This is a genomic window from Streptomyces sp. NPDC031497 (assembly GCF_055580905.1).
The window spans coordinates 112,613-158,238 of sequence record NZ_JBVIKO010000024.1; the positions used below are offsets into that span (position 1 = coordinate 112,613).

The following is a 45,626-nucleotide window of genomic DNA, read 5'->3' on the forward strand; positions in this document are numbered from 1 at the left end:
ACATGTACGCGGCCTCGTTCAGGCCGAGTCCCAGCAGGGCGGTGAGGACCGGCGTCATCACCTGGTTCATCTCGTCCTTGTAGAACCCCAGGTTCAGGATGGGGAAGACGAGCGCGATGTTGTACCAGAGCAGCAGCTGGACCAGGACCGGGGTGCCGCGGAAGAACCAGATGTAGAACCAGGACACCGTGCTGGTGACCGGGTTCGACGACAGCCGCATCACGGCGAGGACCACGCCGAGCGCGACGCCGAGCACCATGGCCAGCACCGAGATGTAGAGCGTGGTCCAGGCGCCGGAGACGATGCCCTGGTCGAAGAGGTAGTCGGGGATGACGCTGTAGTTGATCTTCGCGTTGGAGAAGGCGATCCCGATCAGCACCACGAGGGCGACGACCACGACGCCGGACACCCAGCGCCCGTAGTGGCGCACCGGGATGGCCTTGATCTGCTCCGGCGGCACGGACGGCGCCGGAGTCTTGTCGACCGTGTCAGTCACAGTGACGGCCCTTCAGTCGTGCCCGGCCGCTCAGGAGCCGCCGTTGGTCTTGGCCTCGGTGACCGCGCCCTGCGCGACGTTCCACTTCTCCAGGATCTTCTGGTAGTCGCCGTTCTTGATGATGGCGGCCACGGCGGCCTGGAGCGCGTCGCGCAGCTGGGTGTTGTCCTTGCTGATCGCGATGCCGTACGGACCGGCCTCGATCTGCTCGCCGACGACCTCGAAGTCCTTGCCGCCGCCGGAGGTCTTGGCGTTGTAGGCGGCCACCGGGAAGTCGTTCAGGTCGGCGACGGAGGCGCCCTGCTTCAGACGGAGCAGCGCCTCGGGGTCGGTGTCGAAGGTCTGGAGGTCGATGGCCTTGTTGCCGTCCTTCGTACACTTCTCGCTCTGCGCCTTGGCGATGCCCTCGGACGTGGTGCCCTTCTGCAGGGCCACGACCTTGCCGCACAGGTCGTCCAGCGACTTGATGCCCTTCGGGTTGCCCTTCTGGACCAGGATCGAGGTGCCGGCGGTGAAGTAGTCGACGAAGTCGACGCCGTTGCCGACCTTCTTGCCGGTGTCGGAGTCGATGCCGTTCTGGCGGTCCTTGGTGTCGTTCATCGCCGACATGATCACGTTGAAGCGGTTGGCCTGCAGGCCCACGATCAGGTTGTCGAACTTGCCGTTCTGGAACTCGAACTTCACACCCAGCTGCTTGCCCAGCGCGTCCGCGATGTCCGGGTCGACACCGACGGCCTTGCCGCTCTGCATGTACTCGACCGGCGGGTAGGCGATGTCCGAGCCCACCTTGATCACGCCGGCCTTGCGGATGTCGTCCGGCAGCTTGCTCGCCAGCGGGGCCGAGGACGTCGAGGAGGAGCCGCTGTCGCTGCCCTTGTCCGTCTGGTCACCGCAGCCGGTGAGTATCAGGGCGCCTGCGACCGCGATCGCACCGAACGCTGCGGTCCTGGAGCGCGCGACAGTGGTACGACGGGTGGAGCTTGCGGTCATGGTGGGTTCCTCCGGCGGTGGGTTGAACAAGCCGATATACCGATGTGCCTGATATGTCGATCTGCCGATGGGTCGACGGAAACACACACCATCGGGTGTCGCGACCTCGTGGGTTTACGGCATCCTGCCATTGGGATTGCTCCATTCAGGCGTGTCACGATGTCAAAATCGGATAACGGGTGACCCCCGCAACGCGACGGGCAGGGCCTTCCCCGACCCGTCGCCCCGCGCATCTGCGGGAATCCGACCTTCTGGGCGGAAGATCTTCGGTTCACCGCCGGTTCATCGCAGGCCGTACCCCGCGGTCGACTTCCGGTCACTCGCGCCGCTCATCTGTAGGTTGCCTACGACATCCGTGATGTGACCTTGCGCCTATTCGACTCGTCGTGGGAGCGGTCCGTCCGGTAAGAAGGTTCTTTACACCCCTCATCCGGGGCTCCAGGGCGCGTGTGCGGCGCGCCCGTCGCGCAGGTGCTCGTACGTGCCACTCGTACGTATCAGTGATCGGGCCCTGCGCGGTGCCCGTCCACTCCCTCACCGGGAGCGGCCGACCCTCAACCATGCATACCTAAGGGGTAAGACAAGTGGCAGCGGAGATCGTCAATCCTCGCAGCGACAGCACGCCGGGCAATTCGGACCAGGACGGCGGGGCCGAGCCCCTCGATTCCTTCGATCCGGCGTTCGCGCTGCACCGCGGCGGCAAGATGGCCGTGCAGGCCACCGTGCCGATCCGTGACAAGGACGACCTTTCCCTCGCGTACACGCCCGGAGTCGCGCGCGTGTGCACCGCGATCGCGGAACAGCCCGAGCTGGTCAACGACTACACATGGAAGTCGTCCGTCGTGGCCGTCGTCACCGACGGCACGGCCGTGCTCGGCCTCGGGGACATCGGCCCCGAGGCCTCCCTCCCCGTGATGGAGGGCAAGGCGATCCTCTTCAAGCAGTTCGGCGGCGTGGACGCGGTCCCGATCGCCCTCGACTGCACCGACGTCGACGAGATCGTGGAGACCGTCGTCCGGCTCGCTCCCTCCTTCGGCGGAGTCAACCTGGAGGACATCTCGGCACCGCGGTGCTTCGAGATCGAGCGCAAGCTCCAGGAGCGCGTCGACATCCCGGTCTTCCACGACGACCAGCACGGCACGGCCGTCGTGACGCTGGCGGCGCTGCGGAACGCCGCGCGGCTCAGCCGGCGGGAGATCGGCCAGCTGCGGGCGGTGATCTCGGGCGCCGGCGCGGCCGGGGTCGCTATCGCCAAGATGCTGGTCGAGGCCGGTATCGGGGACGTCGCCCTGGCCGACCGCAAGGGCATCATCTCGGCCGACCGGGACGACCTCACCGCCGTCAAGCGCGAGGTCGCCGGGTTCACCAACAAGGCCGGGCTCAAGGGCACGCTGGAGGACGCGCTGGCCGGCGCCGACGTCTTCATCGGCGTCTCCGGAGGTACCGTCCCGGAGGAGGCCGTCGCCTCTATGGCCGAGGGCGCGTTCGTGTTCGCCATGGCCAACCCGAACCCGGAGGTGCACCCCGACGTCGCCCACAAGTACGCGGCGGTCGTGGCGACCGGGCGGTCGGACTTCCCGAACCAGATCAACAACGTGCTGGCGTTTCCCGGGATCTTCGCGGGCGCGCTCCAGGTGCGGGCCTCCCGGATCACCGAGGGGATGAAGATCGCGGCGGCGGAGGCGCTGGCGTCGGTCGTCGGTGACGATCTCGCGGCGGACTATGTCATTCCGTCGCCGTTCGACGAGCGGGTTGCGCCGGCGGTGACTGCGGCGGTGGCCGCGGCCGCGCGGGCCGAGGGCGTCGCCCGACGGTAACCCGGATGGCCCCGCCCTCCTTGGGCGGGGCCATTTCTTTGCCCACCCACCCACCCGATCGGGTGGCCAGGAAACGACCGTCGCCCTGGGGGCTGCCGCCCCCAGACCCCCGCGCCCTGGCGGGGCGCTGTGCGTGCTGGTTCTGCGTGTTCCTGGCGGGCGCCGTGCGTGGGGGCGTTGTGCGCAAGAGGGGATGTGTCACAGCGGCCTCCGGTTTCGCCCTCGGCCCCGGGAACCTATCGTCGGCCCTATGTTCGCCGTCTACGCCGCCCGAATCGACCGCGACCAGCCGCTCTCCGGCCTTGAGTTGGGGGACCGTCCCGCCCCCGAGGCCCGCCCCGGCTGGAGTACCGTCGACGTCCGGGCCGCCTCCCTCAACCATCACGACCTCTGGTCCCTGCGCGGCGTCGGCCTCCCGGAGGACCGGCTGCCGATGATCCTCGGCTGTGACGCCGCCGGCGTCGACGCGGACGGCAACGAGGTCGTCCTGCACTCCGTCATCGGGCAGACCGGCCACGGGGTCGCGCCGAACGAGCCCCGGTCCATCCTCACCGAGCGCTACCAGGGCACCTTCGCCGAGCAGGTCGCCGTACCCACCTGGAACCTCCTGCCCAAGCCCAGGGAACTCTCCTTCGCGGAGGCCGCCTGCCTGCCCACCGCCTGGCTGACGGCGTACCGGATGCTGTTCACCAACGCGGGCGTCCGCCCCGGTGACTCGGTCCTCGTGCAGGGCGCGGGCGGCGGGGTCGCCACCGCCGCCATCGTGCTCGGCAAGGCCGCGGGGCTGCGGGTCTTCGCCACCAGCCGGGACGAGGCGAAGCGGAAGCGGGCCCTGGAACTGGGCGCCGTAGAGGCGGTGGAACCGGGCGCCCGGCTGCCGCAGCGCGTGGACGCCGTGATCGAGACCGTCGGCGCCGCCACCTGGTCGCACTCGGTGAAGTCGCTGCGTCCCGGCGGCACCATCGTCATCTCCGGCGCCACCAGCGGCGACCGGCCCTCGCACGCCGAGCTGACCCGGATCTTCTTCCTCGAACTGAAGGTCGTGGGTTCGACCATGGGGACCAAGGACGAGCTGGAGGACCTGCTCGCCTTCTGCGCCGCCACCGGGGTACGCCCGGTCATCGACGAACTGCTCCCGCTCGACCGCGCCCGCGAGGGCTTCGCACGGCTGGAGTCCGGCGACCAGTTCGGGAAGATCGTCCTGACCAACTCCTGAGCGGCGGGGAGAGACCGGGTCCTGCGCGAGGGAGAGGGGAAGCGGGCGGGCCGTGTGGGGGCGGCCCGCTGTCGCTCGCCCGTTCCTCAGGACTTCGGGCCGCGCAGCAGCGCTCCGATGCGGGCCGCCGCCGTCGACAGGTGGCGGCGGGTGTCGCCGAGCTGTTCCGCGGTGACTCCGTGGTCGCGGGCCGCGTCCCGGATGTCGTCGCGGAAGCGGTCCAGGAGCCGGTCGAGGTCGCGGGCCGGGTCGCCGGTGCCGGTCTCGTCATCGTGCGCCCACTCCGGGACGTACTGTGCCGGGAAGTCCTCCGGGGTCTCCGAGTACTCCGGTGTCGGTGCCTTGGGCGGCGTCTGCGCCTGGGGCGGTGTCGGCTTGCGGAGGTCCGGGCCTGATCCGGGCTGCGGCTCGGTGCGGCCGCCGAAGCCGAAGTCCTTCCCGAAGTCCTTGCCGTAGTCCTTTCCGAACTCCCCGAACTCCTTGGCGAGTTCGGCCAGGCCCTCGCGGACCCCTGTCGGCCAGTCACCGCGTGCGAAGTGGTCCTGGACGTGCTCCTGCACCCGGTGGGCGATGCGCTGCATCTCCTCCTGGGCTTGGGCGCGGGCCCGGGCCTGGGCCTCCTGGGCCTGTCGGCGGGCCCGCTGGGCCTCGTCACGGGCCCGGCGGCTCTCGTCCTTGGCGCGGCGGGCCTGCTCCTTCCACTCCTGCTTGACGCGCCGCATCTCCTCCTTGGCGGCCCGCCAGGACTCCCCGTCACCGAGGTCACCGAGGTCCCCGGTCCTCGTCCCGCTGCCACGCCGGGCCTCGGAGGCGGCAGCCCGCACCTCGCGGCGCAGATCGCCGGCCGCGCCGCGTACGTCGGCCCTTATCTCCGCGGCCAGTTCGGCCACCGACTCGCGGATCTCCAGCTCCAGGTCGGCCAACTCGCCGCTGCGGTCAGCCAGTTCGGCGCGACCGGCATCCGTGATGGCGTAGACCTTGCGGCCGCCCTCGGTGGTGTGGGTGACCAGGCCCTCGGCCTCCAGCTTGGCGAGGCGGGGGTAGACGGTGCCGGCCGACGGCGCGTACAGGCCCTGGAACCGCTCTTCGAGCAGCCGGATCACTTCGTAGCCGTGGCGCGGGGCCTCGTCCAGCAGCTTGAGGAGGTAGAGGCGAAGGCGGCCGTGGGCGAAGACGGGAGGCATGTCAGAGCACCTTCTTGTCGGTCGTACCGTCGGCCGGGGCTGCGGAGCCGGAGCCGGACTCGGAGCCGGACCCGGTCTCGGACCCGGACTCGGGGCCGGTCCCGGGCTCGGACCCGGTGGTGGGCGGGGCGGGGGCGGCCTGCCCTGTCGGTCCTGCCGGTCCCGTCGGTCCCGTTGGCTCCGTCGGTCCTGAGAGGTCGGGCGTCGGTTCGGCCTCCCAGGCGGTCTTCTCGTCGTCGTCCTCCTTGGGCGGGCGGCGCAGCAGGGCGATGGAGCCGGAGACCGTGGTGGCGCGGAGCTTGCCGGTGCCCGCGCCGAGGCGGCCGGTGATCTTGTGGGCGCCCCACTGGCCGTGCACCCGCAGTCCGTCGAAGGCGTTGGAGATCGTGCCGCTCGCGGTGTTGGCCTCGACCTCGGCGTCGGCCGGATGCGGCAGCCGGATGGCGATCTCGCCGGAGACGCTGGTCAGCCGGACGTCCGTCGGGCCGTCCGGGTCCAGGTCGATGATCATCGAGCCGCTGACCGAGTCGGCGCGCACGGCGGAGCCCGAGCCCTCGACGACGGTCAGGTCGCCGGAGACGGAGTTGAACCGCAGGTCACCGGTGACGGTCTGGGCCTCCAGGTTCCCGGAGACGGTGTCCGCGCGGACCTCGCCGGAGAGGCCGACCAGGGTCGTGTCGCCGGTGACGCCCTTGACCACCGACGTTCCGCTGATCCCGGAGACGACCGCGGCCGCGCCGACCACGCCGACCTCCACGCGGGTGTCCGCCGGGACGGCGAGCGAGACGACAGCGCTGCGCCGCCAGCCCTTGCGGTCGAGCCACTTGAGGAAGCCCTTCCAGGGCAGGTCCTCGTAGGCCACCGTGAGGGTGCCGCCCCGGTGCGTGACGATCAGGGGCGGGCCCTCGATCTCGGAGATTTCCAGGCGGGCGGAACCCTCGTCCGTGCCCACGACGTTGACTGTTCCGTTGACGACGCGCACGTGCAGATCGCTCACGGGGGTGTCGAAGGTGAGCTTCCTGGGCTCAGCGACGGACCACTCGGACATGGTGCGGACCTCCCTCGGCCGGGCATGACGGCTGGACACGGACGCGCATGCACGGCTCGCGCCATATCGCGTCTTCCGTAAACACGATATATCGTGGCTGTCGGAAGTCAAGGCGCTCTTTGGGGTGACCGGCCGGGCGCGCGATTGACTTCAATGCGTCCTGGCAGAGCCCCATATCGGGCGACAAGCGGATGAATTGCCTACCGTGTGTGCATGCCGACCGACGAATCGCAGGCCGTCTCCCGGTCCGCTGACGCCCCCGCGCCCGGTGCCCTGCTGCTGTGCCGGGCAGACCCCGATTCCGTCGCCCCGCTCGCTCCTCTCCTGCGGGAACGGATGCTGCTGACCCGGGCCGGCGAGTGGAGCGTCCTCGTCCCCGAGGGCACGTCGTGGCTGCGCGGGGGCGAGCCCGTCGACCGGGTCCTGAACGGGTGGGCCACCGCGCTCGCCGTGGGTGCCGGGTGGCCGGTGCTGGCGCTGTGGTGGGACGCCGACCGGGCCGGCTACACCCTCGCGTCAGGCTTCCGCCGCCCGGTCGGCTATGTCTGGCTGGCCGACGGCACGCCGGCGGGGGAGGGCGAGGCGATGCGCGCGTTCGCCGCGCGGCTGGGTCTTGACCCGGTTCTCGACGTGCAGTCCCTGGACCGGCTGACCCTGCCGGATCCGGGGGCCGACGCACGTGCGCGCCTGCGCGGGCTGATCGGGGTCCTCACGCGCGCGGGGGTGCACCTGCGGGACGGGCTGGGGCCGGGGGAACCGGCCGACCGTCTCCGCGAGGTGGCCGGCGCCGGGGCCGACGTGAGGCATGTCGAGGACACCGGGGGAGACGGCGAGGCGCGGGGAGGGACGCCGAGGGCGCATCGGCTGGCCCTGGCCGAGGTGGCCGTGGGGGCGCCGGTCGCCGCGTGGGGGGTGCGGCGGCGCAGTGTGGGGTGGGCCGTGGTGGGGGTGGTGCTGATGGTGCACGGGGCGCTGGAGTTGTCGTACGAGACGATGTTTCCGCGGGACTGACCGACGGGGGCGCAAGCCCGTGTGTCGGCTGCGGGCGGGTGGGGGCCTTGCCGTGTGTCGGCTGCGGGCCGGTGGGGGCTTGCCGCGCAGTTCCCCGCGCCCCTTGACGGGGCGCAGTTCCGTGTGGTGTCACGGACCGCGGCCCTTCCCCGCGTGCCCCGCGCTCCCCGGCGGGGCGCTGTCGCTCGCGGTGTAACGGAGCGCCGCCCCTCCCCGCCTGCCCGTGCCCCCACGCTGGGCGCGTCCCCCTGCCCCAGGGCCTCTTACTCCTCGTCCTCGTCGTCCAGTCGTGCCAGCCATGTCGCCAGGCGTTCCACCGGGACCTCGAAGTCGGGGTTCAGGTCGACGAAGGTGCGGAGTTGTTCTGCGAGCCACTCGAAGGTGATCTCTTGCTCGCCGCGCCGCTTCTCCAGTTCCTCGATGCCTCGGTCGGTGAAGTACATGGGTTGCTCTCCTGCGTACATGTGTGGGTGCCCGGTGATGGGCGCCTACCAGCCTAGGCCGACGGCAAAGGTGTGCCGTCGGCGAAGGGTAGGGCTCGGCTCACGGGGGAAGGACTCTTTCCCCGTGGATTGAAGCGGCGATGTCTTCCCGTGCGGGAAGGGCGGGAAACCACGAACGGTACGGCGTAGGGAGCACACGGGGCTCGGGGGAACGGGGGAGCGGAATGGAGCAGGACGCTACGCGGATAGCGCGGGTGCGGTTGCCGGACGGTACGCCGGTGTGGGCGCGGATCTCGGGGGCCGAGGAACTGGCCGTGCCGTCGGGGGAGTTGTCGTTCACGGACACCGGCTTCGCCGACCGCGTGGAGGCGACCGTCGAGAGCCTGAACTCGCTGGTCGGTGGGGTGGCGCGGTCGCTCGCCGAGCCGTTGCGGGCGGTGCGGCCCGACGAGGTGAGCGTCGAGTTCGGCATCGAGCTGACGGCGAAGGCCGGCAAGGTGGTCGGGCTGCTCGCGGACGGAGAGGCGAAGGCGGCCCTCACGGTCACCCTGACCTGGCACGGAGCCGGCCCGCCCGACCCGGACGCCGGTCACGACGGCCCCCCGGTCGCCCGCGCGGGCGCATCCGGCGGCGCCCCGGTGCACGGGGGCGCCCAGGGAGCCGGGGCCGGGGGCGCGGAATGACGGACCGGCACGACGGGGGCGCATCCGGCGGCTGGGAGCCGGCCCACCATGCGCTGCGTGAACTCGTGATGGCGGCCACCGTACGCATCCATCGCACAGGTGTCGGGTATGCCCCGGAGGAGTCGGGGGCGTTCCTCGGCAGTGGATTCTTCATCGCACCGAACTGGGTGCTGACCTGCGCCCATGTGATCGACGGCGGGGAAGGGGGTGAGGTCACGGTGGTCTATCAGCCCGGTCCCTTCGAGGAGCCCTGCGCGGTGCCCGGCAAGGTCGCCGCGACCCTCCCGGAGCACGTCGACCGCCCCGTCCCGAGCAGCTGGCCCGCTCCGGACCTGGCGCTCGTGCGGTTGCGCGAGCCGGTGGACCACGACTGTGTCTACGTCTCCGAGCGGCCGATGCCGCACTACACCGAGGGCCGGGTGTTCTACGCCGGCTGGGCGCCCTTCCAGGGCCGGCCGCAGCCGCACGACGGATTCCTGACCGTGCACGGCACCATCGGCGGCTGGTCCACGGGCGCCCAGATGCGTCTCGGGGAGAACGACCTGCCGCTCGGCGTCTCCGGCGGGCCGGTGATCGACCCGGTGCGCGGCGAGGTCGTCGGCGTGCTCAAGTCACGCGCGGACCACGGGTCGGGCGGCACCTCGATCGGGATCGAGCGGCTGCGCACCCTGCCGACGGCGCCGGGCGACCGGCGGCACGACCTGTACCGGCACGGGCTGCGCCACCACGACCCGTACCAGCACGATCTGTACCAGGCCGTCTGCCACGCCCACGACCGCTACCACCGTGACCGCCAGCAGCCCACCGACGCCGGGCGCCCCACCTGGACCGACCTCCAGGCCGAACTCGGGGCCCGTCCGGGCCGCACCCTGAGCCCGGACGAGCGGGCGGAGCTGCTCGGCCGGCTCGCCGACCTGCCGCCGCCGGACAGCACCCGTGGCCTGCTCGACATCCTCCAGTCGCTGCCGAACTTCCGGCTGCCGACCCTGTCGCCCGCTCCGCGCGGCTGGCGGGACGGCCTCGGCGCGCTGTACGAGAACGTGCGCAACGACGGCGCGCTCCGGCTCGTCGCCGAGTACGCGATGCGGGTCATGACCGCCGAGCGCCCGGTCACACCCTTCGTGCTCGACGCCGAACAGGCCCTGTGGGAGTGGATCAAGCAGGCCGCGACCCGGCTGGACAGCGACTACCGCAGCGAGCTGGCCCGCCGGCGCGCCCAGCACCTCGGCGACCGGCTGCGCGAGCGGACCGGCCGCGACCGCGGCGAGCACCGGACCGGGGGCGCGGCGGGGGAGCAGGGCCGGGAGCATCCGCAGGGCACCGCGCACGACCAGTCCGTCCTGCTCGAAGTGGAGCATCTGGCCTGGAACCGCGGTTACTGCGACTGGTCGGTCGCGGTGGTGCGGGCCGACGGCGGGACGATCCGGCTGGACGACGGGCAGGGCGCCCCGCTGGCCGACCTCGCCGCCCGGGTCGCGGAGCCGCTCGCCGAGGCCTTCCGCCGCTGTGACGAGCCGGGCCGGCCGGTCGCGCTGCACGCCGCCCTGCCGCATCTGCTGCTCGGCCTCCCGGTGGACGAGTGGCGGCTGCGGGCCGGCGCCGACCCGCTGGGCGTCGAACGGCCGGTCGTGGTCCGCTGCAAGGACCGCGACCAGCTGCCGGGGGAGGAGGACGGCTGGTACGGCGCCGGACTCCCTGGCGCCGGACCCCCCGGCGACGACGAGGAGTCCGACCGCCGCGACCGCTGGCGCCGGGTGCACGACGGGCGTGAGCGGGCCGAGAACCGGGCCAGGGCCGAGATACTGGACTGCGACGACGCGGTGCGCCGGCCCGTGTCCGACGTGGCCGTGCTGCGCGGCCTCGCGCCCGGGACCGTCCCGGTGCTGTGCCGGCAGGGCGACGGGCGCTACCCGGACGACGCCACCGCACTCGGCCGGATCGTCCGGGCCGGGTACGGGGTGGTGCTGTGGCGCCGGTGGAGCCGCCAGACCGACTCCGTGTGCGGTGAGTTCCACCGGGGCGCCAGGATGACCGTCTACGACGTGGACGGCGCCTGGGAGCTCCCCGAATCGGTGCACACGTTGCGCAAACAGGTGCGCGAGGGGCTCACGGAGGCGTTCTGGGCCAAGGGCATCGCTCTCCTGTACGACGACCCGCACCAACCTCTGCCCGGTACGGGCGATGTGCTCCAGGCGCCGTGAACTCGCGCGCCCTGTGTGAGGCCCTTACGGGGTCTCCTGAAGGTCGATAACGTGATGCACGTTCGATGGCTGCCGTGGGGACCGGACGGACGAGTGACGACGAGGACCGGACATGACCGAATCCAGTGAGTGGCTCATCTATCGAGGCGCCGGCGAACCCCACGACGGCATGAACAGGCTGCCCCCGCCGCCCCCTTGGCGGGACTTCACGGGCCGGACCGCCGAGGGCGGCGGCGACGGCTCCCGGGACCGCAGGCTCGGCGCCCACCGGCATCTGGCCGAACTGCACCGGCCCGGCGCCGAGGAGCTGGAGATGATCAACGCGGCGCTGTACCTGCGCCGCCCGCTCCTGGTCACCGGCAGCCCCGGCGCGGGCAAGAGCACCCTGGCGCACTCGGTGGCGTACGAGCTCGGTCTGGGCGACGTCCTGCGCTGGTCCATCGTCAGCCGCTCCGCACTCCAGGACGGCCTCTACCACTACGACGCCATCGCCCGGCTCCAGGACGTCCAGATCGCCGCTCAGGGCGGGTACGGCGCGGCCGGCGGCACCCCGGGTGCGGTGGAGGCGATCGGCAGCTACATCCGGCTGGGCCCGCTCGGCACGGCCCTGCTCCCCTCCGACACCCCGCGCGTGCTGCTGATCGACGAGCTGGACAAGAGCGACATCGACCTGCCCAACGATCTGCTGAACGTGCTGGAGGAAGGGGAGTTCGAGATACCCGAGCTGCAGCGGATCGCCGACCGGCTGCCGGACGGCGAGGCCGAGGTGCTCACCGCCGACGGCACGAAGGTCCGGGTCCGGGACGGCCGGGTGCGCTGCCGGGCCTTCCCGTTCGTGGTGCTCACCAGCAACGGCGAGCGGGACTTCCCGGCCCCGCTGATGCGCCGCTGCATCCACCTCCAACTGGACCGCCCCGACCACAACCGCCTCGCCACCTTCGTCCGCGCCCACCTCGGCGACGAGGCGGCCCGCGCGGGCGACGACCTGATCAACCGCTTCCTGGAGCGCTCCCGGAGCGAACTCCTCGCCGCCGACCAGTTGCTGAACGCCATCTACCTCACCGACGCGGCCGCCCCGCCCAGCCGCGACCGCCTCGCCGAGCTGCTCATCCAGCGACTCGACCGCCCGAGGTGAGGCGCTGATGCCGGACGCAGCGCCGCGACACGGCTCCCTTCCACCCGACCCGGACCGGGTACCGGGCGAACCCGGTGTGCCCCCCGGCGACCCGGCGGGGGACCCCTCCGGCGGGCCCGAGGCGGCCGCGAGGGCCGGCGGGGACCCCGGGCGGGGTGGCCCCGGTGCTGTCGACGGCGGCCCGGAGCCGGACGGCCTCGCCGACGGTGATCCGGTGGCCGAACTCGTCCGCAGGCTGCGGGAGGTCGGGCTCGACCCGGACACCGAAGGGCTGAGCGACGCGCTGTGGCTGGCCCGGTGGGCGCGGCCCGCCGTCGAGGCGGAGGAGGAGCAGCCCGCCGCCGGGCCCGGTGGCCACCTGCCGAAGGGGGCCGTCGTACCGCCGAAGGACCCGCAGGGTGACCGCTCGGCCACGGGTGGCGCGCGCCGGCCGCCGCCGGCACCGGTCGCCTCCGGGGCCGGCGGAGCCGACCGCCGTGCCTCCCTGTACCCCGTGCCGCAGCAGCACGGCGCCGGGCACGGCAGGGCCGCCGGCCGGATCGCCGGGCTGCCGGTCGGCGTACCCGCCGCCCCCGCGTTGCCCGCGCCACTCGAACTCCAGCGCGCTTTACGGCCGTTGCAGGCCTACCGCAGCGCCGCACCGCCCCTGCGCACCGCACTGGACGAGACGCGGACCGCCGAGCACAGCGCACGCGCGGGCGGGTTGATCCTGCCCGTGTACCGCGCGGTGACCCGGGGCGACGCCCGGCTCCAGCTGGTTCTCGAGGCCTCCCCCTCGATGCGGGTCTGGGACCGGATGTTCACCGAACTGGTCCAGGTCTTTGGCCAGTTGGGTGCCTTCCGGGACATCCAGATCAGTCATCTGCACACCGGCCCCGACGGCGAGCCGGCGGTCAGCCGCAGCGCGGACGTGCGCACGGCACCGCTGCACACCGCCGACCGCCTCAGCGATCCGACCGGGCGCCGGATCACCGTCCTGATCAGCGACTGCGCCGGACCGCTGTGGCACAGCGGCCGTGCCCACCGGCTGCTGCACCACCTCTCCCGGCAGGCCCCGGTCGCGGTGCTCCAGCCGCTTCCGCAGCGGATGTGGAGCCGCACCCGGCTGCCCGTCACCTACGGCGAGCTGAGCCGTGGCGAGACGCTGGGCGGCGCCACCGCGCTGCGCGTGCGCACCCCGGCCGGTACCCCGTCGGGCGGGCCACGGGGCGCCGTACCGGTGCCGGTGCTGCCACCCGAGCCGGTGGCGCTCGGCGCGTGGGCGAGGCTGCTGTCCGGGGTCGGCGCCGGGCCGGTGGCGGGCGCGGTGGGCTGGGTGCGTGCCGACCAGCCGCCCGCGCAGGCGGTACGCGCCGGGCGCCCGCTGTCGCCGATCGAGCGGGTCAGCAGGTTCCAGTCCGCCGCCTCCCCGAGCGCCGGCCGGCTCGCCGTCTACCTGGCCGCCGCGCCGCTCTGCCTCCCGGTGATGCAACTGGTCCAGCGGACCATGCTGCCCGACTCCGGCCCCTCCGAACTCGCCGAGGTGCTGCTCGGCGGCCTGGTCACCCGGGCCCGCGAGGAGTACGTCGAAGAAAACGAGAACACGGACGGCACCCAGTGGTACGAGATGGCCCCCGAGGTCCAGGAGGCGCTGCTCTCCGCGCTCGGCCGCGACGAGGCCCTGCTCGTCCTCAAACACTGCTCCGAGTACATCGAGCAGCACTTTGGCAAGGGCGGCCCCAACTTCCCGGCCCTCGCCCTCGCCCAGCTGGGGGACGGCGGCTCAGGGCGCCCGTACACCCCGCCGGGCACCGGCTACCCGGCGCGCAACGGCGACAACGGCGACGCGACCCTGGTCCCGCAGCCCTTCGCCGAGGTCGCCGCCCGCGTACTGGAGCGTTTCATGCCGCTGCCCGAGCAGTTCCGCCTGTACGGCGCCCGCGACACCGTCGTACGACCGGGCGAACACCGCACCCACCAGGCGGTCGACCGGGCCCGCGCCCTGCTCGCCCGGTTCGACACCGAGGGCATGGTGCAGGACCTGATCGACGCCGTGCAGCTGCTGCGCGGGGCCACCGGGCACGAGGAGCCGGTGGGCGCGGACCCGGAGCTGTGGGCGGAGTACGCGCACTGCACCCTGCGCCTGTGGGAGGTGCAGGGCGGCGCCGAGCTGCTGCGCGAGGCCGAGGAGGCGGCGGAGCGGGCCGTGGCCCACCCGCACGCCCGGAGTGAACGGGCCGTCCTGGCCCAGGTGCTGCGGGCCGCCGCCGCCGATCGCAGGCGGCACGGCGACCGGACGGGCGCCCTCGACCTGCTGCGCCGTGCCGACCGGGAGTACGCGGTGGCCTGCGGCGCCCCGGACCTCGACCAGCGGGAGGCGCTGCGGCTGACGCTGGAGCGGGTCGGTGCGCTGGAGGCGCAGTGGAGCCTCGGCGGCGACAGCGCGCTGCTGCAGAGCGCCGTCGGCATGCTGGAGGCGTTCGCCGACGCCTGGCCGGACCGCCGGCACCGCCCGCCCGAACTGCCGCGCGCGCACGGCCGGATCCTGCTGCGCCTGTCGGCCGCGACGACCGATCCCGAGCAGGCCCGCGGCTACGCGGAACAGGCGTCCCGGTCGCTGCGCGACGCCCTGGAGGCCGCCCCGGAGGCCCCGGACCGGGTCAGGGTGCGGCTCGACCTGGTGGACGCCCTGCTGTGCGCGGGTGCCTCCCTGGACGAGGCCCAGGACCTGGTCGACGAGGCGCTGGCGGTCACCCGGAAGCGCGGGCAGCGGTCCGCCCTGCATCTGCGGTCCGGGCGCGTTCGGGTCGCCCGGTACGCGGAGACCGGCGATCCGCGCGAACTCCAGGACGCGGCCACCGCGTTCGCGAGCGCGGCGGCGGAGATGCCGCGGGACGACCCGCAGTACTCCCAGGTCCTCGCCGAGTGGGGCGAGGCGCTGCTGCGCCGGGCGGACTCGGAGACCGGCAACCGTGCGTGGGCGCCGCTGTCGCAGGCGATCCGGGTGCTGCGGGACTGCCGCCGGGAGACCTCCACGGGGAACCGGGAGCTCGGTCTCCGGCTGCTGTTGCTCGGCCGCGCCCTGATCCTCCGCTACCGGCTGCGCGGCGACCGCGTCGACCTCCGGGAGGCGGAGCACCTCTTCGGGCTCGCGGCGAACGCCGCGGACGGCCCGCTGCTGGCCGCCCGCTGCCGGCTGGAGCTGGGGCAGGCGCAGTACGAGGCATACCGCAGCCTGGACCGCCCGACCCGGCTCGACGAGGCGGTGGACGCCTTCCGCCTCGCCGCCGAGTCGGCCCGCGAGGCGGAGGCGGAGGCCCGTACCGAGCGACGCCGCCAGGAAGCGGTGGTGCTGGGCGCGCAGGCCCACCACTGGCGGGGTATGTCCTATGAGGCGGCCGCACGCCCACGGGCCGCCCGCGAGGCCTACCGGGCCGCCCGCGCGGAGTGGTCGCGGCTGCCGGAGGGCACGCTGGGCACGGGGGAGCCGACGGCCGACGACACGGCCGAGCGGCTTGCGGAACTGGAGTGAGCGCGCCGCAGAGCGGCCGCGAGGAGAGGAACGGGGACATGACGGACGAGCCGTTGCCGGAACTGCTGGACCTGGACCTGGAGGAGCTGAGGACCGTTCAGCACCCGGTCCTGCACGAGGTGCTGGAGGGGCTGCGCGAGCGCGCGGAGCGGCCGAGCGAGATGCTCTGGGGCTTCAACAACGCGATGTGAGCCACCGGAAGGGCGTGTTGTGAGCCACATGGCGCTGTGCAAGGCGGTCGCGTTCGGTCAAATAGATTCAGAAACGGGCGACTTCGATCGCATCGGGTTTGCGTCCGGTCTCCGACCGGGAATGCGCCCTGATACGGGTGGAACGGCGTACGGCATGGGGGTGCTGGATTGTCCACGACCGGTCACCCCTTCCGCCAGTTCATCGTGAAGGTGCACGGCCGCTGCAACCTGGCCTGCACCTACTGCTACCTCTACGAGGGCCCCGACCGCACCTGGCGCACCCGCCCGGCCGCCGCTTCGCCCGCCGTCCTCGACCGCACCGCCGACCGCATCGCCGAGCATGCCCGCACCCATGGCCTGACCACGGTCTCCCTGGTCCTGCACGGCGGGGAACCCCTGCTGGCGGGCGCTGACACCCTGGCCCGCTTCACCGACGCCGTACGCGCGCGCGTGCCCGCCGACTGCACGGTCCGCCCCACCGTCCAGACCAACGCCACCCTCCTGACCGAGGCCCGGCTCACGGTCCTGGCCCGGCACGGCATCCGGATCGGCATCAGCCTCGACGGCGGCCGCGCCGAGCACAACGCGCGTCGCGTCGACCACGCGGGCCGCCCGTCCTGGCCGGCCGCGGCACGCGGTGCGCGTCTGGTCGCCGGCCTCTTCCCGGAGTCGTACGCGGGCATCCTGACCGTCGTGGACCCCACGCTGGACCCGGTGGAGACGTACGACTCCCTGCTCGAACTCCGCCCACCCGCCGTGGACCTGCTGCTGCCGCACGGCAACTGGACCTCGCCGCCGCCGCATCGGTCCGGAGTCCGGTACGGCGACTGGCTGTGCGCCGTCTTCGACCGTTGGTGGTCGGCCGGGCAACGGACGACCCGGATCAGGCTGTTCGAGGAGTGCCTGGCCCTGTTGCTGGGGTTACCGGCAGCCACCGAATCCCTCGGACTCGCCCCCTTCGACGCGCTCGTGGTGGAGACGGACGGGTCGATCGAACAGGTCGACTCGCTGAAATCGGCGTACGAGGGCGCCGCACGGACCGGCCTGGACGTCTTCCGGCACGCTTTCGACGAGGCGTTACGGCACCCCGGGGTCGCCGCACGGCAGGCGGGCGCGGCGGCCCTCGCCGACGACTGCCGGGCCTGCCCGCTGCTGTCGGTGTGCGGCGGCGGCCACTACGCGCACCGCTACCGGGCCGGGCACGGCTTCCGCAATCCCTCGGTGTACTGCGCCGACCTGGAGCGTTTCATCCGCCATGTGGCCGGCCGGCTCACCGCGGACGCGGTGCCCGCGCCGGCTTCCTGCGAAGGGGGAACCCGGTGATACTCCCCCCGGTCCCGGACCGGTCCCTCGCCGAACTCGCCCGCACCGGGGGCGAAGCCGGCACGCTCGCTCTGCTGAACCGGGACCAGGACACCCGGCGGCTGATTCTGCTGCGGGCGGTGCTCGACGCGGCGGAGGCGGCGGACCCCGGGACCTGTCCGCCGGCGGCGCAGGCGAGGCTGAAGGAGGACTGGGCGCTGCTCACGGAGGCGGACCGGATGACCTCGCGCTCCCCGGCGCGGGCCAGGCTCTGGTATCCGCTGACGGGACCCTGGGCCCGCCGCTGCCTGACCGCCCTCGACCCACGGACCGGCCCCCCGACCCCGGACCGGCGTCGCGAACTCGCCCGCGATCTCTCCTACTTCAGCGCCCTCGCGGCCGTGGCCGCGGCCCGTGCCGGAGTCTCGTTCAGCACGGAGCTGACCGCCCGTGACGGCGTCCTGGTCCTTCCGTCGCTGGGCGCGCTGCACACGGCCGAGCGCGGCGACGCGCGGGTTCGGGTGACGTGCCGGCAAGGCCGTATGACGGTCGATCAGACCGTCGTGCACCTGGAGAACGGCATCGGCGCCTGGTCCGGTTCGCTCGCCTGGACCTCGGCATACGCGCTGCCCGGCCTCGTTCCGGGTGCCGCGCCCATGCCCCTGGACGACCTCGACCCCTACCGGGTGCCGCCCGACGATCCGGACCAGTACGCGCTGAGCGGACCGGCGGCCCCGGACGACGCCGCACGCAAACGGTGGCTCCAGAGCTGGTCCGGCACCGCCACCGTACTGCGCACCGGCGGCGAGGGGCGGCTCACGGAGGCACTGGCGCTGCTCCGCTGTCTGGTACCCCTGAAGATGCTGCCCGGGGCAGAGGACCGGGGGAGTTGCAGCGGAACCCGGCGCGAGGCGTTCGGCGCCCTGCTCAGCAACACCCCGGCCACCCCGGTCGCCTTCGCCGCGATCCTCGTCCACGAGTTGCAGCACGCCAAGCTGGTGGCGCTGAGCCAGATGGTGGAACTGCACCGGGCGAGCCCGGCGGCCCGGTACTTCGCGCCCTGGCGCCCGGACCCGCGGCCGTACGACGGACTGCTCCAGGGCACGTACTCGCACCTCGCTCTCGCGGACTTCTTCCAGCACCGGGCGCTGACGGTGGACCGGACCCGGGGCGAGGGCGCGTGGGCGCTGTACGCGCGTTACCACGCCCAGGTCGGGGCGGCTCTGCCCGCGCTGGTCGGCTCGCCGGACCTCACCGCCGTGGGCCGCCGGTTCGTCGACGCGATGGCCGCCACCCACGAACGGCTCGCGGCACATCCCGCGCCCCGAGGGCACGCGGCGCGCGCGCACGCGTACGTCAAGGCGGCGCGTGCCCTGTGGACTCAGCGCCAACCCCGTGGTGAATCGCGGAAATGACGACTTCTCATGCCGCACTGCGCGAAGATCGGCAGGCCGAGGTGTTGGTTCCCAAGTCGCCGGACTCCCCAGAGCCGCATCGAGGTTCTAGGATTTTATGACTACGCGTGGAGGCCGTCGCATGTCTGAAACTCGTACGCCGGTCAGGTTGACCGAAAGGGGGGCCGCGAGGCAGACCGTCACGATCAGCTTCGCCGGATTCAACCGGGCCTGGGCGGCGTGGATCGGGGACAGGCTGGAGCGGCAGGGGATCAGAGTCGTCTACGTGCGCTGGGACGCCCCGGCGGAGGAGACGCTGGTGGACCTCCTGCGCGGACTCTCCCTGGCCGAGGGCCGGATTCTGATCTTGGTCAGTGAGTGGTACTTCCAACTCGGCCCACGGACCTTCGAGGAGTGGAACGAGGCGCTGCGCGAGGTCGTAGCGCCCGACCCCGCCAAGTTCGCCGCGGTCTCCGTCACCAGCACACCGGTACCCTCGGCCATCGCCGTGCTGGCCCCGGTCGACCTGACCAACATGGGCTCCGACGAGGCTGAGCGCCGTCTGCTGGACCGGCTGGACCTGCCCACCGACGGCCGCCCGGCGGTGGACGGTGCCCGCGGCCCGCGCTTCCCGGCCGCGATGCCGGAGGTATGGGGCGGGGTGCCTCGCCGCAACACGCGCTTCACGGGCCGCGAGCCGCTGCTGAACGACGCGTACCACCTGTTGCAGGGCAGCGAACCGGGCGCCGGTGTGCTGACGCTGCACGGCATGTCCGGGGTGGGCAAGACCCAGCTCGCGGCCGAGTACGTGTACCGCTTCGGCTCCGAGTACGACGTGGTGTGGTGGGTCAACGCGGAGAACAGGGCCACCTACCGCCGCCTGCTTGCCGAACTCGCCCCGAAGCTCGGTCTGTCGACGGGCGACGAGTACGGCGAACGCCTCCGCGCGGTCCGTGACTCCCTCCGCCGGGGCAACCCCTTCTCCCGCTGGCTGCTGATCCTGGACGGCGCCGACGAACCCGACCAGATCTGGGACCTGGTCCCGACCGGCTCCGGGCATGTGCTCATCACCTCCCGGAACACCGAGTGGAGCGAGCACAACAGCAAACTGCTCGAAGTACGCGTCTACGACCGTGACGAGTCGGTCGCCTTCATCCGGCGCAGGGCACCCCGGCTGACGGAGCCGGAGGCCGACCAGCTCGCCGACGCCCTCGAGGACCTGCCCCTGCTGCTCGATCAGACGGCCGGCTGGCTCAACGACTCCGACCTGTCCGTCGACGACTACATCGCACTGCTGGAGGGCGGCGTCGACCAGGACGTCGTACGGGTGTCCGCCGACTTCCCGGTGGCCTTCCAGACGGCGTGGTCGATACTGCTGAACAAACTGCGCGACACGGTCCCGGAGTCCGTCGATCTGCTCCGCCTGTGCACGTTCTTCGCACCGGGCTTCATCCCCGTGCGCATGCTGCGGGAGATGTCCCACGACGACCTGCCCGAACAGATCACCGGACTGCTGGACGATCCGCTGCTCTGGAACAAGGCGATCAACCAGCTGCGGCAGTACTCCGTGGTCCGGCTGGAGTCCCACGAGATCGGCGCGGACGAGGCTCCGTCGCCCGGTGAGTCGGTCTACCTGCACCGGATGGTCCACCAGGTCGTCGGCAAGGACATGCCGGAAGAGGACCGGCGGGAGTTCATCGACGTGGTGCGGCGGGCGCTGGCCGAGGCCGACCCCGGCCGCCCGACCGACACCCGCAACTGGGAGGCGTACGCGGAGCTCGTGCCGCACCTGAAGTACGCCGACGTCCTCAACAGCAAGGACCGCAGGGTACAGACCCTGGTCCTCAACTGCCTGCGCTACATGTACTTCGCGGGCGAGTACACGACGGGCTGGAAACTCGGCCGACGGGCGCTGAACACCTGGCGCGAACTGCTGGGCGAATCGCATCCGCGCATCTGGGACGTGACCTACCACTACGCCAACCTGCTGCGCGCGGCAGGACGGCTGGAGGAGACGGAGGCCATCGAACGGGCGGCGGCCGACCGGCTGCGCCAGGAGCGCGGCGAACGCGATCTCGACTACCTGCGCGTGCTCATGGGGCTGGCCGCCGACGTACGCGCTCTTGGTCGCTACGAAGAGGCCCTCGCGCTGGACGAACAGCTGTATCCCATGTACCGGGAACTTCTGGGCGAGCAGGACTCACGTACCCTCAACGCGCTGAACAACTGGGGCTTCACACTGAGGCTGATGGGCCGCTACCAGGAATCGCTGGACATCGCCCAGCGGACACTGGAGCAACGCCGACTCGTGCTGACGAGCCGGCACCTGTGGACCCTCTTCTCCGAGGCGACGTACTCGATCGGCCTCAGGCTGCTGGGCCGCTACGCGGAAGCCGAGTCCATCCAGGCCAAGAACGTACGCGAGTACCGGCTCGTCGCGGGCGAGACCAACCAGGACACCCTGCGCGCCGAGCACAACCTGGCGCTCTGCCAGTTGCGCGGCGGGGACCGCGTGGCGGCCGGGAAGCTGCTCACGAAGGTGCTGGAGGGCTTCGAACGCAAGCTCGGCGACCGGGACCTCCTGACTCTCTCCGCCGCCGTCAGCCACAGCTGCTACAACCGTGAGCACGGCGACATCGACCTGGCTCGCGAGACCAGCGAGTCCATCCTCGCCCGGTACGAGCAACTGCTGCCGGAGGGACACCCGTTCATCATCGGCGCCCGCGCCAACCAGGCCCTGGTGCTGCGCAACGTCGGCGAGCGCGAACACGCGCACGTCCTGATCGAGCAGGCGCTCGCCGACATGACCGAGGCCGTGGGCGAGAACCACCCCCACACCCTCGGCTGCGCCATCAACGCCGCCGCCCTGCGCAACCTGATCGGTGAGACGGAGTCCGCGGCCGAACTCAGCAGGATCACCATCGCCCGTGCCACCGAGACCCTCGGCCGCACCCACCCCCTCACCCTGTCCGCCCGCGTCGCCTACGCGGCCGACCTGCGCGGACTGCGCTCCCGCCAGCAGGCCGAAAAGGTCGAACAGGAGGCCCTGTCCGACCTGGAGGCGACCCTGGGCAAGCAGCACGTCCACACCATCTCGGCCCGCGCCCGCAACCGTCCGTACTGGGACTTCGAACCCCAGGCGAGCTGACGCGACCCACACGCCGAAGGGCCCGGCCCCCGTGACGGGGACCGGGCCCTTCGGTGTGCTGATCCTGAGGCTTACGCCTCGAACACCTCGCGCACCAGCTGCTCCTGCTCCGCCTGGTGCCGCTTGGCGGAACCGACGGCCGGGGAGGAGCTGTGCGGGCGGGAGATGCGGCGCAGGCGTTCGCCGGCCGGGACGTCCGCGCCGACCGCCAGGTCCAGGTGGTCGATCAGGTTGAGGGCGATGAACGGCCAGGCGCCCTGGTTCGCCGGCTCTTCCTGGGCCCACAGGTACTTCTCGGCGTTCGGGTACTTGTTGACCTCCGCCTGGAGCTCCGCACCCGGCAGCGGGTACAGGCGCTCGACCCGGATGATCGCCGTGTCCGTGACACCGCGCTTCTGCCGCTCGGCCTCCAGGTCGTAGTAGACCTTGCCGGTGCAGAAGACGACCTTGCGGACCGCGTTGGCCTCGACCGACGCGTCGCCGATGACCGGGCGGAACTGCCCGCTCGTGAACTCCTCCGCCTTCGAGGCCGCCGCCTTGAGACGCAGCATCGACTTCGGGGTGAAGACGACCAGCGGCTTGTGGTGCGGGTTGTGCACCTGCCACCGCAGGAGGTGGAAGTAGTTCGACGGGAGGGTCGGCATCGCGACCGTCATGTTGTTCTGCGCGCACAGCTGGAGGTAGCGCTCGATCCGGGCCGAGGAGTGGTCCGGGCCCTGGCCCTCGTAGCCGTGCGGGAGCAGCAGCGTGACGCCGGAGGTCTGGCCCCACTTCTGCTCGGCCGCCGAGATGTACTCGTCGATGACCGACTGGGCGCCGTTGGCGAAGTCGCCGAACTGGGCCTCCCACATCACCAGCGCGTCCGGACGGGTGAGCGAGTAGCCGTACTCGAAGCCCATCACCGCGTATTCGGAGAGCAGCGAGTTGTAGACGTTGTAGCGGGCCTGGTCCTCGGACAGGTACAGCAGCGGGGTGTAGTCGGCGCCCGTCTCGCGGTCGATCAGGACCGCGTGGCGCTGGCCGAAGGTGCCGCGCTGGGAGTCCTGGCCGGAGAGCCGGACCGGGGTGCCCTCCATCAGCAGCGAGCCGATGGCGAGGGTCTCGCCCATGCCCCAGTCGATCGTGCCGTCCTCGATCATCGCCGCCCGGCGCTGCAGCTGCGGCAGCAGACGCGGGTGGACGGTGAAGTAGTCCGGGATGTTGACCTGGGACTCGGCGATCCGCTTGAGGACCTCCGTGGAGATGGCCGTCGGGACGGCGACCGGGAAGCCGTCCAGCGGCTCCTGGACGTCCACGGCGGCGGGCTGCGCGGTGGCCTCGCGGACCTCCGTGAAGACCTTCTCCAGCTGGCCCTGGTAGTCCTGCAGGGCCTGCTCGGCCTCCTCCAGGGTGATGTCGCCGCGACCGATCAGGGACTCGGTGTAGAGCTTGCGCACCGAGCGCTTCTTGTCGATCAGGTCGTACATCAGCGGCTGGGTGAAGGCCGGGTTGTCCGACTCGTTGTGCCCGCGGCGGCGGTAGCAGATGAGGTCGATCACCACGTCCTTGTTGAACGCCTGACGGAACTCGAAGGCCAGGCGGGCCACGCGGACCACGGCCTCCGGGTCGTCGCCGTTCACGTGGAAGATCGGGGCCTCGATCATCCGGGCCACGTCCGTCGCGTACATGGAGGAGCGCGAGGACTCGGGGGCCGCGGTGAAGCCGACCTGGTTGTTGATGACGACGTGGACCGTGCCGCCGGTGCGGTAGCCCCGCAGCTGCGACATGTTCAGGGTCTCGGCCACCACGCCCTGGCCCGCGAAGGCCGCGTCGCCGTGGATCGCCACCGGCAGCACCGTGAAGTCCGTGCCGCCCTTGTTGATGACGTCCTGCTTGGCGCGGGCGATGCCCTCGATGATCGGGTCGACCGTCTCCAGGTGGGACGGGTTGGCGGCCAGCGAGACCTTGATCTGCTCGCCGTCCAGGCCGGTGAAGGTGCCGTTGGCGCCCAGGTGGTACTTGACGTCGCCGGAGCCGTGCATCGACTTCGGGTCGAGGTTGCCCTCGAACTCGCGGAAGATCTGCGCGTACGACTTGCCGACGATGTTGGCGAGCACGTTCAGCCGGCCGCGGTGGGCCATGCCGATGATGATCTCGTCCAGGCGGGACTCGGCGGCCGAGTCCAGCACCGCGTCGAGCAGCGGGATGACGGACTCGCCGCCCTCCAGGGAGAAGCGCTTCTGGCCGACGTACTTCGTCTGCAGGAAGGTCTCGAAGGCCTCCGCGGCGTTCAGGCGGCGCAGGATCCGCAGCTGCTCCTCGCGCTCCATCTTGGAGTGCGGGCGCTCCACGCGGTCCTGGATCCACTTGCGCTGCTTGGGGTCCTGGATGTGCATGAACTCGATGCCGGTGGTGCGGCAGTACGAGTCGCGCAGCACGCCGAGGATGTCGCGGAGCTTCATCATCGACTTGCCGGCGAAGCCGCCGACGGCGAAGTCGCGCTCCAGGTCCCACAGGGTGAGGCCGTGCTCGACGATGTCCAGGTCGGGGTGCTTGCGCTGCTTGTACTCCAGCGGGTCGGTGTCGGCCATGACGTGGCCGCGGACCCGGTAGGAGTGGATCAGCTCGAAGACGCGGGCGGCCTTGGTGACGTCGTCGTCGTGCGAGGCGTCGATGTCCTTGAGCCAGCGGACCGGCTCGTAGGGGATGCGCAGCGCCTCGAAGATGTCGTCGTAGAAGCCGTTCTCGCCGAGGAGGTAGTTGGCGACGACGCGCAGGAACTCGCCGGAGGCGGCGCCCTGGATGACCCGGTGGTCGTAGGTCGACGTGAGCGTCATGACCTTCGAGATGCCGAGCTTGTTCAGGGTGTCCTGGCTGGTGCCCTGGAACTCCGCCGGGTAGTCCATGGAGCCGACGCCCATGATGACCGACTGGCCGGGCATCAGACGCGGTACCGAGTGGACCGTGCCGAGGCCGCCGGGGTTGGTCAGGGAGACCGTGACACCGGAGAAGTCGTCCATCGTCAGCTTGCCGTCGCGGGCGCGGCGGACGATGTCCTCGTAGGCCTGCCAGAACTCGAAGAAGTTCAGCGTCTCGGCCTTCTTGATGCCGGCCACGACGAGCTGGCGGTCGCCGTTGGGCTTCACCAGGTCGATGGCCAGGCCGAAGTTGACGTGCGCGGGCTTGACGAGGGTGGGCTTCCCGTCCTTCTCCGCGTAGTGCCAGTTCATCGACGGCATGGCCTTGATGGCCTGCACCATCGCGAAGCCGATCAGGTGCGTGAAGGAGATCTTCCCGCCCCGGGCGCGCTTCAGGTGGTTGTTGATGACGATCCGGTTGTCGAACAGCAGCTTCACCGGGACGGCGCGGACCGAGGTGGCCGTCGGCAGCTCCAGCGAGGCGTTCATGTTCTTCGCGACGGCCGCGGCCGGGCCACGCAGGGTGACCAGCTCGGGACCCTCGGGCGCCGCGGCGGCGGGCGCGGCCTTGGCGGCAGCGGCGGCCGGCTTCGCCGCGGCCGGAGCCGGAGCGGCGGCGGGCTTCGCGGGCGCCGGAGCAGGCGCTGCGGCCTTGGGCGTGGCCGGGGCGGCCGGAGCAGCCGGGGCGGGCGCCGCGGGCGCCTGAGCGGCGGGCGCGGGCGTGGTGGGCGCCGGCGCGGCCGGAGCCGCGGCCTGCTGCGCCTGCGGCTGCGCGGGCGTCGTGGTGCCCGCGGCCCCCGCGGCCGCGGTACCCGCCGGAGCCGAGGCGGCGGGCGCTCCCGGCTTGTAGTCGGCGAAGAAGTCCCACCAGGCTCGGTCTACCGAATTCGGGTCCTGGAGGTACTGCTGATAGATCTCGTCGACGAGCCACTCGTTCGGTCCGAACGCGGCTGCGGGATTCTTGCCCGCTTGGTCTGCGTCGGTCGAGATGCTCGAGTTACTGGGGGACTGTGGCGACACGGCGGCAACCGCCCTCTTCCGCTTCACAAGGTGATGGACAGCGGGAATAAAGGCTACGCCTCCAAGACCGTGAAGGTCAGGTCGGGCCGGTTCATCGTCGTGTAAGTCACACCGGAAAGCGTGTTTCGGGGCTTGAAATGGCGGGAAACAAGCGTGGTTCCGCTCTGAGAGGACTCAACCGGACATGGCTCCGCCACGCCGGTGATCACCTCACTCCGGCCCCCGTCGCGACGTGCGCGGAGGCCGCACCTGATCACACGTGTCCGGCTGCCCCGTCAGGCGTGACCGACCGGTGGACCACAGGTGGATCTTGAGGCTCCGGATTGAACTTTACGTCAACTTGGCACGGATCAAAGCCCCGGCAGGGTGACGATAATCCTGCAGCCCCGGTCGGATTCGGCCACGCCGATCCGGCCGCCGTGCAGATCCACCGCCCACCGGGCGATCGCCAGCCCCAGCCCCGTACCGCCGTCGCTGCCGGGCCCGTGCGGCCGTCGTACGGCTCCCCGGTTGAAGCGCTCGAAGACGCGGTGCCACTCCGAGCGCGGAATGCCGGGTCCCTCGTCCAGGACCTCCAGCTCCAGTGACTCCGGCTGCTGGCCGCGCCGCGCCTTCAGGGTCACCCGGCCGTGCGGCGGGCTGTGCTTGACCGCGTTGTCGATGAGGTTCGCGACGACCTGGTGGATGCGCTCCGGGTCGGCGTGCGCGGTCAGCTCCGGCGGGGAGACGTCCAGGTGCAGATGGACGTCCGTACGGGTGTGGCTGCCGGAGTTCGAGGCGAGGCCGCGCGCCCCGGCGACCATGTTGGCCTCCTTGAGCACGCCCGAGAGGTACGGCCACACCTCGAAGCGGCGCTGCCGCAGCGGTACGACGCCGTTGTCGAGGCGGGAGAGGTCAAGGAGGGTCTCCACGAGCCGTCCGAGCCGCTCGGTCTGCTTCAGGGCCGTGCGCATGGTCTCGGTGTCCGGCTCGGCGATGCCGTCGACGACGTTCTCCAGGACGGCCCGCAGGCCCGCGATGGGCGTGCGCAGCTCGTGCGAGACGTTCGCCACCAGCTCCTTGCGCTGGCGGTCCTGGGCCTCCAGCTCGTCGGCCATGACGTTGATCGTCTCGGCCAGGTCGCCCAGCTCGTCCCGGCGGTTCTCGCGCACCCGGCGGGTGTAGTCACCCTGCGAGATGGACCGGGCCACCGCGTTCATGTCGTCCAGCGGCGCGGTGAGCGAATGGGCCACGAACTGCGTTATCAGCAGTGTGGCGATCATCGAGAAGACCGTGATGAAGCGCAGCTCCGTCTTGGTGTGCACCGCGATCATCGACAGACCCGTGGTGATCAGGACCGAGACGACGACCAGCGCGCCGAGCTTGGTCTTGATCGAGAACGGGCGTACGGCACCCCAGGGCTCCTCCCCGGGGCCTCTCGGTCCGGCCGGCCCGGCGCTCATGGCGTCGGTGTCTCCAGCGCGTAGCCCACACCGTGCACCGTGCGGATCCGCTCGGCGCCGATCTTCCGGCGCAGCGCCTTGATGTGGCTGTCGACGGTCCGGGTGCCCGAGGCGTCCGCCCAGTCCCACACCTCGGCGAGCAGCTGCTCACGGGAGAGCACCGCGCGCGGGGTGTTGGCCAGGCACACCAGCAGGTCGAACTCGGTCGGCGTGAGGTGCACGTCCTCGCTGCGCACCCGCACCCGGCGCTGTGCGTGGTCGATCTCCAGCTCGCCGAGGCGCAGGATGCCGGACCGGGGCGTGGAGGCCGCGACGGCCGCCCGCTCCACCCGGCGCAGCAGGACGTGCACCCGGGCCGCCAGCTCCCGCATGGAGAACGGCTTGGTCATGTAGTCGTCGGCGCCGACCCCGAGGCCGACCAGCATGTCGGTCTCGTCGTCGCGCGCGGTGAGCATCAGCACCGGCACCGGCCGCTGGGCCTGCACACGACGGCAGACCTCCAGACCGTCGAAGCCGGGCAGCATGATGTCGAGGATCAGCAGATCGGGCTGCCAGGCCTCGGCGGTGTCGACGGCGGCCGGCCCGTCGCCCGCCGTTTGCACGAGAAATCCCTCGGCGCGCAGGCGGGCCGCGATGGCGTCGACGATCGTGGCGTCGTCCTCGACGACCAGAACCCGGCGCTGGGCGCCCGGAGTAGCCGTCGCCGTGCCGTTTTGGGAGGTGTGTGTCTGCTCCATCGCCCGCCCCTGTGTGCTTTCCGGAACCAGTGGGGTGATCCCATGACTGCGATTGACGCTTGAATGATCCGCGTCAGGGATGCACATTACGGGGACAGGCGGCGCACTCGCTATCCAGGGCGGACGGCAAGGTGAACGACGTCCGGAACGCCCCGGGCAACCGGGATCTCTTCGGTACGCACCTGTTTGAACCCGGCATTCCACAAGGATTCCTCGAATTCGGAAGAGGGCTGCGCGGACCATACGGCGAGTACCCCGCCCGGCCTCAACACCCTTGCGCAGCTTGCGAGTCCGGCCGGTGAGTAGAGGCCCTCGTTGTCCTCGTCGACGGTCCAGCCGGGCCCGTTGTCGACGTCGAGGCACAGGGCGTCGAATGTGGCGGAAGTCTCATTGACGTACGCGACGAGATCGTCTTCGACGATCGCCGTGCGCGGGTCGGCGAACGCGTCCGCGGACAGGAAGGACAGCGGGCCGTCCCGATGCCAGTCGACGACCGCCGGCTCCCGCTCCACGACCGTGATCCGTCCCCAGCGGGGATCGCGCGCGGCGTGCGCGAGGGAGAACCCGACGCCGAGGCCGCCGATCAGCACGGCCGGCTCCGCCCGTCGGTCCAGGGCGTCCCGGGCGGCGTCCACGAGCAGCCGCTCCGAGCGGCCGTCGGAGGTGTCCATCAGGAAGCAGCCGTTGGCGATGATCTGCAGCAGCCCGCCGTGCCGGCGCAGGACCACTTCGCCGTACGGCCCCTCGCGCCGGTCCAGGACCACGGGGGAGCTGTCGTCCAGAGAAGTCGCGCCGGTCGTGTCCGCGAGGTTGGCCATGCCGGCCATCCTGCCCCAACAGGGCTTTTCGGCCACGCGAATTATCGGTGTCGGACGGTCGCAGGGGTGTCACTCGTTCGAGGGGCCACCCGGCGCTTCGCGCCCTCCGGTGGCCTCGGGCGGCTCATATGGTTCCTCCCGACCCCTCGCAGTTCTTCGGAAAATCCTGTGAATCGCTCCCCGCGTGGCCTCGGTCATAGACAGCGACTCGGGGGACGGCGAAGGCTGGTGAGGTGAAACGGAAGGAGCGCCTCACCGTGGAACGGACCGTTGGGGCTGCGTCGACGCCCACACCGCAGCCCTGTCCGGCGACTTCGCCGGGCGCCCTTCCGGCTGCGTCGGCGGGGGCGCTCGCGTCCGCTTCGGCGGGACGCCTGCCGGCTCCCGCGTCCGAGCTCATGCCGGGTGACTCGCCGGGGCCTCTTCCGGGTGCGTCGGCGGGGCCGCTCCCCGTCGCGGAGGTCGCCGTCCTGCTGGACGGTGTGCCTCGGCAGCGTGGCTCCGGTGCGGTCCGTGATCCGGAGGCCCCCGGCCGCCCTGTCCTGCGGGTGCGTCCCTGGCGGCTGCTGCCCACCCCCGGCGGTGCCCCGGTCACCTTCGTCTACACGGCGATCCTGGCCCTCACCTCGCTCTTCGCGACCTATGTGAGCCCTGGCCTCCTGCACACGGTGTACCAGGACTCCAGCACCGACGTCGCCCACCTCCTGCGCACACCGGTCTTCGTCCTGCTGGCCAGCGCGCTGTGGGTCGCCGGCGGGCTCCTCTCCCCGTACGCCCTCGCCTTCGTGCTCGCCCTGACCGCGCTGGAACGGCGGATAGGGGGTGCCCGGGCGATCCTCGTCTTCCTGGCGGGCCATGTGCTGGCCACCCTCGCCACCGAGGTCCCGGTCGGCCTCGCGGTCCTGGTCGGCCACCTCCCCGACAGTTCTCTGCACCGCCTCGACTACGGCATCAGCTTCGGCGTGGCCGCCAGCATCGGCGCCCTCTCCGGCCTGCTCACCCCCTGGCTGCGCTGGCCGCTGCTCGCCCTGGTCGGCTACAGCCTCCTCACGGACCTCGTCGCCTTCGAGGACCCGATGACCAACTGGGGCCATCTGATCTCGCTGGGCATCGGGACGGCACTCTGGCCGGTGGTACGGCGCTGGTACCAGGAGCGGCAGCAGGCCCCGGGCCGACACCGAGGGACTGCTCCTGCTCCCGGGTCGCGCCGTGCGGGCGGTTGGTGAGCTGGTACGGGTCGGCGGCCAGGTCGCAGAGGTGTGGACCGGCTCCTGGTCCTGCCGGTTCCAGCGAGGCGGGCGCCGCCGGGCGAGCCGTCGTCGTGGCCGGTCGCGCAGTTCCCCGTACCCCTGTGGGGTGCTGACGCGGGCCGCGACCGTCAGCCGGCCGGGGTCCATACGTACGGGGTCGTCGTCGTCACCGCCCTGAAGCCCAGCCGTTTCAGGATCGGGGCGCTGTCGTCCGAGGCCTCCACGAGGAGATAGGGGGCGTTCCTGGCCGCCGCCCGGGTCGCCCGCAGGGCCACCAGCGCGCGGTAGACGCCCTTGCCGCGCCACTCGGCCAGCGTGGAGCCACCGAGCAGCATGGCGAAGTCCGTGCCGGGCCGGAAGGCCACCCAGGCCGCCGAGACGACCTGGCCGGCCGCCTCGGCCACGTACACCTCGTTGTCGTCGGGCTCGACGGCGAGCCGGCCCCTCAGGTATCCGGCGATCCACGCCATGTCCTCGCCCCACACCGCCGTCTCCAGCGCGGCTATGCGGCGCAGGTCCGCGTCGGCGGTGACCCGGCGCAGGGACACCTCCGGGGGCAGCGCCGGGAACGGTACGGCCAGGTCCTCGACCTGGGCGATCACGACCGTCTCCCGCGGCTCGGGCACGAAGCCGGCCGCTCGCAGCCGGTCGGGGAGGTCCGCCGGGTCGTCGTGCCCGCGTGTCTTCCACTCCACCGCCTCGCCGCGCGCCGCGAAGAAGTCCCGCTGCCGGGCGATCAGCGCGTCCAGTTCGGGGCCGCGCACGCCGCCCCAGTCGCGCGGCCCCGTCACGAAACCGCGGTGCTGGCCCACGACCCGGAGTACGGGGCCGTCGTGCTGGTAGGTGATCCCGGGTGCGGGGACGGGCTGGACGGCGCGCATCTGGGCGTCGTAGGCGGCCAGCAGGGCCGCGTCGGTGTCGGTGTCGGTCATCGGCCGACCGTACGGGGAATGAGCCGGTGCGGATCAACTGTTTTCCCGTCCAGGCGTTGGCTGTTCTCCCGGTCGGACGCCCGTCACGGCCAGGTCACCACACGATCGCTCAGAGCGAACGCACCCCTGGGAACATTCCGAGGCTCACGTGCATTGAGTCGGCATAACTCAAGTTCAATGCCGAAGGGGAGATCATGGCTTCGACGTCCGCATCACTCACCCTCCCTGTGCTGCCCCTCGACGGCGAGGTCGTGCTGCCCGGGATGGTGGTCCCGCTGGACCTCAAGGACCCCGATGTACGTGCCGCCGTGGAGGCCGCCCAGGCCGCCGCCCGTACCGAGCCCGGCAAGCCCAGGGTGCTGCTGGTCCCGCGTATCGACGGCACCTACCCGAGCACCGGCGTGCTCGGCACCGTGGAGCAGGTCGGCCGGCTGGCCGACGGTGACCCCGGCGCGCTGATCCGCGGCCGTTACCGCGTCCGCATCGGCGCCGGCACCACCGGCCCGGGTGCCGCCCTGTGGGTGGAGGGCACCCGCATCGAGGAGAACGTCCCGGATCCGGTGCCCGGTCATGTCACCGAACTGGTCAAGGAGTACAAGGCCCTCGCCACCGCCTGGCTGCGCAAGCGCGCCGCCTGGCAGGTCGTGGACCGGGTGCAGGCCATCGACGACGTCTCCGCGCTCGCCGACAACTCCGGCTACTCGCCGTTCCTGACCACCGAGCAGAAGATCGAACTCCTGGAGACCGCCGACCCGGTCGCCCGGCTGAAGCTCGCCACCCAGCAGCTGCGCGACCACCTCGCCGAGCAGGACGTGGCCGAGACCATCGCCAAGGACGTCCAGGAGGGCGTCGACAAGCAGCAGCGCGAGTTCCTGCTCCGCCGCCAGCTCGAAGCCGTCCGCAAGGAGCTGCGCGAGCTGAACGGCGACTCCGCGAAGGACGGCGAGGAGTCCGACGACTACCGCGCCCGCGTGGAGGCCGCCGACCTGCCGGAGAAGGTCCGCGAGGCCGCCCTCAAGGAGGTCGACAAGCTGGAGCGGTCCAGCGACCAGTCGCCCGAGGGCTCGTGGATCCGCACCTGGCTGGACACGGTGCTGGAACTGCCGTGGAACGAGCGCACCGAGGACGAGTACGACATCCAGGGCGCCAAGGCGGTCCTGGACGCGGAGCACGCCGGCCTGGAGGACGTGAAGGAGCGGATCACCGAGTACCTGGCGGTGCGCAAGCGCCGCAGCGACCGGGGGCTCGGGGTCATCGGCGGGCGCCGCGGCGGTGCCGTGCTCGCCCTCGTCGGTCCGCCCGGTGTCGGCAAGACCTCGCTCGGTGAGTCCGTCGCCCATGCCATGGGGCGGAAGTTCGTCCGGGTCGCCCTCGGCGGTGTCCGGGACGAGGCCGAGATCCGCGGTCACCGGCGGACGTACGTGGGTGCGCTGCCCGGCCGGATCGTGCGGGCCATCAAGGAGGCCGGTTCGATGAACCCGGTCGTCCTGCTCGACGAGATCGACAAGGTGGGGTCCGACTTCCGGGGCGACCCGGCGGCCGCCCTGCTCGAAGTCCTCGACCCGGCGCAGAACCACACCTTCCGCGACCACTACCTGGAAGTCGAACTCGACCTGTCGGACGTCGTCTTCCTGGCCACCGCCAACGTCCTGGAGGCCATCCCGGAGGCCCTGCTCGACCGCATGGAGCTGGTCCGCCTGGACGGCTACACCGAGGACGAGAAGGTCGTCATCGCCCGTGACCACCTGCTCCCGCGCCAGCTGGAGCGGGCGGGCATCGACAAGGACGAGGTCGTCCTGGAGGAGAGCGCGCTGCGCAAGCTCGCCGGCGAGTACACCCGGGAGGCGGGCGTCCGCACCCTGGAGCGGTCGATCGCCCGGCTGCTGCGCAAGGTCGCGGCCCAGCACGAACTGGGGCAGCGGGAGCTGCCGTTCACGGTCAGGGACGAGGACCTGCGCGCCCTGATCGGCCGGCCGCACCACGTGCCCGAGTCCGCCCAGGACCCGGCCGAGCGCCGTACGGCGGTCCCGGGTGTGGCGACCGGGCTCGCGGTCACCGGAGCGGGCGGCGACGTCCTCTTCGTGGAGGCGTCGCTGGCCGACCCGGAGACGGGCGCGGCGGGGCTGACCCTCACCGGTCAGCTGGGTGACGTGATGAAGGAGAGCGCGCAGATCGCCCTGTCCTTCCTCCGCTCCCACGGCGCCGAACTGGAACTCCCGGTCGGCGACCTGAAGGAGCGGGGCGTGCACATCCACTTCCCGGCGGGCGCGGTCCCGAAGGACGGCCCGAGCGCCGGCGTCACCATGACGACGGCCCTCGCGTCCCTCCTGTCGGGCCGGCTGGTCCGCACGGACGTGGCGATGACCGGTGAGGTCTCGCTGACCGGCCGGGTGCTGCCCATCGGCGGCGTGAAGCAGAAGCTGCTCGCCGCCCAGCGCGCCGGGGTGACGACCGTCATCATCCCCAAGCGCAACGAGGCCGACCTGGACGACGTCCCGGCGGAGGTGCTGGACAAGCTCGACGTCCACGCCGTCACCGACGTCCGCCAGGTCCTGGAGCTGGCGCTCGCGCCCGCCACGAACGGCGCGACGCCGGAGGTTCCGGTAGCGGCGTGACGGACGCTGCCGGATGAAGAAGGCCCGGGTCCCCGCGAGGAGGCCCGGGCCTTCGCCCTGTGCGGTGTCAGCCGTCGGCGAGTGCGGTCACCCGGTCAAGGGCTCCGTTGCCGTGTCTTCCCGGGGGGACGATCCCTCGGCCCCCCGGCCGGGTCGGTGTGCGCTATCCGTTGGCGAGTGCGACAACCCGGTCAAGGGCTCCGTTGAACTTGTCGTGGTCTCCGACGGTCGGACCGGACGACGTGTACTGCCACGCCGTGTAGTACGACCAGCCGGCCGGCAGGGTGCCCACCTCCGAGGCGTACCGGGCGATCCACAGCGGGTTGGCGGCGGCGAATCCGCCGTAGTTGCCGGTGCAGTCGGTCCACCAGCTGGTGGCCGTGTAGATCACGGCGTCCCGGCCGGTGCGCGCCTTGTAGGTGTTCAGGAAGTCGGCGATCCAGCTGACCATCGAGCCGGCGGACTTGCCGTAGCAGGCGGCGCCGTACGGGTTCCACTCGATGTCGAGGACGCCGGGCAGCGTCCGGCCGTCCTTGGACCAGCCGCCGCCGTGGTCGACGAAGTAGTTGGCCTGGGTGGCGCCGCTCGTGGTGTCCGGGGTCGCGAAGTGGTACGCGCCGCGGATCATGCCCACGTCGTAGGAGCCGTTGTACTGCTGGGTGAAGTAGGGGTTCGTGTAGTACGTGCCTTCGGTCGCCTTGGTGTACGCCCATTTGACCCCGCTGCTCAGCAGGGTCGACCAGGCGACGTTGCCCTGGTGGCCGGAGACGTCGACGCCCTCGGTCTGGGTGGCGTCGCCGCTCTTGGGGGTACCGCTCTGGCCGTCGTGGGGCAGCACGCCCATGCCCATGTACGCCGAACCGCGGGCGGGGGCGCCCGTGTCGGCATGGGCCGGGGCCAGGGAGACCGTCGCGAGCAGCAGCGCGAGCAGTCCGGTGACGAGAGTGGGGGCGGGTCTGTGCACGGGCATGACGTGCCTCCGTGGGGTGAGGTGGGGTCCCAGATATGCCAGAGACGGTCGGCGGGAGAGGCGCGACACGACGCGAGGTCACACGGCGCGACGCCAACCGCTGGCGTGGGCATGCCATCGATTGCCTGGTGGAGACGCTACGCACGGAGAAGAAGCCGGGGAAGGGGGTCCGGACGCCGCCGTTGGTCTACGCCTGCGAAATACTTGGCGAGCTGCGGTGATGACGGGGTTTGACGGAAACTTTCAGGACTGCGAAACCGATCAGGGGTGCTGACGTGCACGAGGACGAAAAGGGCGACGAACAGCCCGCCGCCACCGGGTTGACGCCGAGTGGTGCGGACCAGGAATTCCTGGCTCTGGAGCGCGAGTTGACGGTGCTGCTGCGGCGCGCCCGGGCCAGCCAGGGGGAGATGGCCCGCGAGGTCCACCCCGACCTGGAGTCCGCCGCCTACGGCCTGCTGGTCCGGCTCGACGAGTGCGGCGGCCAGCGCGCCACCGAACTGGCCGGGTACATCGGCGTCGGCAAGGCCACCATGTCCCGCCAGCTGCGGGCCCTGGAGGAGCTCGGGCTGATCGCCCGCGAGCCCGACCCGGCCGACGGACGGGCCTGGCTGGTCGCGCTCACCGACGAGGGCCGGCGCCGGGTCGGCACGGTCCGCGAGGCCCGCCGCGGCCGCTACGTCCGCCAGCTCGCCCACTGGCCCCGGCTGGAGGTCGCCGAGCTGGCCCGGCTGCTGCACCAGCTGAACGGCGTCATGGAGAAGTAGCCGCCGCCGGGGGCTTCGGAACCCGCCGGCGGCCTCAGAACTCGACGTGCACCACCGTCGCGTCGTCGTGCGTCTTGCTCCGCCGCAGGAACGCCCGCTTCTCCCGGTCGGCCGCCTCCAGCTCCCGTACCCGGTCCACCAGCGCCCGCGCGCCCTCTTTGCGTACGACGTCGAAGAGGGCCGCCCAGTCACCCTCGCGGAACTTCTCGGTCCAGCGGGTCGCCCCGTCGGTGAGGGCGACGAGCGCGCCGACCCGGTGCCGGGGCACGGTCCCGGTGACCGCGCGGGCCGCGACCGAGGGGTCGGCGGCGGCCGTGAAGAAGCCGCCCTCCTTGTTGCGGACCGTGGCGTCGGCGATCGCGTCCGTGACCAGGGAGGAGCGGGGGACACGGTCGAGCCGGTCGTCCAGGACCGGGGTGACGGCGCCACCGGGGGAGCGCAGGAGCAGCGCGGAGTCGGACAGGACCAGGTACTCCACGGTCTCCTCGGACCAGCGGGTCAGGACGACTGTCGCCTGGGGCGTGCGCGGGTGAGAAAGGTCACAGGTGTCACCGTGTGCGTCGGCTGTGCGGCGGATCGCCCGTTCGAGGACCTCCCGCAGCGTCAGATCTGGTGCCGAAACGGTCAGTTCGGTCAGCGCGCCACCGAGGCGCGCGGTGAACCAGGGGACGGAATGCAGACAGCCGGTTCCGTCCTTCGGCGGGGTGACCCCGTCCAGGACGATCACGCAACCCCCCTGCCCCGAGGCGGGAAGTCCGACACCGGCGAAGTCCTCGTTGGGGCGGTCGGGGGCGCCGGGTTCCGAAACGACTTCAGTACGCATTCGGCCAGTCTGCACGACCCCTTCACGATCTCCGCCAAAGGCTGGCAACCGTCCGGGAATTCACGCAGTCTCGCAGGTCAGCCGCCTGCTTTGGGGTGGAATGACGTACTCCGGGAAGGCGTGGTGGCGAATCCTGTCAAAGCCTGTCGTCCGCGTCCAACCGGCCAGCCGGAAAAGGCCCCCACGGGGTCCACCGGAACTTGCCCGCCAACTCCCCTCCGATGTTCACTCCTTCGGGTGGCGGGTCAGGCGATGCGAGACCGCCGCCCACCGGCGCTGGGAGGGTCGGGGACCTACATAACGGGTGCACGTAGCGGGTACACGCACCACTTGGCACCGAAATGCCGGGGATTATGACGGGGTGCCACCCGGCCCCTTGGGTACACGAGTTCAGGAATGCGAGCACCGGTGCAGAAGACGCGGCCTCGGCGCACAGGCAAGAAGACGGCCTCCGAAACGGGCGCCGTCGCTCCCGTCGGCACCGGCCGCCGCAAGCATGTCCGCACACGGCTGATCGTGGCCGTGGCGGTGGTCGCCGCGGCGATCGCGGGGGCCGGCGCGCCCGCCGTGCTGACCGCCTCCGGGCAGCTGAGCGACTCCCAGGACCTGGTGACCCTCGCCGGGCGCACCCAGGACGCGCTCTCGCTGGCCAACTCGCTCGCCGACGAGCGCGACGAGGTCACCTCCTACGTCGCGGCCGGCCGCCCCAAGTCCAAGGCGCCCTCGCAGGACCGCGGCGCCCGGGTCGACCGCCAGGTCGAGGACCTGCGCGCGGACACCGACATCCCGGGCTGGCTGCGCACCGACCTCGACGGCATCGCGGCCGTCCGCCGGTCCGCGCTCACCGGCCGGAGCACGGCCCTCCAGGCGCACGAGGCGTACTCCCGGACCATCACCGAACTCCACCGGCTCGCCGAGGAACTGGCCGAGCAGACGCCCCCCAGGGCCGGCTCCGGCGCCTACGCGCTCGCCGAGCTGGACTCCGCCGTCCAGCAGTACGCGGCGGTCCGGGGCCTCCTGCTCGCCGCTCTGAACATCCCCAGCTCCACCCAGACCACGATCGACCCGCTCACCGGTCTGCCCACCACGAGCAAGACCACCTCCGATGCCGACCGGAAGCAGCGCGACGCGCTCACCGCCGCCGCCCAGCAGGCCAGGGTGCGCGCCGACGCGGCCCTCGCCGACTTCCGCGACACCGCGCCCAAAGCGGCGGTCGAGTCGTACGACTCCACGGTCACCGGCAACGACGTCAACGACGCGGACAAGTACCTGGCCGCCCTCACCGACCAGCCGACCCTCTCCGACGACGACCTCGCCACCGGCACCAAGAAGCTGGACACGGCGCTGTCCGCCCGGGTCGACCTGATGCGGGGCGCCGAGTCCGCCCTCTACACCCACCGCACCAAGGACCTCGCGGGGCTCCGTGACGACGACGTCACCGCGCTGGAGATCCGGGTCGCGGTGCTCGGCGCCCTGATGCTGGTGGCGGTGGGCATCGCCACGGCCATGGCCCGCACCCTCACCCGCCCCCTCTCGGTGCTCCGCCGGGGCTCGGCGCGGCTGGCCGAGGCCGAGGACCCGCGCACCGAGGAACCGATCACGTTCACGGGCCGCAACGACGAGTTCGCCCAGGTCGTCCGCTCCGTCAACGCCCTGCACGCGCACGCCGTCGAGCTCTACGACCGCATCGCCACCCTGGAGACCGACCGCAAGCACCTGGTCGGCCAGCGCCAGAAGATGGCCGACGCCCGCGAGGAGCTGCGCGCCGAACTGGCCGATGCCGGCGACCAGCTGCAGCGGCTGCGCACCAGCATCGGCGGCACCTTCGTCAACCTCGCGCTGCGCACCCTCGGCCTCGTCGAGCGGCAGCTCGCCGTCATCGAGGGCCTGGAGGAGCGCGAACAGGACCCGGACCGGCTGGCCACCCTCTTCAAGCTCGACCACTTCGCCACCGTCATGCGCCGGCACAGCGAGAACCTCCTGGTCCTGGCCGGTACCGAGCACGTCCAGCAGCACGCGGGCCCGATCCCGCTGGTGGACGTCGTCCGGGCGGCGGTCAGCGAGATCGAGCGCTACGAGCGGGTCCGGATCTCGGCCCTGCCCCCGCACGCGCACGTGGCCGGCTTCGCCGCCGACGACCTCAGCCACCTCCTCGCCGAACTCATGGAGAACGCCACGGCGTCCTCCCCGCCCGACATGCCCGTGGAGATCTCCGGCTGGCTGCTGGAGAGCGGCGAGGTCATGCTCTCCGTGCAGGACGAGGGCATCGGCATGACCGCCGACCGCCTGGTCCGCCTCAACGGCCGCCTCGCCGACTTCGACCCCGAGTCGCCGTACGACCAGGAGGGCGAGGACGGTCTCGGCCTCGGCCTCTACGTCGTGGCCCGCCTGGCCCACCGGCACGGCGTGCGGGTGCACCTGCGCGAGCAGAAGCAGGGCGGGGTGGCCGCGGTGGTGGTCCTGCCCCAGCCCTTGCTGGCCGCGGCCCCCACGACGGCGGTCCCGTCGGCCACGACGGCTTCCGGCGGCGCCCATGGCTTCTCCCTGCCCGGCGCGGACGCGGAGGTCAACTCCAACGTCCTGTACGGCCGCGCGAAGTCCGGCGACCCCCTGGTGACGCTGGCGGAGCAGGCCGTACGGGCCGCCGACGACCAGCCCGCCCACGAGCAGGCATCCCCGCCGAAGGCAGCGGCCCCCGAACCGACGGCCCGCCCGAAGGCCCCGCCGGAGACTCCCGCCGAGACGACGATGGAACTCCTGCTCCCGGACCCGACAGGCCTGGAGCCCGGAACGGCAGAGGAACCGACACGATCCACTGCCGCCGGGGAGCGGGCACACCCGGCTGCCACCGCCGGGGAGCAGGCGTACCCCGTCGTCGGGGAGCAGGCGCACCCCGCTGACGGTGAGGGGCACACGCGGCCGCGGTCCGCGGCCGCCGACGGTGAGCGGGCCCCGTTGGGGGCACCCGCACCCGACCACGGAGGCCGCACGAGGGGTGCGGGCGGGAACGGCGGCTTCGGCGAAGGCCGCACGGGCGGTGCCGTCGGCGACGGCAGCACCGACGACGAGGACCCGGTCACCAGCAAGGGCCTCCCCAAGCGCACCCCCAAGATCACCGCCCCCGCCCCGGCCCCCCGCCAGCGCGGCACCGGCGTCGACGCCGACGCCCTGCGCCGCAGGCTCGGCGGCTTCCGCAGCGGCGCCGACGCCGGCCGCCGGGACGTCGCGGCGGAGATCGCCGAGCAGACCGGCCAGAACCAGGTGCCGAGCACCACACCAGCCGTACCCGGATCAGTCGTGTCCGAAGAAGCCACGGGGGGCACTGTCGAGGAGGCAAGCAGTTGACCGCGCCCAGTACCTTCGGACTGAGCAGTGAGGCCCGTAACCTGCACTGGCTGCTGAGCAACCTCGTCGAGGAGGTGCCCGGTATCCAGTCGGTGGCCGTGGTCTCCTCCGACGGCCTGCTCCTGCTCTCCTCGGACCCCGGCCGGAACGAGGAGGCCCGTGAGGCCAGGAACGAGAAACGCACCGGGCCCCGCGGCTCCGCCGCCGACCTCGCCACCATCGTCTCCGGCATCGGCAGCCTGACCGTCGGCGCCGCCCGGCTGATGGACTTCGGCGGGGTCAAGCACACGATGATCGCGATGGACGAGGGCAGCCTCTTCGTGATGTCGATCAGCGACGGCTCGCTGCTCGGCGTACACGGCTCCGCGGAGTGCGACATGAGCGTCGTGGCGTACCACATGGCGCTGTTCGTCGGCCGCGCCGGTCACGTCCTGACCCCCGAGCTCCGCACCGAGCTGAGGAAATCCCTGGAGGCAGACGCGACGAGGAGCGGCCAGTGAGCAACGCGCCGAAGAACCGCAGGCAGAACCTCCCGGTACGCGGCGGCGACCGCAAGCCCGCCCGCGTCCGCCCCTACTCGCTCACCGGCGGCCGTACCCGCTTCGGCCACGTCCTCCTCGTGGAGACATTCGTCGGCAGCACAGCCGCGCTGGAGGCCCCCGAGGAGCGCAAGGAACTGACGAATGGTTCCCTCAACACCCGGGTGATGCCGGAGATGCGGGCCATCGTCGAACTGTGCCGCCGGATGCGCACGGTGGCCGAGATCGCCGCGCTGCTGAAGATGCCGCTCGGTGTGGTCCGGGTCCTGCTCAGTGACCTCGCGGACCAGGGAAAGATCCGTGTGTACGGAACCGGTACCGGTCACGGCGTCGGCCGCCCTGACCGCGCTCTGCTCGAAAGGGTGCTGAGTGGACTACGCCGTCTCTGACGCCTCCGGCGTCGCCCCGCTCCTCGACGGGGAGGAGCATGTGCGGTCCTGGCAGACGGACCGCACCCGGGCCCCCATCGCGACGAAGATAGTCGTGGCGGGCGGTTTCGGCGTCGGCAAGACCACCCTGGTCACCGCCGTCTCGGAGATCACGCCCCTGCAGACCGAGGCGCTGATGACCGAGGCGAGCGAGGAGACCGACGACCTCACCGCCACGCCCGGCAAGCTCACCACCACCGTGGCCATGGACTTCGGCCGCATCACCCTCGACGACGACCTGGTGCTCTACCTGTTCGGCACGCCGGGCCAGCAGCGGTTCTGGTTCATGTGGGACGACCTGGTGCGGGGCGCGATCGGGGCCGTCGTCCTCGCGGACACCCGGCGCCTGAAGGACTGCTTCCCGGCACTGGACTACTTCGAGAGCTGCGGACTGCCGTACGTCGTCGCGGTCAACCACTTCGACGGCAGCGAGCGCTTCGAACCCGAGGACGTGCGGGAGGCATTGACGATCCCGCCGCGCATACCTGTAATGATCATGGACGCCCGCCGTCGTGTTCCGGTGATCGAGACGCTGTTGTCCCTGGTCGCCCACGCGCTGGACGAAACCCCCGAGTAGCCCCCGAGTAGACCTTCGTTAGGAGCCACCACCCGCATGCGGAAGATACTCGTCGTGGGGGCCGGCCAGTCCGGCCTCCAGCTCGCCCTCGGCCTCCAGTCACACGGCTACGAGGTCACCCTGATGTCGAACCGGACCGCGGACGAGATCCGCTCCGGCCGGGTCATGTCGACGCAGTGCATGTTCCACACGGCACTGCAGCACGAGCGCGATCTCCAGCTGAACTTCTGGGAGTCCCAGGCCCCGAAGATCGAAGGACTCGGCGTCTCGGTCGCCGCCCCCGGCTCCTGGGGCGAGGGCCCCGCGGCCCGTGCGATCGACTGGGTGGGCAAGCTCGACGGGTACGCGCAGTCGGTCGACCAGCGGGTCAAGATGGCCGGCTGGATGGAGACCTTCGCCCAGCGCGGCGGCCAGCTGGTCATCCACGGCGCGGCGGTCGGCGACCTCGACTACTTCGCCCGGACCTACGACCTGGTGCTGGTCTCGGCGGGCAAGGGCGAGCTCGTCCAGATGTTCGGCCGGGACGCCTCCCGCTCCCCCTACACGGAGCCGCAGCGCGCCCTCGCCGTCGCCTACGTCCACGGCCTCGGCTCCCGCCCCGAGCACCCGGACTTCCACGCGGTCCGCTGCAACCTGGTCCCCGGCGTCGGCGAACTCTTCGTCATGCCGACCCTGACCACCTCCGGACCGGCCGACATCCTCTTCTGGGAGGGCATACCCGGCGGCCCGCTGGACGTCTTCAACGGCGTCAAGGACCCTGCGGAGCACCTCTCCCTGACCCTGGAACTCATGGAGCGGTACACGCCCTGGGAGTACGCGCGGGCCACCAAGGTCGAACTGACCGACGCCGGCGGCACACTGGCCGGCCGCTACGCACCCACCGTCCGCAACCCCGTCGGCCGCCTCCCCGGCGGCGGCCTGGTGCTGGGCGTCGCGGACGTCGTCGTCGCCAACGACCCGATCACCGGCCAGGGCTCCAACTCGGCGGCCAAGTGCGCCGCCGCCTATCTCGCCTCGATCCTCGAACAGGGCGAGAAGGAGTTCGACGAGACCTGGATGCAGCAGACCTTCGACCGCTACTGGGACACCGCCCAGCACGTCACCAAGTGGACGAACGCGATGCTCGCCCCGCCGCCGGAGCACATCCTCAACCTGATCGGCGCGGCCGGCCAGCTCCAGCCGGCCGCCGACCGCTTCGCCAACGGCTTCGACGACCCCTCGGACTTCGAGAACTTCTTCTACGAGCCGGAGAAGACAGAGGCGTACCTGGCCTCCCTGGCCGGAGCCTGACGGGGCCTGGCGGGGCCTGACCTGGGCTCCGGCTGTCGTCCTCGGTCGTTGTGGGTCGATGTCGGCTGGCCTTGGACGGCCCACAGACGGCCCCGGACTCGATCCAGAGCCGGGATACCTCTGGCGCCCCCGCCTGGGAAGGCGAGGGCGCCGAGGAGGACGACATGAACCAGCGGCATGAGGGCCGTCAGCACGGCCGTGCCCAGGGTGGCTTCCCAGGGCATCACGATGACGCTCGCCATCTTCAGCACCAAGACCGGTCCAGCCGTCGAAGCAGCGGTGGTGCCGAGGCACTTCAGCGTCTGCAGCATGTGTCCGGTCCACCTCTCCGGCACGGCCGTCTGGATTTCCAGACTCTCCGGAGAAGCAGAGATGGTGAGTCGCCGCACGCGGCTGACAGGCGTGGTTTTCTCTCCGGCCTGGAGCATCAGTTTGGTGGGCTGCGTACGCGGTGTGTCGGTGAGCTGGGGGCTTTGGTGCGCGCGACCGCGGTTCCCTGTTGTTCCTCGTCAGCGCTCGTCAGCGCTCGTCAGCGCTCGTCACTTCCGGCACGCCGAGGGGCACGCGTGCATCAGCTCCGGATGGCGCCCGGTGGCCCGCCATCAGAGGGAGATGGGGCACGGTGGCATGTCGGTCGGAAGGCCCTGATTGTTGCCGACGGCTGACCAGGTGACTGCCAGGGCTGCCGCATCCCGCTCTTGTCCCCGAGCCTTCATCGGCCGCATTCGGCCCGAGATGGCCAGGCGCCTCTGAATGCGTGCTTGACGGCCCCTGCCCTGCTGCTCGGCCGGCCAGGGGCCGCTCGTTCCGGGGAACCTGCAGTTACTCGTTGCGACTTCTGCCGATCAGGGCTGGGGTGTCACCGCGGTCCACTGAGACTGAGGCGTCGTTCCCTGCGCCGGAGCGGGACATACGAGCGTGGTGCCGTTGGCCGCGCAATGCAGCGTGTAGACCGAGCCGCCCTGAGTGATGATCTTGTAGAACGCGTCACTGCCTTGAGCGTCGACCGAGACGCCGCAGACCGGGGAATTCGTGGGAAATCCGGTGATCGTGCTGAGGTCGGTCCAGCCGGCCGCGTTGGCCGGGCCCGAGACGATGTTCGGGTTGTCCGGGGTGGTGTTGGTGTTGGGGCGTCTGCCGGCGAATGGCACCCCGTTGACGAGTGCGGCGAGGAATTGCTCCATGCCGTTCGGCTTCGTCGAATCGACACCGGTGCCACATGCGGTCGCAGTTGCGGTCACCGTTGCGGTCGCGGTTGCGGTCTTCGTTACGGTGACGGTGGGTTTCGGGTGGGTGGTGTCGCAGTCGTCGTCGCCTCCCCGCTGGCTGGGCTTGTGGTGGTCGCAGTGGGGATCGACGGCGTATGACACGCCAGTCTGGGACGCTACGCTGGCGGCCGCCGCCACCGCGGGGGTCCCTACCGCGACCGTAACCGCCGTCGCGATCGCGGCGAGCCTGCGGACCCTGTTGGAGCCGCCGTGACCGGCTGGCCCGAGTTGCGAGGTCGTTCTGTGTTCAGGACTCATGTGGGTGCTCCTTGCTGCTAAGTCCCGGGTGATCCCCGAGGCCACATGCGGAGCTTGGCCTGGGTGCATCGGAGCACCGGTCTGATAGTCGGAAACACGCTTGTAGATCAATAAATCGGACTAGCTGACATCTTCCGAATGGGGCGTTTTCTGTGGATTATCTGTGCGTGACGGACCTGGCCGATACTCCGGCATAAACGCCCGCCACCATGTCTCCGGCCCACCGGCCGGCCCATCAGCCGCTCTGGCCATATCCAAGACCGCTGGTACAAGACCGAAACCGAAACCAACGGCAAAGAGAGCAAGGTCAAGACCGACCGCCACGGAACCGGCCTGCGTTACCGGGCCCGCTACGTCGGCCCCGACGGCACCGAGAAGTGCTGCCGTTGACGACGGATACCTGAGCCGTAACCCGGTTCCCGCGCGACCAGTGTTTCGGGGCTCCACTGACGTACCAAGTTGATCCGGCTCCACCGGTATGACAAGACAGTTCAGGCCAGGGTCAGGAGGGCCTGTGCATGCGGCCGCAGCTTGCGGGACCGGACGGTGTTCGGTCGCCGCCGGGCCCCCAACACCGCGCCGAAAGTCGCCCCGGTCGGGCCACGTCAGAGGAGCTGGAGCACCTCGGCCAGCGCGCCGGGACGCTGGGCAACGGGCAAGGGATCGACCAGGTGGACCCGGCACCCCAGCGTGGCAGCTCCGACGTCCGCAACTGGCTCGTCTCCCACCATGAGTGCATCGCCGGGCGCCACGCCGAGCTTGTCGCACGCCATCTGGAAGATCCGGGGATCGGGCTTCTTCACCCCGCACTCGAAGGAGAGGAAGTAGGCGTCCACGAGGTCATCGACACCGTGGTCGCGGAAGACAGGGCGCATGTCCCAGCCGATGTTGCTGACGACAGCGACCGGGATGCCTCGCCCGCGCAGGGCGCGAAGGGATTCCTCGGTGTCGGGATAAGGCAGCCATGCCCCGGACACTTGGGAACGTTCATACAGGGCCTCGGCCAGGTCAGCCGCAGGCAGCTTCGCTTCCCGGGTAAGGGCTGTGAAGGCAGCCCGGTGTCGTTCGGCGGTCAGGTCGCGCTCCCGCCACAGTGCCTCCAGATGGGGCGGCACTGTGCGCGGAGGAACCCCTCCGGGCTGAGCCCCGAACTCTTCCAGCCGGCTGACGCACGCGTCGAGTTCAACCTCGGGCACGTCCAGACCAGACCTCGTTGCCACCGCGTGCAGCCACTGTGCGGCCGATTCGATCCGGAAGAGGGTCCCGGAGAAGTCGAACATCACACCCTTGATCATGCAGCCGATCCTGGCGGCTCCGACGAGCCGGCCGCAAGCCCAAGACGATCACCGGCCGCACCATCGCGGCCAGTGGAACCACCCGATCGAAGTGGGGCCAAATCACCGTGCTATGGGGGCGTGAATCACTCCAACACCCGCCCCCTGCGACCCGCCGCTGGGGCCAGAACAACTCCGTGCACTGGAGCCAAAACAAGGGTCTGGCACAAGTTCCGTGAGCCGGACACGCGTTGTAGTTGTTGATCTTCTTGCGGTGGGTGCGGAAGTCGCCTTGAAATCGTTCCTCGTGTGGGTGGCACGGCCGACATTCGGTGGCCGTGAACGAGGTGTTGTCCCGGCTCCAGGAGTTGTTGTTCCCGTCGGTCCCCGGCGTCGCCGTCGTGGCCGTAGATACGCACGGCGAGGCGATACGCGTCGAGGCCCGGTGCACGCCCACCGGGGCCGCCTGTCCCGACTGCGCTCACTGGACGGAACGGGTCCACAGCTCCTACCTGCGGTTTCCGGCAGATCTGCCCGCTGCCGGGCGACGAGCACAGCTCGCGTTGCGGGTTCGGCGGTTCTTCTGCACGGCCTCGGCCTGCGGCC

At 71.4% G+C, this 45,626-nt stretch carries 34 protein-coding genes and 1 pseudogene (1 of these 35 cut by a window edge); 21 read left to right on the forward strand and 14 right to left on the reverse strand.

The annotated features are described in order from the left end of the window. Together ACZ5K7_RS37245 and ACZ5K7_RS37250 are read right to left on the reverse strand one after the other, a co-directional pair. On the reverse strand, positions 1–496 hold the 5' portion of the coding sequence (locus ACZ5K7_RS37245) for an amino acid ABC transporter permease (protein WP_351705045.1). It extends 434 nt beyond the left edge of the window; 496 of the gene's 930 nt are visible here — the first part of the coding sequence; it begins with the start codon at positions 494–496; its stop codon lies off the left edge, out of view. A gap of 30 nt (positions 497–526) precedes the next feature. Then, the gene (locus ACZ5K7_RS37250) at positions 527–1,486 is read right to left on the reverse strand and encodes an ABC transporter substrate-binding protein (protein WP_351705048.1); all 960 of its coding nucleotides are present in this window, start codon (positions 1,484–1,486) and stop codon (positions 527–529) included. 584 nt (positions 1,487–2,070) lie between these two features. Between ACZ5K7_RS37250 and ACZ5K7_RS37255 the strand changes: the two genes are divergently transcribed. After that, positions 2,071–3,303, forward strand: coding sequence for an NAD(P)-dependent malic enzyme (locus ACZ5K7_RS37255; protein ID WP_351705051.1), 1,233 nt, complete (start codon positions 2,071–2,073; stop codon positions 3,301–3,303). A gap of 250 nt (positions 3,304–3,553) precedes the next feature. Next, entirely contained in the window at positions 3,554–4,519 is a 966-nt protein-coding gene (locus ACZ5K7_RS37260) for a zinc-binding dehydrogenase (RefSeq protein WP_351705054.1), read from the forward strand. Between the two features lie 86 nt (positions 4,520–4,605). Here ACZ5K7_RS37260 and ACZ5K7_RS37265 read toward each other — a convergent pair whose 3' ends face one another. Continuing rightward, a complete protein-coding gene (locus ACZ5K7_RS37265; protein ID WP_468920904.1) occupies positions 4,606–5,703 on the reverse strand; it encodes a PadR family transcriptional regulator in 1,098 nt (365 codons plus the stop codon). 1 nt (position 5,704) lies between these two features. Beyond that, positions 5,705–6,751 (reverse strand): DUF4097 family beta strand repeat-containing protein, encoded by a 1,047-nt coding sequence (locus ACZ5K7_RS37270; RefSeq protein WP_468920906.1) that lies wholly within the window; start codon positions 6,749–6,751, stop codon positions 5,705–5,707. A 213-nt stretch (positions 6,752–6,964) separates the two neighbouring features. Here ACZ5K7_RS37270 and ACZ5K7_RS37275 point away from each other — a divergent pair, with 213 nt between their 5' ends. Beyond that, a complete protein-coding gene (locus ACZ5K7_RS37275; RefSeq protein ID WP_468920908.1) occupies positions 6,965–7,762 on the forward strand; it encodes a hypothetical protein in 798 nt (265 codons plus the stop codon). 263 nt (positions 7,763–8,025) lie between these two features. On the opposite strand, the gene ACZ5K7_RS37280 is transcribed toward ACZ5K7_RS37275, so the two are convergent. Further along, entirely contained in the window at positions 8,026–8,205 is a 180-nt protein-coding gene (locus ACZ5K7_RS37280) for a DUF6104 family protein (protein ID WP_351705066.1), read from the reverse strand. 224 nt (positions 8,206–8,429) lie between these two features. Here ACZ5K7_RS37280 and ACZ5K7_RS37285 point away from each other — a divergent pair, with 224 nt between their 5' ends. The 8 genes from ACZ5K7_RS37285 to fxsT all read left to right on the forward strand — a co-directional run bounded on the left by ACZ5K7_RS37285 (position 8,430) and on the right by fxsT (position 21,770). Beyond that, entirely contained in the window at positions 8,430–8,888 is a 459-nt protein-coding gene (locus tag ACZ5K7_RS37285) for a CU044_2847 family protein (RefSeq protein WP_351705069.1), read from the forward strand. Next, on the forward strand, positions 8,885–11,089 hold the full coding sequence (locus ACZ5K7_RS37290) for a VMAP-C domain-containing protein (protein WP_468920912.1): 2,205 nt from the start codon (positions 8,885–8,887) through the stop codon (positions 11,087–11,089). The genes ACZ5K7_RS37285 and ACZ5K7_RS37290 overlap by 4 nt, the downstream gene beginning before the upstream one ends. Before the next feature lie 112 nt (positions 11,090–11,201). Continuing rightward, positions 11,202–12,224: an AAA family ATPase gene (locus ACZ5K7_RS37295; RefSeq protein WP_351705075.1), complete on the forward strand. Its 1,023-nt coding sequence runs from the start codon at positions 11,202–11,204 to the stop codon at positions 12,222–12,224. A 7-nt stretch (positions 12,225–12,231) separates the two neighbouring features. Further along, positions 12,232–15,735, forward strand: a complete 3,504-nt coding sequence (locus tag ACZ5K7_RS37300) for an SAV_2336 N-terminal domain-related protein (protein ID WP_468920916.1) — start codon at positions 12,232–12,234, stop codon at positions 15,733–15,735. A 38-nt stretch (positions 15,736–15,773) separates the two neighbouring features. After that, positions 15,774–15,926, forward strand: coding sequence for an FxSxx-COOH cyclophane-containing RiPP peptide (gene fxsA, locus ACZ5K7_RS37305; protein ID WP_351705081.1), 153 nt, complete (start codon positions 15,774–15,776; stop codon positions 15,924–15,926). Positions 15,927–16,094: 168 nt separating this feature from the next. After that, positions 16,095–17,249, forward strand: a complete 1,155-nt coding sequence (locus tag ACZ5K7_RS37310; protein ID WP_468920920.1) for an FxsB family cyclophane-forming radical SAM/SPASM peptide maturase — start codon at positions 16,095–16,097, stop codon at positions 17,247–17,249. Further along, a complete protein-coding gene (locus tag ACZ5K7_RS37315) occupies positions 17,249–18,643 on the forward strand; it encodes an aKG-HExxH-type peptide beta-hydroxylase (RefSeq protein ID WP_468920961.1) in 1,395 nt (464 codons plus the stop codon). Before ACZ5K7_RS37310 ends, ACZ5K7_RS37315 begins: the two co-directional genes overlap by 1 nt. Before the next feature lie 121 nt (positions 18,644–18,764). After that, positions 18,765–21,770, forward strand: coding sequence for an FxSxx-COOH system tetratricopeptide repeat protein (gene fxsT, locus ACZ5K7_RS37320; RefSeq protein ID WP_351705087.1), 3,006 nt, complete (start codon positions 18,765–18,767; stop codon positions 21,768–21,770). A 71-nt stretch (positions 21,771–21,841) separates the two neighbouring features. On the opposite strand, the gene ACZ5K7_RS37325 is transcribed toward fxsT, so the two are convergent. The 4 genes from ACZ5K7_RS37325 to ACZ5K7_RS37340 all read right to left on the reverse strand — a co-directional run bounded on the left by ACZ5K7_RS37325 (position 21,842) and on the right by ACZ5K7_RS37340 (position 28,684). Continuing rightward, the gene (locus ACZ5K7_RS37325) at positions 21,842–25,687 is read right to left on the reverse strand and encodes a multifunctional oxoglutarate decarboxylase/oxoglutarate dehydrogenase thiamine pyrophosphate-binding subunit/dihydrolipoyllysine-residue succinyltransferase subunit (RefSeq protein ID WP_351705090.1); all 3,846 of its coding nucleotides are present in this window, start codon (positions 25,685–25,687) and stop codon (positions 21,842–21,844) included. 350 nt (positions 25,688–26,037) lie between these two features. After that, the gene (locus tag ACZ5K7_RS37330; protein ID WP_351705093.1) at positions 26,038–27,129 is read right to left on the reverse strand and encodes a HAMP domain-containing sensor histidine kinase; all 1,092 of its coding nucleotides are present in this window, start codon (positions 27,127–27,129) and stop codon (positions 26,038–26,040) included. Further along, positions 27,126–27,866, reverse strand: coding sequence for a response regulator transcription factor (locus ACZ5K7_RS37335; protein ID WP_351705096.1), 741 nt, complete (start codon positions 27,864–27,866; stop codon positions 27,126–27,128). The genes ACZ5K7_RS37330 and ACZ5K7_RS37335 overlap by 4 nt, the downstream gene beginning before the upstream one ends. Before the next feature lie 110 nt (positions 27,867–27,976). Beyond that, positions 27,977–28,684, reverse strand: a complete 708-nt coding sequence (locus ACZ5K7_RS37340) for a spermine/spermidine synthase domain-containing protein (RefSeq protein WP_351705099.1) — start codon at positions 28,682–28,684, stop codon at positions 27,977–27,979. 398 nt (positions 28,685–29,082) lie between these two features. Between ACZ5K7_RS37340 and ACZ5K7_RS37345 the strand changes: the two genes are divergently transcribed. Further along, positions 29,083–29,910: a rhomboid-like protein gene (locus ACZ5K7_RS37345; protein ID WP_468920926.1), complete on the forward strand. Its 828-nt coding sequence runs from the start codon at positions 29,083–29,085 to the stop codon at positions 29,908–29,910. Positions 29,911–30,062: 152 nt separating this feature from the next. On the opposite strand, the gene ACZ5K7_RS37350 is transcribed toward ACZ5K7_RS37345, so the two are convergent. Continuing rightward, the gene (locus ACZ5K7_RS37350) at positions 30,063–30,866 is read right to left on the reverse strand and encodes a GNAT family N-acetyltransferase (RefSeq protein WP_468920929.1); all 804 of its coding nucleotides are present in this window, start codon (positions 30,864–30,866) and stop codon (positions 30,063–30,065) included. A gap of 194 nt (positions 30,867–31,060) precedes the next feature. Here ACZ5K7_RS37350 and lon point away from each other — a divergent pair, with 194 nt between their 5' ends. Further along, a complete protein-coding gene (gene lon / locus ACZ5K7_RS37355) occupies positions 31,061–33,481 on the forward strand; it encodes an endopeptidase La (RefSeq protein ID WP_351705108.1) in 2,421 nt (806 codons plus the stop codon). A gap of 163 nt (positions 33,482–33,644) precedes the next feature. On the opposite strand, the gene ACZ5K7_RS37360 is transcribed toward lon, so the two are convergent. Continuing rightward, a complete protein-coding gene (locus tag ACZ5K7_RS37360; protein ID WP_351705111.1) occupies positions 33,645–34,451 on the reverse strand; it encodes a lysozyme in 807 nt (268 codons plus the stop codon). Positions 34,452–34,726: 275 nt separating this feature from the next. Between ACZ5K7_RS37360 and ACZ5K7_RS37365 the strand changes: the two genes are divergently transcribed. Then, entirely contained in the window at positions 34,727–35,218 is a 492-nt protein-coding gene (locus tag ACZ5K7_RS37365) for a MarR family winged helix-turn-helix transcriptional regulator (protein WP_351705114.1), read from the forward strand. A 34-nt stretch (positions 35,219–35,252) separates the two neighbouring features. On the opposite strand, the gene ACZ5K7_RS37370 is transcribed toward ACZ5K7_RS37365, so the two are convergent. Continuing rightward, positions 35,253–36,041 carry a hypothetical protein gene (locus tag ACZ5K7_RS37370; protein ID WP_468920934.1) on the reverse strand — a complete coding sequence of 263 codons (789 nt, stop codon included), beginning with the start codon at positions 36,039–36,041 and terminating at the stop codon, positions 35,253–35,255. Between the two features lie 408 nt (positions 36,042–36,449). Between ACZ5K7_RS37370 and ACZ5K7_RS37375 the strand changes: the two genes are divergently transcribed. Genes ACZ5K7_RS37375 through ACZ5K7_RS37395 form a run of 5 tightly spaced genes read left to right on the forward strand, consistent with a single transcriptional unit; the run spans position 36,450 to position 42,220 of the window. Continuing rightward, a complete protein-coding gene (locus ACZ5K7_RS37375) occupies positions 36,450–39,386 on the forward strand; it encodes a nitrate- and nitrite sensing domain-containing protein (protein ID WP_468920936.1) in 2,937 nt (978 codons plus the stop codon). Next, positions 39,383–39,886: a roadblock/LC7 domain-containing protein gene (locus tag ACZ5K7_RS37380; protein ID WP_351705122.1), complete on the forward strand. Its 504-nt coding sequence runs from the start codon at positions 39,383–39,385 to the stop codon at positions 39,884–39,886. The genes ACZ5K7_RS37375 and ACZ5K7_RS37380 overlap by 4 nt, the downstream gene beginning before the upstream one ends. Further along, the gene (locus ACZ5K7_RS37385; protein ID WP_351705124.1) at positions 39,883–40,314 is read left to right on the forward strand and encodes a DUF742 domain-containing protein; all 432 of its coding nucleotides are present in this window, start codon (positions 39,883–39,885) and stop codon (positions 40,312–40,314) included. Before ACZ5K7_RS37380 ends, ACZ5K7_RS37385 begins: the two co-directional genes overlap by 4 nt. Beyond that, a complete protein-coding gene (locus ACZ5K7_RS37390; RefSeq protein ID WP_351705127.1) occupies positions 40,295–40,930 on the forward strand; it encodes a GTP-binding protein in 636 nt (211 codons plus the stop codon). The genes ACZ5K7_RS37385 and ACZ5K7_RS37390 overlap by 20 nt, the downstream gene beginning before the upstream one ends. Before the next feature lie 36 nt (positions 40,931–40,966). After that, entirely contained in the window at positions 40,967–42,220 is a 1,254-nt protein-coding gene (locus tag ACZ5K7_RS37395) for a styrene monooxygenase/indole monooxygenase family protein (protein WP_468920940.1), read from the forward strand. Positions 42,221–43,065: 845 nt separating this feature from the next. On the opposite strand, the gene ACZ5K7_RS37400 is transcribed toward ACZ5K7_RS37395, so the two are convergent. Further along, positions 43,066–43,746 (reverse strand): hypothetical protein, encoded by a 681-nt coding sequence (locus ACZ5K7_RS37400; RefSeq protein WP_468920943.1) that lies wholly within the window; start codon positions 43,744–43,746, stop codon positions 43,066–43,068. 234 nt (positions 43,747–43,980) lie between these two features. Between ACZ5K7_RS37400 and ACZ5K7_RS37405 the strand changes: the two are divergent. Continuing rightward, positions 43,981–44,124 (forward strand): annotated as a pseudogene (locus ACZ5K7_RS37405) (site-specific integrase); the annotation flags it as partial. A gap of 227 nt (positions 44,125–44,351) precedes the next feature. Here the strand turns inward: ACZ5K7_RS37405 and ACZ5K7_RS37410 are convergent. Next, positions 44,352–45,041: an HAD family hydrolase gene (locus ACZ5K7_RS37410; RefSeq protein WP_468920945.1), complete on the reverse strand. Its 690-nt coding sequence runs from the start codon at positions 45,039–45,041 to the stop codon at positions 44,352–44,354. 317 nt (positions 45,042–45,358) lie between these two features. Here ACZ5K7_RS37410 and ACZ5K7_RS37415 point away from each other — a divergent pair. After that, a partial coding sequence (locus ACZ5K7_RS37415; RefSeq protein WP_468920948.1) for a transposase family protein occupies positions 45,359–45,626 on the forward strand: 268 nt, incomplete at its 3' end.

Bases quoted from the DNA above. Each gene is read 5' to 3' on its own strand.
- ACZ5K7_RS37250 (WP_351705048.1), bottom strand. From the start codon at position 1,486: ATGACCGCAAGCTCCACCCGTCGTACCACTGTCGCGCGCTCCAGGACC.
- ACZ5K7_RS37260 (WP_351705054.1), top strand. From the start codon at position 3,554: ATGTTCGCCGTCTACGCCGCCCGAATCGACCGCGACCAGCCGCTCTCC.
- ACZ5K7_RS37265 (WP_468920904.1), bottom strand. From the start codon at position 5,703: ATGCCTCCCGTCTTCGCCCACGGCCGCCTTCGCCTCTACCTCCTCAAG.
- ACZ5K7_RS37270 (WP_468920906.1), bottom strand. From the start codon at position 6,751: ATGTCCGAGTGGTCCGTCGCTGAGCCCAGGAAGCTCACCTTCGACACC.
- ACZ5K7_RS37275 (WP_468920908.1), top strand. From the start codon at position 6,965: ATGCCGACCGACGAATCGCAGGCCGTCTCCCGGTCCGCTGACGCCCCC.
- ACZ5K7_RS37280 (WP_351705066.1), bottom strand. From the start codon at position 8,205: ATGTACTTCACCGACCGAGGCATCGAGGAACTGGAGAAGCGGCGCGGC.
- ACZ5K7_RS37285 (WP_351705069.1), top strand. From the start codon at position 8,430: ATGGAGCAGGACGCTACGCGGATAGCGCGGGTGCGGTTGCCGGACGGT.
- ACZ5K7_RS37290 (WP_468920912.1), top strand. From the start codon at position 8,885: ATGACGGACCGGCACGACGGGGGCGCATCCGGCGGCTGGGAGCCGGCC.
- ACZ5K7_RS37295 (WP_351705075.1), top strand. From the start codon at position 11,202: ATGACCGAATCCAGTGAGTGGCTCATCTATCGAGGCGCCGGCGAACCC.
- ACZ5K7_RS37300 (WP_468920916.1), top strand. From the start codon at position 12,232: ATGCCGGACGCAGCGCCGCGACACGGCTCCCTTCCACCCGACCCGGAC.
- fxsA (WP_351705081.1), top strand. From the start codon at position 15,774: ATGACGGACGAGCCGTTGCCGGAACTGCTGGACCTGGACCTGGAGGAG.
- fxsT (WP_351705087.1), top strand. From the start codon at position 18,765: ATGTCTGAAACTCGTACGCCGGTCAGGTTGACCGAAAGGGGGGCCGCG.
- ACZ5K7_RS37330 (WP_351705093.1), bottom strand. From the start codon at position 27,129: ATGAGCGCCGGGCCGGCCGGACCGAGAGGCCCCGGGGAGGAGCCCTGG.
- ACZ5K7_RS37335 (WP_351705096.1), bottom strand. From the start codon at position 27,866: ATGGAGCAGACACACACCTCCCAAAACGGCACGGCGACGGCTACTCCG.
- ACZ5K7_RS37340 (WP_351705099.1), bottom strand. From the start codon at position 28,684: ATGGCCAACCTCGCGGACACGACCGGCGCGACTTCTCTGGACGACAGC.
- ACZ5K7_RS37345 (WP_468920926.1), top strand. From the start codon at position 29,083: ATGCCGGGTGACTCGCCGGGGCCTCTTCCGGGTGCGTCGGCGGGGCCG.
- ACZ5K7_RS37350 (WP_468920929.1), bottom strand. From the start codon at position 30,866: ATGACCGACACCGACACCGACGCGGCCCTGCTGGCCGCCTACGACGCC.
- lon (WP_351705108.1), top strand. From the start codon at position 31,061: ATGGCTTCGACGTCCGCATCACTCACCCTCCCTGTGCTGCCCCTCGAC.
- ACZ5K7_RS37360 (WP_351705111.1), bottom strand. From the start codon at position 34,451: ATGCCCGTGCACAGACCCGCCCCCACTCTCGTCACCGGACTGCTCGCG.
- ACZ5K7_RS37370 (WP_468920934.1), bottom strand. From the start codon at position 36,041: ATGCGTACTGAAGTCGTTTCGGAACCCGGCGCCCCCGACCGCCCCAAC.
- ACZ5K7_RS37395 (WP_468920940.1), top strand. From the start codon at position 40,967: ATGCGGAAGATACTCGTCGTGGGGGCCGGCCAGTCCGGCCTCCAGCTC.
- ACZ5K7_RS37400 (WP_468920943.1), bottom strand. From the start codon at position 43,746: ATGAGTCCTGAACACAGAACGACCTCGCAACTCGGGCCAGCCGGTCAC.
- ACZ5K7_RS37410 (WP_468920945.1), bottom strand. From the start codon at position 45,041: ATGATCAAGGGTGTGATGTTCGACTTCTCCGGGACCCTCTTCCGGATC.